This window comes from Allobosea sp. 05T433 (assembly GCF_056396065.1).
In genome coordinates this window covers 7,501-63,207 of sequence record NZ_JBFTKS010000023.1, presented here as the reverse complement: position 1 = coordinate 63,207, position 55,707 = coordinate 7,501, and the positions used below count along the sequence as shown (strand labels likewise).

Below are 55,707 nucleotides of genomic sequence, written 5' to 3'. Positions count from 1 at the left end.
CCGGGCGTGTGCATGTGATCGGGATCGATCTCGCCGGCCGGCACGAGGTGCTCGACCTCTGCGACCGTGAAGCGCGAGGCGCTCGCCATCATCGGATTGAAGTTCCGCGCCGTCTTCCGATAGACGAGGTTGCCCTCGGTATCGCCCTTCCAGGCATGAACGATCGAGATATCGGCGAAGAGGCCGCGCTCCATGATGTAGCGCTCGCCATTGAACTCGCGTTCCTCCTTGCCCTCGGCGATCAGCGTACCGACACCGGTCTTGGTGAAGAAGGCGGGAATGCCAGCCCCGCCGGCACGAATCCGCTCGGCAAGAGTGCCCTGCGGCGTGAATTCAAGCTCGAGTTCACCAGCCAGGTATTGCTGGGCGAAAAGCTTGTTCTCGCCGACATAGGAACTGATCATCTTCTTGATCTGGCGGGTTTCCAGCAGCAGACCAAGCCCCGCGCCGTCGACGCCGGCGTTATTGGAGATAAAGGTCAGGTTCTTGGCGCCGGAATCACGGATCGCCTCGATCAGGGTGTCGGGAATGCCGCAGAGGCCGAAGCCGCCGGCCATGATCGTCATGCCGTCCTTGACGATACCGGCGAGCGACGCCTTTGCGTCGGGGTAGACCTTCTTCATCGCGATGCCTTTGCCGCTGGGATCAGGGGGAGAGGAGCGTTCCTCCCAAGGACTAGCCGAGCCCATGGTGCGGTTGCAACATGGACGAGGGCGCGGGTGGGCATGCGTGCCTCCCCTCGTACCCCGAGGGGAGAAGAAGGAGCCGCGTCAGGACGCCGGACAGACGGCTCCCGTATCGACCCAGGCCTGCATAAGCGCACCGAATTGCGCATTGCTGCCTGGTGCCGGAACACGACCGAGTCCCGGGTTCCAGGCCCAGAGCACCAGGGTGTCGCTGGTGACATGCTTGACGATTGCCGCGAGGTCGCGGCTGCCATTGCGGTTCTGGTCCTTGAGCTGCTCGCAGATCTGACCGAGCGACTTACCCTCCCAGGCCATCGAGGCCGGCGCCAGCGCCCAGTGACCATCGCCCGGAATCCGCGCCGGGTCGAAATTCTGCTTTCCGTGGCAGGTCGCGCATTCCAGCCCCGGTGCGCCGTGCCCGTCCTTGCCGCGCACGACGAGCGGCTGATGCAGGCGCCTCGCATCGGCCTGCCGCGGGCGTTCGGTCGCCGGGTGGCAGTTCATGCAGCGCGGATGCTGCAGCACCGTGCCGATCTCGCCGAACAGGGCGACCGAGCGATCGCGCTGGTTGGCGATGGCGCTGAAGCTCTCGGCTGGACGCAGCGAGGCGGGCGGGGCCTGTCGCGTCGTTTGCGCCGAGGTGAGCGCGGTCCCGGCCAGACAGAGTCCCGCACCTGCCAGGACGGCGTGAAGGAGGGGCGCCCGCATCAGACCGTGCCTCCGACCATGGGCAATTGCCGCGGACGCGGTTGCCCGAGCTTTGCCAGTGCATTGGCGACCGCCGGGCCGATCGGCGGCACGCCCGGCTCGCCGACGCCGGTGGGCGCTTCGGTCGAACGGATGATCAGGACCTCGACCTCCGGCATCTCGTGAATGCGCAGCGAGCGATAGGTATCGAAATTGGCCTGGACCGGCCTGCCCTGGTCGAGCGTGATCTCGCCGTAGAGCGCATGGCCAAGACCAAAGCCGATGCCGCCTTCCATCTGCGCCCGGATGATGTCGGGGTTGACCGCGACCCCGCAATCCACCGCGCACCAGACCTTGTGAACCTTCGGCTCACCATCAGTGCCGAGCGAGACCTCCGCGATCTGGGCAACGAAGGAACCGAAGCTCTCGACCACCGCGACGCCGCGGGCGCGGCCGTCGACCGGGCCGGAGCCATTCCACTTCGCCAGTTCGGCGACAGCCTTGAGCACGCCGACGGCACGCGGATGCCGGTTCATCAGGTTAAGCCTGCCGGCAACCGGATCCTGCCCCGCCGCCTGCAGCAGCTCGTCGATGAAGCACTCGACCGCATAGGCCGTGTGCGTATGGCCGACGGAGCGCCACCACAGGGTCGGCACGCCAACCTTGGGGTTGTTCACCTCGCAGTGGAAATCGGCAATCTCGTAGAAGAGTTCGTTGGCGCCTTCGACCGAGGTTGCGTCGATGCCGTTCTTCACCACCATCGCCTCGAAGGGCGTGCCGAGGAAGAAGGACTGGCCGACGATGCTGTCGGCCCAGGCCGTGATCTTGCCGTCGTTCACGGCACCGCGCAGGCGATGCACGAAGAGCGGGCGGTAATAGCCGCCGGAGAGGTCATCCTCGCGGGTCCAGACCAGCTTGACCGGACGGTTGGGGCCGATCGCCTTGGCGACCATGGCGAGTTCCGCTGCCAGATGCTGGCTGACCTGCGCACGCCGGCCAAAGCTGCCGCCTGCCAGCATGGTCTCGAGCCTGACCTTCTCTGGCGGCAGGCCAAGGATGGTTGCGATGGTCATATGCTCGGTGGTCTGGAACTGGCTGCCGAAGCGGGCGAGCGCCTCGCTGCCATCCCATTGCAGATAACCGTCGAGCGGCTCCATCGGCGCGTGCGCCAGATAGGGGAAGACGAACTCGGCTTCGATCACCGTCCCAGCCTTGGCGAGCGCGGCCTCGGCATCGCCATGCGAACCGGCGACCACACCCTTCTGGCGGGCAAGCGCGCGATATTCGGCGATGAGTTCGCGGCTGCCGCGCTTTTCGGCCGCGCTCTCGTCCCAGGTCACTTTCAGGGCTTCGCGGCCCTTCAACGCGGGCCACATGCCATTGGCATAGACGGCGACGCCGGAGCCGATCTGCTTGACGTCGACGACGCCCTTGACCTTGAGCGCCTCGGCCGCGTCGAAGTTTCCGACCGTGCCGCCGAAGCGCGGTGGCCGGGCAACGACGACGGTCAGCATATTGGGAGCGTGGATGTCGATGGTGAACTCGGCCTTGCCGCGCGACTTGTCGGCACTGTCGAGCCGCCTGACCGCGCCCTCCTTGCCGATCAGGCGGTAGGCCGAAGCCGGCTTCAGCGGCACGTTTTCCGGTACGGCAAGCTCCGAGGCCGCCTCGGCGAATTCGCCAAAGCGTCCCTGTTTGCCGGAGGCATGGCTCAGGACGCCGGCCTCGACCTTGATCTCGGAGGCTGGGACCTTCCACGACTGCGCTGCGGCCTGGACCAGCATGGCACGGGCCGTGGCTCCAGCCTTGCGCATCTGTTCCCAGCTATTGGCGATCGCGGTCGAGCCGCCGGTTCCCTGCACGCCGAATGCGAGATTGGCATAGAGCTTGACGTCGGCCGGCGCATGCTCGCTGCGCATCTGGCCCCAGTCTGCGTCCATCTCCTCGGCGACGAGCGTCGCAAGCCCGGTGAATGGCCCCTGGCCGAACTCGATATGCTTGATCAGCACCGTGACGGTGCTGTCAGGCGCGACGCGGACGAAGGCATTGGGTGCGAAGGTGGCGTTTCCGCCCGGGCGAAACGCAGCGCCTGCCCCGGACTGGGCACGGGCCACTTGCGGGAGATGCAGCCCGATGACGAGGGCGCCAGCTCCCTTCAGCAGCGAGCGGCGGGAGAGGTTCTGATCGTGAACGGTCATGGCTCAGCCCTCCAGCGTGCGGGCAGCATCATGGATCGCGGCGCGGATGCGGACATAGGTTGCGCAACGGCAAAGATTGCCGTTCATCGCGAGATCGATGTCGCGATCGCTCGGCTTCTTGTTTTCCGTGAGCAGCGCAACCGCGCTCATCACCTGGCCCGACTGGCAGTAGCCGCATTGCGGTACGTCGCGTGCCGTCCAGGCGGCCTGAACGGCATCGGCTTCCTTGCCCGAAATCGCCTCGATCGTGGTGATCTCGGCATCGCCCACCGCCGAGACCGGCGTGACGCAGGAGCGCAGCGGCTTGCCGTCCATGAAGACCGTGCAGGCGCCGCATTGCGCGACACCACAGCCGAACTTGGTGCCGGTCAGGCCGAGATTGTCGCGGATCGCCCAAAGCAGGGGCGTATCGTCGTCGACATCGACGCTGTGCGTCCTGCCGTTGACTTTGAGTGAGACCATGGCTGCCTCCGGATCGCTGGACATGACACAGCGCGGCACCATGGTGCGGATCGAGAGGCTCGCTCTCGACGGCCCGATCTGACATATCAGAAGCGGGCGGGTGATCCGTCGTCTTGGGTCGCGCGACTAGACGAATTAGACCGTTTGAGTCTAATTGGAATAGTCGCGCTCAGTTTGGATCTTGTCAAGACTGCAATGTCCGACAGAAGCGAGAGTTCCGGCGTGGCCGCCGATGATGCCACCGGTCGCATCGATCAGATCGCCGATGCGGCCCTGCGCCTGTTTGCCCGCTACGGCTACAAACGCACCTCGATGGACGACATCGCCAAGGAAGCCGGGCTGGCCAAGGCGACGCTCTACCTCCATTTCAAGGGCAAGGATGATGTGTTCCGGGCCATGCTCGCGCTGCTCGGCAGGCGTGTCGAAGCACGTTGCCGTGAAGTCCTGATCAGCCAGGCCCCCTTCCCGGAACGCCTCACGGCACTGTTGAGAGCTCATTTCGCCACGGCCTTCGAGAGCCTCGGCACGGGTGAACACCTGGTCGAGTTGAAGGCCGTCATCGCCAGCATTGCCGGGCAGGAGCTGCTTGTCTTCGAAGACATCTTCGCCAGGCATGCGCGCAACCTCATCGAGGAGGCGCAAGCGAAGGGCGAGATCTCGCTGAAACGCACGGGCCTTAGCCCCACGATGCTGATCAACACGCTGATGCAGGCGGCCGCCGGTGCCAAGCTCGGCCCCCTGCCCTCCTGCGCGGACTACCAGCAGCGGCTCGACGCGATCGCATCGGTCACGGCTGCTGCCGTCCTGCCGACCGGCTAGTATGACAGGGCCGGCATCGGCTCTAAGCCTTTCGTCTAAACCGCCATTCCTGGGCAGATGCACATGGATTCATGCGCACGGGCGTGGCGTTGACAGGCGCGCTGCGCGCGGTGCAGCATGACTGCAAGGGGAAACGAACAATCCAAGAATCATTGAGGTGGCGACCATGTGTGCGTGGTATGTCTGAGGATATTATTCTCTCCACCTCGGGGCTAACCAAAGAATTCGCGGGATTCACCGCGGTCAATGGCGTCGACCTCAAGGTCAGGCGCGGCAGCATTCATGCGCTCATCGGCCCAAATGGTGCCGGCAAAACGACATGTTTCAATCTGCTGACCAAGTTTCTTGCGCCAACCAAGGGTTCGATCGTCTATAACGGCCAGGACATCACGCGCCAGAAGCCGGCCGAGATCGCCCGGCTCGGGCTGGTCCGGTCCTTTCAGATTTCGGCGGTTTTCCCGCAACTGAGCGTGATGAAGAACGTCCGGATCGCGCTGCAGCGCAAGCGTGGCGACTCCTTCGATTTCTGGCGGTCCGAGGATGTGCTGAAATCGCTCGATGCCGAGGCGCTGCGCCTCGTCGAGGCCGTCGGCCTCTCGACCTTTGCGGACCTGCCGGCGGGAGAACTCTCCTACGGTCGCAAGCGCGCGCTTGAAATCGCGACCACGCTGGCGCTCGATCCGGAGATGCTGCTGCTCGACGAACCGATGGCCGGAATGGGCCGTGAGGATGTCGAACGCATCGCGGCGCTGATCCGGAAAATCTCGGCCAACCGCACCATCCTGATGGTCGAGCACAACCTCTCGGTCGTCGCCTCACTCTCCGACCGCATCACCGTGCTGGCGCGTGGGCAGGTGCTTGCCGAAGGCGACTACGCCACGGTCTCGAAGGATCCGCGCGTGGTCGAAGCCTATATCGGATCGGGAGTCGGCCATGCTCACTGAGGCGACCGGGGCCGCAGCGCCTGCGAGCGCTGTCAAACCGCTGCTCGCGGTCCGCGGGCTCGAGGCCTGGTATGGCGAGTCGCATGTGCTGCATGGCATCGATTTCGACGTCGCGCCGGGCGAAGTGGTGACCTTGCTCGGCCGTAACGGCGCCGGCAAGACCACGACGTTGAAGTCGATCATCGGCATCATGGGCAAGCGCAAGGGCTCGATTTCGTTCGACGGTACCGAGACGATCAACCTGCCCTCGCGCACCATCGCCCGGCTCGGCATCGGCTTCGTTCCGGAAGAACGCGGCATCTATTCGAGCCTGAATGTCGAGGAGAACCTTCTGCTGCCGCCGCAGGTGAAGCCGGGCGGATTCAGCCTCGACCAGATCTTCGAGCTCTTTCCCAATCTGAAGGAGCGGCTGAAGAGCCAGGGCACCAAGCTGTCGGGCGGAGAGCAGCAGATGCTGGCGATCGGGCGCATCCTGCGCACGGGCGCGAATCTCCTGCTGCTCGACGAGCCGACCGAGGGGCTGGCCCCCGTGATTATCGACCAGATCGGCCGCACCATCGCGAAACTGAAACACGATGGCTTCACCATCATCCTGGTCGAGCAGAATTTCCGCTTCGCCGCAACGGTGGCCGACAGGCACTATGTCGTCGAGCAGGGCAAGGTGGTCGACATGATTCCGAACGAGGCGCTTGAGCGAAACATCGACAAGCTCCACGGTTATCTCGGGGTTTGAACAATCGCGTCGAGAACGACGTCATTTCAGGGAGGGACGGCATGAAACTCAAGACATTGCTGCTGGGCAGCGTATTTGGCGCGCTGCTGGTGAGCCCGGCGCTGGCGCAGCAGATTTCCGTCAAGGCCGGTGTGCTCAACGACCGTTCCGGCCTCTATGCAGACCTCTCCGGCGAAGGCTCGGTGGTTGCGGCCCGCATGGCCGTCGAGGATTTCAAGGCCGCCGAGAAGGGCATCAAGGTCGAGATCATCTCCGCCGACCACCAGAACAAGCCCGATGTCGGCTCGACCATCGCCCGGCAATGGTACGATCAGGACGGCGTCGACATCATCCTTGACGTGCCAACCTCATCGGTGGCGCTGGCCGTCAACCAGATCACCAAGGAAAAGAACAAGATCCATATCAACTCGGGCGCAGCGACCTCAGACCTCACCGGCAAGGCCTGTTCTCCGAACACGATCCACTGGACCTATGACACCTATGCCCTCGCCCAGGGCACGGGCGGCGCCATGGTGAAGGCCGGCGGCGACAGCTGGTTCTTCCTGACCGCCGACTATGCCTTCGGTCACGCTCTGGAGCGCGACACTGCCGCGATCGTCACCAAGAACGGCGGCAAGGTGCTGGGGGCCGTACGCACGCCCTTCCCGGGCACCGATTTCTCGTCGTTCCTGCTCCAGGCTCAGGCTTCCAAAGCCAAGGTCATCGGCCTCGCCAATGCCGGCGGCGACACGATCAACTCGATCAAGCAGGCGGGCGAGTTCGGCATCGTTGCAGGCGGGCAGAAGCTCGCGGGGCTGCTCGTCTTCCTCACCGACGTGCACGCGCTCGGCCTGCAGACGGCGCAAGGCCTGGTCCTGACGGAAGCCTTCTACTGGGACACGAACGACCAGACCCGTGCCTGGTCGGAGCGCTTTGCGAAGGCCCATGGCGGCAAGAAGCCAACCATGGTCCAGGCCGGCGTCTATTCCGGCATGCTCCACTATCTCAAGGCCGTGGAGGCTGCGAAGAGCAAGGATACCGCGGCCGTGATGGCCAAGATGAAGGAATTGCCGACCGACGATCCGCTCTTCGGCAAGGGGTCGGTCCGCGTCGACGGCCGCAAGATGCACGACATGTACCTTTTCGAGGTCAAGAAGCCGTCCGAGTCCAAGGCACCATGGGATTACTACAAGCAGATCGCGGTTCTGCCGGCAGAACAGGCCTTCAAGCCGCTCAGCGAGAGCGAGTGCCCGCTCGTCAAGAAGTGAACGAGGCTTCGTCCGCGCTTGCTTGGTTCCTGCGTCATCCCGGGCGATCCTAGGGAGACCCGGGATCCACATGCTCCGGCACATCTCCCGGGTCGGGTCTTCGGCCGGCCCGGGATGATGGCAGCAGGAGATGGCGTATCCGTACGTCGGTCCTTGGCAGCATTTTCAGGATGAGTTGAGCAAGGCATGTTCGAGCTTCTCGGAATCCCACCACAAGCGCTGTTCGGCCAGGTCCTGCTTGGCCTGATCAACGGCTCGTTCTATGCCATCCTCAGCCTCGGGCTGGCGGTGATCTTCGGGCTGCTCAACATCATCAACTTCACCCATGGCGCGCAGTATATGATGGGCGCCTTCGTGGCCTGGATGTGCCTGAACTATCTCGGCATCAACTACTGGGCCGCATTGCTGCTGGCACCGCTGATCGTCGGGATCGTGGGCGTCCTGATCGAGCGGTTCCTGATCTCGCGGCTGGCCCATCTCGACCATCTCTACGGGCTGCTGCTGACCTTCGGCCTCGCACTGATCATCCAGGGCCTGTTCCGCAACAATTACGGCTCGTCGGGCCTGCCCTATCAGATCCCGCCGCAGCTGGCGGGCGGGCATAATCTCGGCTTCATGTTCCTGCCGAACTACCGCGCCTGGGTCGTCATCGCGTCGCTCGTCATCTGCCTGGCGACCTGGTTCGTGATCGAGAAGACGAGGCTCGGCGCCTATCTTCGCGCCGCCACCGAGAACCCGACGCTGACACAGGCCTTCGGTATCAATGTGCCGCTGCTGGTGACCCTGACCTACGGCTTCGGCGTCGCTCTGGCGGCGTTCGCCGGCGTGCTCGCGGCGCCGATCTACTCGGTCAATCCAAACATGGGGGCCGACCTGATCATCGTCGTCTTCGCCGTCGTCGTGATCGGCGGCATGGGCTCGATCATGGGCGCGATCGTCACCGGGTTCGGCCTCGGCCTGATCGAAGGCGTGACCAAGGTTTTCTATCCCGAAGCGTCCGCGACCGTGATCTTCATCATCATGGTCCTGGTGTTGCTGGTGAAACCAGCCGGGTTGTTCGGGCGGCCCGCGTGATGGCACCGTCCCGCATGATTGGAAGGAGCTGACCATGGCCGACGCGCTTTCCGCCGACGTTCCCGCGGGCGGCCTCGCAGTCGCCGAGACCACGAAGGGAACCGAGCGCCTGCATCGGGCGATCTTCATCGGGCTCGCGGTCCTGGTCGCCGTCGCGCCTTTCCTCGCCTATCCCGTCTTCGTGATGAAGGTGATGTGCTTTGCGTTGTTCGCGCTCGCCTTCAACCTTCTGCTTGGCTATGGCGGTCTGCTCTCCTTCGGCCATGCGGCCTATTTCGGCATGGCAAGCTATGTCAGCGCCTATACGGCCAAGAACTGGGGCTTGACGCCCGAGCTCGCGATCCTGTCCGGGACGCTGATCGCCGGTATGCTTGGCGCCGTCTTCGGCTCGCTCGCGATCCGCCGGCAAGGCATCTACTTCGCCATGATCACGCTGGCACTGGCGCAGATGGTGTTCTTCTTCTCGCTGCAGACACCGCGCTTCACGGGCGGCGAGGACGGCATCCAGTCAGTGCCGCGCGGCAAGCTCTTCGGCCTGATCAGCCTCGCCGACGACCGGGCGCTGTATTACGTGGTCGCAGTCATCTTCATGGCCGGGCTGCTGCTGATCTACCGCATCATCCATTCGCCCTTCGGCCAGGTCTGCAAGGCGATCCGGGACAACGAGCCGCGCGCGATCTCGCTCGGCTACCGCGCCAATCGCTACAAGCTCGCGGTCTTCGTCCTTTCGGCTGCGCTGGCGGGGCTGGCGGGCGCGACCAAGGCCATCGTCTTCCAGCTCGCCTCACTCACCGACGTGCACTGGTCAATGTCCGGCGAGGTCGTGCTGATGACGCTGGTCGGCGGTCTCGGAACCGTGTTCGGGCCGATCGTCGGTGCGCTCGTCATCGTCTCGATGCAGAATTATCTCGCCAGCCTTGGCGCCTGGGTCACGGTCGTGCAGGGCGTGATCTTCGTGATCTGCGTGATGCTGTTCCGCGAGGGCATCGTCGGCGTGATCTCGAGGGCCATCAAGCGACCGCTCTGACGTCAGCGCGGCCGCATCAGGAAATCAGCGACGGCTGCCCGGTCGGCCTCGCGGGCGAGCCCGGGCGCGCTCATCCAGCTGCCTTTGAACATGGCCTCGGGATCGGCGAGATAGGCTTTCAGCCGCTCCGCGTCCCAACTGAGGCCCTGCGCGCCGGCCGCTTTCAGCGCCGGCGAGTAATCGAAACCTGTGGCCGTGCCGATGCGGCGGCCGGACAGGCCGGCGAGATGCGGACCCGCCATGCCCGGCTTGGCCGGGTCGAGGCTGTGGCAGGCCTGGCAGGTCGCGAACAGACGCTCGCCCGCCCCGCTCTCCTGGGCTGCGCCAGGCTGCGCGGCAAACAGAACCGCCGTGATCGCAGATGCGACAGGCGCGCTCCTCACGCCTGCTTCACCGTCTGGATCCGAACAAGTCGGTCATTGCCGCTCTCGCCGCCCCAGGCCTCGCCGGAACGCCCGTCCATCTGGCGGACATTGGCGCCGGGCTTGTCGCTCGGGAGACTGCTGAAGGCTTCGGTGACGGGATCGAAATGGACGATGGCATTGGCCGAAAAGTCCGTCAGCCAGACTTTGTCCGCATCATCGACATAGACCGAATAGGTGCGCGGTTTGTCACCCGGCAATTTCCATGTCTTCCAGCTGTTGCTGAGCGTGTCATAGGCCGAGACATTGCCGGAATTCCATTCGCTGACCCAGATGCGATTCTTCGAATCCGACCAGACCCGCCGCGCGCCCTGACCAGGCGTCGGTGGTTCGACCACCGTGATCTCGAAGGTGCCGGGATTGATCTGGGCAATATGGTTGCCCGCCAGCGAGGCGTACCAGATCTCGCCGGAGGGCGTTCTGGTGATGCCATAGGCGCCCGGCCCGCGTGGCGCATCCTTGATCTCCATCCTGGCGGTCTTCGGATCGAAGCGACCGACGATCCCATTCTGGCCCGTGAACCAGAGAATGCCTTCCTTATCGAAGACCCCGGTATTGAGATTGGCGCTCTCGCGCCCCGCTGGCAGCTTGAAGAGATCGACCTTGTGGGTCTTGTCGTCGACGCGGGCAATGGCGTTCTGGCCACCTTCCGTCACCCAGGCGGCTCCGTCCGGGCCCCTGATCACGCCATGGGGTGCGGCCCCCTGGCCGAGTTCGACCACCTTGAGCTGGCTCGAACGCGGATCGAAGCGGCCGAGCGTGCCGTTGCGCTGACCGCAGACCCAGATCGTGCCGTCGCCGGCATCGGTGACATCGCGCGAGCCCTTGATCGCGGGGATATCGAAATAGGTGATGTTGAATCTGGACCCCGGCGCCGTCGGTCCGGCCGCCGCCGCCCGGCCGACCAGGGCCGGCGCCGCAAGCCCGACGAGGCCAAGCTGAAGAAAGGACCGGCGCAGCATGAAGCGTCTCCTCCTGTACCGGCCGGGCGCAACGCCTCGGCCGGTTTCCAGCTTGGGACGACAAGATGGTGAAACTGCGCCGACTCTCCCCTGCCGCTCAGAGCTGCCGTCGAACTCCGACGGGCAGGCTCGAAACCCGCGCCATTTCGCCGCTCAGGAAACGTTCCGGCGCCACCAGATAGTCACGCGCCATCGTCATGGCGTCGACGCCCCAGAAGACTTCGCCGTCGATCAGCAGGCTCGGCACGCCGAAGACCCCCGCCGCGACGGCCTCTTCCGTGGCCAGGCGCAGCGCATCCTTGACCGGCTGTTCGCCGATACGGCCGAGCGCAGCAGGATCTCCGGCCGCGGCCGCCACCTCGGCCAGCACGGCTGGATCGTTACCGTCGCGCCCCTGCCCCCAGATCAGCCGAAAGGCTTCGCGGACCGCGCCCTTCTGCCCATCGAGCGCGGTCAACAGGCGCAGCATGGCGAGCGGGTTGAACGGGTGGCTCGGCGGGAAGCGGAAGGGCACGCCCAGCGATTGGGCCAGGTGCGTCGCGAGACGATAGGTGTGGACACGCTTCGGCGCGATCTCGGCCGGGCCGAGCTGGCCCCAATGCTTGAGCACGGCACCAAAGACGATCGGCTTCATCACGACAGGCCGCAGCTCTTCAATCGCGTCGAGCTTCGTCAATGCCAGATAGGCAAAGGGTGAGATGAGGTCGAAATACCAGATGGCAGGCTTGGTCATTCGCATCCTCATTTGATCAGCTTGGACACGGCGCGGAATTGCGGGTGTTCCGCCGTCCGCAGCCATTCGAACAGGACCATCTCGGTCGTGACCATCTCGGCGCCATGAGCGGACATGCGCCGGATCGCAGCCTCCTTGTTCTCCGCAGCGCGTGAGCCGATCGCGTCCTGCACCACGAGGACGCGGCGCCATTGCGTCAGCAGCCCAAGAACCGTCTGGCCGACACAAACATGCGCCTCGCAACCGCAGACAATCAGCTCTTCGTCCTCTTCCAGCGCGCCGAGAAAGGCCGGTTCGGCACAGGCATCGAAGCTCATCTTGGTCACCACCGGACCGGCGCCCGACAGTTCCGGCACCGTGCTGCCGAGCCCGGCCGGGTTCTGCTCGGTCATCACCACGGGAACATCGAGCAGGGCCGCCGCCTCGACGAGCCGTCGTGCATTCGCGACCATGCGCGGCCCGTCATGGATCACGGGCATCAGGCGCGCCTGAAAATCGATGATGACGAGGCGGGCGCGCTCGACCTTCAGCAGTGTCATGGACGCTCTCCCTTCATCAGCAATTGTCCGATCTGGACATCGACATAGCGTTCCATCAGGGCGCGCGCCTGCGCCCCGAACATCCTCAGCCGCTGCGTATGGGCGAGCAACAGCACGCCCGAAGCATGGGCGAAGGCATCGGCCATGGCCAGCCGTGCCGTCTCCTGATCGCGGCCCATCTGTTCGACCGCGTGCCTGATTGGCGAGAGCCCCGCCTCCAGGGCCTCGTTCAGGGCCTTGTCCCGCTCGCGGCCGAGCCCATGGGGGCGCATGCCGCCACGGAACAGGTAGAAGCCGAGATCGAGATCCCTGGGATGAGCCGCATAGAAATCGAAGAAGGCGAGCGCTGCCAGGCGGAAGCGGGCTTCCGGCGTAGCAGCCCCTTCGACCGCCTTGTCGACATGGTCGCGCAGTGCCGACAGCGACTGGCCAAGGACCTCGGCATAGAGCGCCTCCTTGGAATCGAAATGGAAGTAGAGCGCCGCCGGCGTGTAGCCGGCCTCAGCCGCGATGCCGCGCAGCGAGGCGCCATCCAACCCATCGCGCTCGAAGATCGTGCGTGCGGCGTCGAGGATCAGCCCGCGCCTGAGTTCCGTGACCGCCCGCTTGCGGCGACCTCGCATCGTCTCGGCCACTGCCACCTCAGCATCGCTCCAGATTTGAGTTGACGAAAATTCTAACGGCGTTCAATTTTACGGGCAACACTCAAATATCAAGAGGACACGCCCATGCTGATGGATGCTGCGGGCTACCGCGAGTCGCTGCGCGCCTATCATCCGCGGGTTTTCGTCAACGGCCAGCGTGTCGAGAGCGTGGCTGACGAGCCCTTGCTCGCTCCGGGCATCAACGCGGTCGGGATCACCTACGACCTCGCCCATCAGGAGGCCCATCTCCCGGTGATGACGGCGCGGCAGACAAGCTCCGGCAAGACCGTCAACCGCATGCTGCACATCAACGAAAGCTCCGGCGACCTGCTCGCCAAGCTCGAGGCGGTTCGGCTGGTCTGCAATATCTCGGGCTGCGCCCAGCGCTATCTCAGCCATGATGCGCTGAATGCGCTCTGGCAGGCGACAGCGCTCACCGACGCCCGTCACGGCACCGATTATGCGCAACGCTTCCGCGCCTATCTGCACGAGGTTCAGGACAAGGACCTGACGCTCGGCGTCGCCATGACCGACGCCAAGGGTGACCGTTCGAAGCGACCGGGCGCACAGGCGAACCCGGATTCCTATGTTCACATCAAGGAGCGGCGGAAGGACGGCATCGTCATTCGCGGCACCAAGGCCATCGTCACCGGCGCGCCCTATATGCACGAATTCCTGGTGATGCCCTGCCGAACCCACGTGCCGGGCGACGAGGATTTCGCGGTCTGCTGCGCCGTGCCCTGCGATGCCGCGGGCGTCACCATCGTAGCGCGACCTGCCGGACGCCCCGGAGATCGAGCCGCGAAATTCTCGTCGCAATACGGCCAGTCGACCGGCGTCGTGATGTTCGACGATGTCTTCGTGCCATGGGACCGCGTCTTCCTTGCCGGCGAGACCGAGGAAGGCGGCTTCCTGACCACGAGCTACGCGACGCATCACCGCCATTCCTGCATCGGCGCCAGAGCCGGGTTCGGCGATCTCCTGATCGGCGCCGGCGCACTGATGATCGAGGCCAACGGGCTCGATACCGAGCGCCACGGCCATGTCCGCGAACAGATGGTCGAGTTGATCAAGATCACCGAAGGATTTTTCGCCTGCGGTGTCGCGGCCTCCGTCTACTGCCAGAAAGATCCAGCAGGCTCGGTGATGCCTGACAGCGTCTTCTCCAATATCGGCAAGCTGCTGTTGGCCACGCAGATCTACGACATGCACCGCATCGCCCATTACGTATCGGGCGGGTTGATCGTGGCGCTGCCAGGCCCGGATGAGGACCATAATCCCGAGACCGCTGCCTCGTTGTCTGCCGTGCTCGCGGGCCGCCCCGATATCCCGCACGCGCAGCGCGCCGAGGTCGCGCGCTTCATCGAGGATCTCACCGTCTCGAAGGAGGCCGGCTGGTATTCGGTGATCTCGCTGCATGGCGGCGGCTCGCCGGAAGCGATGAAGCGCGAGATCTGGCGCAACTACCCGGTGGCGGAGAAGGTCGAACTGGTCGAGAGCCTGCTCGGACGGGGCGTCCTCGCCGATGGCGGCAGGGTCTCGAAGCAGCCTGGGCGCTGTTGTGTCGCCGGTTGCGAGGTGCCGGAAATGCCGGGCGGGGCCCCGCGCGAAGCGGCTGAATAGCGCAACCCGTCAGCCTCTGATCCCCTTCATTCCCCGTCCCGGGACGGGATAGCCGGCGCGCCGGACCTGACCAGAGGACCAACATGACCGTGCACGCCCTTGCCTCGACCCATCAGGTGCTGAACCAGGCGCGCCCAGCCACGGGCTGGAACGCCTTCTCCGACGACGCGGTGCTGCAGGGCGTCGTCACGCGCCAGGCTCCCTGGGTTGCAGGCAGAGCGATGGCGCTCGGCGCCCATGCCGGCGATGAGACGGTGCAGGATCTGGCGCGTCTCGCCAACAGGTTTACGCCGGAACTCAGGACGCATGATCGCTTCGGCAACCGCATCGACTGGGTCGAATTTCATCCAGCCTGGCACGAATTGATGGCGCTCGCCTTCCGGCACGAGGTGCCCTCGCTGGCCTGGACGACGACGGAGCCGAACGGCCATGTCGCGCGTGGCGTCCTCTCCTATGTCTGGAACCAGATCGAACATGGGGTCGGCTGCCCGACCGGCATGACCTATGCCGCCTGGCCGGGCCTGGCCCAGCCTGAGTTCTCGCTCTGGCGCGAGAAGATCACCTCTGGCCAGTATGACAAGCGCCCACTCCCGGTCTCACAGAAGACAGGGGCGAGCATCGGCTATGCGATGACCGAGAAGCAGGGCGGATCGGACCTCCGGCAGACCCAGACGACCGCGCGCTATCTGGAGGATACGCCGGAGGGGCGCGTCTATCTGATCACCGGACACAAATGGTTCTTCTCGGTCCCGCAATCGGACGGGTTCTTCACACTCGCGCGCAGCGAGAGCGGCGTCTCCTGCTTCTTCGCCCCCGGCTTCCTGCCGGATGGCAGCCGCAACCGGCTGCAGATCCAGCGGCTGAAGGACAAGGCGGGGAACCGCTCGAACGCCTCGTCGGAGGTCGAATTCCGCGAGTGCCTGGGCTGGCTGGTCGGCGAAGAGGGGCACGGCATCCGCGAGATCCTCGGCCACGCCCATCTGACCCGGCTGGATTTCGCCATCGGCTCGGCGGGGCTGATGCGGCAGGCGCTGACCCTGGCGCTCAACCACACACAATCGCGCAGGGGCTTTGGCTCCTCGCTGGCCGAACAGCCGATGATGACCAATATTCTTGCCGATCTCGCAATCGACTCCGAAGCCTCGACCCTGATGGCCTTCCGCGTCGCCGCCGCAACGGACGCGATGGAGAGCAGCGAGCAGGAGCGGCATGTCGCACGGGTTTCGACACCGCTGGCGAAATTCTGGAACTGCAAGCGCGCGGCCGCCTTCGTCGTCGAGGCGCTGGAATGCCATGGCGGCAACGGCTTCATCGAGGAGAACCCGATGGCACGGCTCTATCGCGAGGCGCCGCTGAACGCGATCTGGGAAGGCACCTCGAACATGATGTGCATGGACGTCCTGCGCTCGTTCAACCGCGATCCACATACGAAGGAGGCCTTCATGGCCGAGCTCGGCTCCGCTCGGGGCGTCAACCGTGCGCTCGACCGCTGGCTCGACAGGCTCGACGACGAGGTGGCCAAACCGCGCAATGACGACGGCCATGGCCGCCGGCTCGCCAACCTGATGGCCTATGCGCTGCAGGCCTCGGAGCTGAAGAAGCACGCGGACGAGGCGGTGTTCGAGACCTTCTGCCGCTCCAGGCTCGATGCCGACTGGGGTTATGTCTTCGGCACGCTCGATCCATCGCCGGAACTGGCCGGCATCGTGAAGCGCGCGAGCGTGGCGCGGGGGTGAGCCATTCTGGCCTCGCCGCCGGACGGGGCGGTGAAGAGAGCCCCGGGGGCCGTGCCCGAACCTGGATGGTTCAAGGCTGGCATGGACCCCGGTCCTGCGCTTCTCATCGGCCGGGTGACGCCCGGGTTCCGGGCGCACCAGGCCTTCAATCACGCGCAGCAGGCTGCGGCCATCGGCACCGTCTCGTACTCGTCGTGGCGCTTGACGAAACTCATGGTCGAGTCCTCATTGCGGCCCTTGGGGGCGCGGTCGAGGATCATCAGTGTGCCGATCAGCTCCTCCGGGCCCCGCGCATAGCTCGAATAGGTATGAAACACCTCGCCGGCTTCGTTGCGGATGAATGAGCTCAGTCCGGGCAGTTCGTCATGCGCATTGCCCACCGGCGTATCGGTGAAATTGTAGCGGACGCTCTCCCCCTTGAGCTGCTCGGGCGTGAACGAGACGTGGTAGTCGAAATTGAAGTCGCTGCCATGGGACGAGACCCAGGGGAAGCGCCAGCCCATGCGACGCTTATAGGCCTCGATCTTCTGCAGCGGCGCGCGCGAAACTGCGACCAATGTCACGTCGTGATTGTTCAGATGCGCCAGCGTGCCGTCGAGATGATCAGCCAGGAAGGAACAACCGGGGCAACCTGCCTCCCATTCCGGCCCGAACATGAAATGATAGATCATCAGCTGGCTGCGCCCGTCGAACAGCTCCGCCAGCCGCCGCCTCCCTGTCAGGGTGTCGAAGACATAGTTCTTCTCGACCCGGACCCAGGGCAAGGCGCTTCGCTCGGCATTCACCGCGTCGCGCAGACGCGTCTCTTCCTTCTCGCGGGCGAGCAGAACCTTGCGCGCGGCAAGCCAGTCCTCGCGTGAAACAACCGGGTGTTGCTGCATGGCCTTCCTCCTTCAGAAACGCCCCTCTTGACAAGATAAGTTGATATCAACATAAAAACTTCATGTCAAAGCCCATCCCCCTTTCCGCCGAGAACCGACTGCCCTTCGAGACCACATTGCATGTGCGGGACCATTGCCTGTGCCTGCATGTGCAGCGGGCAGCCAGGGCACTTGCGCGGCGCTTTGACGAGGCTTTGCGACCGTTTGAGCTGACGAACCAGCAATTCTCGCTGCTGATGTCGCTCAATCGCCCGCAACCACCGAGCCTCGGCCCGGTGGCAAACCTCCTTGCCATGGACCGCACCACCCTGACGGCGGCGCTCAAGCCGCTCGAGCGGCGCGGTCTCGTTTCGGTCGACAGCGATCCGGATGATCGGCGCAGCCGGCTGCTGACATTGCAGCCAGCCGGGCATGCATTGCTCCTCCTCGCCGTCCCGACCTGGGAGCGCATCCACCGCGAGGTCGACGCGCTCTTGCCCGGGACGGATCCTGACCGTTTCCGGCACGATCTCAGGGCACTGTCCCAGCCCTGACTGCTACCGCCTATGGCGGCGGCCGTTTCCCAACCCACACCACCAAAAACAAGCAAGGAACGACCATGCCCCAGATGATCTTCGTCAACCTGCCGGTGAAGGACCTGCAGAAGTCCATGGCCTTCTTCAAGGCGCTCGGTTTCAACTTCAACCCGCAATTCACCGATGACACCGCCGCCTGCATGGTGATCAGTGACACCATCTTCGCAATGCTGCTGACGCACGAGAAATTCGCAGGCTTTGCACCGCAGCCGATTGCCGACGCGACCAAGGTCACCGAGGTCCTGACCTGCCTGTCGCGCGAAAGCCGCGCCGATGTCGACACGATGGTCAATGCTGCGGTCGCCGCCGGCGGCAAGACCTATGCGAAACCGCAGGACCACGGCTTCATGTATGGCCACGGCTTCCAGGATCTCGACGGCCATGTCTGGGAGGTGATGTGGATGGATCCCGCGGCCGTGCAGCAAGGCTGAGCAGGCCGCCTGAAAAAAGGGCAGCGATACTGCCCTTTTCCTCTTGCAGTCGCGAGAGTGCCGCCCTATCTCCTGTGCACCGCAGCAGAGATGCTGTGGCGCCCTCCTTGGGCGTTTCCTCCCTAGACTTCGGGCTGCGCCTTTGGCGTGGCCCTTTTTTCTTGGGTGATGGCCGCCCAGCGCCCCCAGTCGGGACGACGCTGAGCCCAGCGCGACACACGTCATGCCGCCAGGCTCGCCGGCCTCGAGATGCCGACCGCTCCATGCGCGATCGAAGAGGAGGCGCCGCTATCTCCCCATCACGGCGCCTCCTCCCGCGGGCCGAGGCCTCGCCCGGGTATTCCCGGTACGAGTAACGACGCGCGCAGGGAGCATTCACTGCTTCGACCTGCACTCGAGGCCAGGCGATCGGTATCGCGTCAGATCACTCACGCGACGCGTCCTGAAAGCGAAACACCGAGCACACTCCGCATAGGGAGGCGGGCCGATCTGTTCGATGACGCGGGCATTAATGCTTCGTCATGCTACATCGAGCCGGATCGGAGCCAAGGCCGCGCTAACCCGCCAGAAGCTCATCAGGGCTCAGGATCACCGCACCGAAATGGTGGCGCCAGAGCCGGACACCCAATTCGCCGGAACGATCCAAGGAGGAGCCGACGGTCAACCAACTCAGGAGCGCCGGACTGAGCCCGGCATCAAAGAGGGCAAAGCCGGCGGCGAGGACGCAGGTGTCGGCCTGCAGGCCGCAGACCAGCACACGCTCCAGCTGCATGCCTTGGAGATGGTCGATCATCGCGGCCGGCGGCAGATAGCCGTGCTTGACGAAGACGCGATCGGCGGGAACCAGGCTCTCGTCCGACAGGCCGGGTTTCCAGCCCAACTGACGCTCGAAAGGCGTCACTGCCTCGTCATGCCTCTCGACCGTCGCGACTGAGGGCATACCGGCTACGACAGCCGCAATACCCTGGATCAGCCATTCCGGCGGCGAAAAGCTGGCTTGCACGTCCACGATCAGCAGGGCCTGGCGCATGCTGCGTTTAAGCGCGGGCAGCCTTCGGCTGCAACTCCGATGGCTGTCATTCGACCGAGCTCATGCACGCGGCCGGAATGCCCGCGCCTTAGCATCGGCCCGAAAAGTGGATTGGGATTTTTCGGGGAAGCCGATGCAAAGACAAAGGGTTAGATCATCGGACTGGATACGATATCCGGTCCGATGATCTAGAAGCTGACCCTGACCTGGGCCTGGCCGCCGAGGCGGTTGGTGGAGCCGGAGAGTTCGCCGTCGAGCCGGGCGCCGAGCGTGACGGAGGGGCTGAGCCTGAGGTCGAGCCCGGCGGCGAGCAGCGCGCTGTTGCGGGCGGGCCTGGCCCCCTCGACCGCGAAGCCTGAGCCGGTCAGGCCGGCAATCGAGGCGGAGAGACCGGCGTCACGCTGGTAGTAATGCGCCCAGCTCGCCCGGAGATAGCCGGCGACTGGCAACCCGTTCAGGCTATTGGCATAATCGAGCTGCAGGCCAAGCTCGCTGCGCGAGGTGATGTCGTTGCGCCGGGCGAGCGCCAGCGCGCCGGCATTGGCCCCGGCCCAGTTCGCCTCGATCAGGCCCGGGCTGCGGGCCTGGATCGCCTGCAGCGCCGCCAGCGGCGAGAGCGTCAGGCCGTTCCATGACAGCACCGCGGCGCTCGCCTGCAGCCGGCCGCTCCAGGCGGTGGTGGCATAGGACGAGGACAATGCGCTGCCGAGCACCGGGATACTGCGCTTGATCTCGTTCTCGAGCCGGCCATAGCCGAAGGCAGCGGCAAGATTGACCGGCCCGAGCCGGGTCGTGCCGTAGAGGCCGGCCTGGAAGACATCGGCCTCGGCCTTGCCGAGACCGCCGGCGAGCGAGGACCGGGCGCTGCCGCCGGAGACCGCAAAGCCCGCAACCGTGCCGGGCATGATCCGAAAATCGGCGCCGACGGCGAGATGGGCATCGTCGAGATCGCTCTTGGCCGAGCCGACCCTGGTCGATCCGTCGGTGCGGCCGACCGAGCCGAAGGCTGCGCCCCAGACGGTGTATGGCGGCGGATCGAGGAAAGCCGGCGCGGTCGGTGCGTCGGCGCCCTTGCGGACGAGGCCGGAGAAGGAGGCTTCGCCGGGAGCAGCCCCCGCGCTGCCGCGGCCCGCCGCGAAGGGATCGAGCATCGCACGCAGGAACTGGTCGGCGGCCGAGACCGCCATTGCCGGCGCTGCGGTATGCGCCTCGCCCGAAAGCTGGTTCACCGCCCCGGGGATTGCTGCGGCCGGCAGGTTGTAGATGCCGAACAGCGCCGACGGATCGGCTCCGCCCGCCACCGCCCGATCGAGGCCTGCGGCAACCGAAAAGGCGTTCAAGAGCGATGCGACGAAGCCGGCCAGCGGCTTTGGCGCAAGGGTCAGCATCACGTCGTTTGCGGTATAGGCCAGGCTGGTGGCGATGCCGGCTCCGAAGGGGCCGGTCGAATCGAGCGTGCCGAAGCGCGTCCCGCCGAGCCCGCCTTGCGCCGAGAGCAGCGTATAGCGCGTCGTGAAGGAATAGGGGCCGCCAAGTGCCACCAACCTGAGCGTCCCTGCGAGGCTCGCGGTGCCCGTGACATTGACCCGGTCTGCGACCGCGCCCTGGATCTCGGCCTCATAGACCGAGCCCGCGCCCATTGTCAGGGTGCCGTTGACCGTCAGCGTTCCCGGCGAATTGCCCGGCGCCAGCGTGCCGTTCACCACCGTCGAGGGCAACTGACCGGACCCGCCGAGCCGCGCACCCGCCGCAACGGTCAGCCCCGAAGAGGCCGCTAGCGATCCGTTCACGATCAACGAACCGCCGTTCACCGTCGTCGTCCCACGGAAGGTGTTTATGCCGCTCAGGGTCGTGGTCCCGCTTTCATGCAGGATCGCTCCAGTGCCGGTAATCGTTGCGCCAACCGTATAATTCGAAGCGGTATGGTTGAACACGAGCCGCCCGGAGCCGCGTCCGAGGCGGATTTCCGCCACCTCGATGAAGCCGGGAGCGCGGGCGACTGCTCCTGCCGCTGCACCGATATTGACGGTCCCGGTCGAGCCGGCACTGTTGGCGATGACAAGCATGCCGCGGCCGTCATCGATACGCACGGTGCCGCCATTGTCGATCGTTGCTTCGGCGACGCCGAGATTCCCGACCATCAGGTAGGTGGTGCCGAGCCACTGGGAATTCGCGCCCGTCACTCTCAAATCGCCGCGAGAGCCAGCTTGCCAGGCGAGGATGCCCTGGTTCGTCTGGACAACAGCTCCGTTCGAGACGAGGCCACTGCCCTGGCCGCTCATGCCAAAGACCGAATAGCCCCCGACCTTCAGCTTTGTGCCGGCGCCATCGATGGTGAGCGAACCCCGGCCGGACGCAAACTCGCCGAAATTCGTATTGACCGTTACCGCAGCCGAACTGCCATTGGAGATAACGATATCGCCGCGTCCCGCGTAGCCACCCATCAACGTGCCGCGGATATTCCAGGTAGCGCCGCTGACGGTGACCGCGCCCACACCCGTCGCGTTGTAGCCGGCGGTGATCGCACGGTCATCGGCCTTGGCGCCGGCGAGAACCTGATAGGTGCCTTGCCCGGATTCGCCGACGATATGGCCGTTGCCATTATACCAGGTGGTCCCTGCTCCCGAGAGCGTGATCGTTCCGGCAGAGCCGGCGAAGGAGCCGGTCGTCACGAAAGCCGCAAAATTTGCCGCCGCACCGCCCGAAGCGGCGAAGCTGCCCTGGCCCCTGTAGCCGGCATAGAGGTAGTCGCCGGACCAGGCCCCGCCGATCAGGTTGGCCGATCCCACCTCTCCGGCGAGGTTTGCGACGGTCGTTGCGGCCGCGGTGAGCGAGCCGCCGGGCGACACCGTCAGCGATGATGTCATGCCGATCGCGCCAATGTGCAGCAGGTTTGCGGACGCCCCGGCAGCAGTAATGGACGGCGCAATCAGCGAGCCAGAGCCGATGGTCACTGTCGTAGCGCCAGTTGGAACGGCCCCCAGCGACCAGTTCGACGCTGTATGCCAGTCGGGAGAAGCGCCTTGCCATGCTGTTTGAGCCAGTGACGGCGTCACGCCAAGCGCAAACCAACTCACCGTCGACAAGGCCGCCAGCCCCGTGATGGCACGAGGATAACTTCGTAGCGGCCGCATGCGCCCCCCTGGGTCTTCAACGCCCAATAGCGAATGCATTCCGCAAGGGAATTCATAAAATTGTCAAGAAATTAGTAACCTATTTCATTCGGGAATTTGAACAGCCATTCACATCACATGGCCGCATCGAGTCGAAAGCGTCCGGCGCCCGGAATATTTCGAATCCTGATAAATAATCGACACGCACAATTACGGCACGTTCTCCGACGAAAATATATCAACCGCGAATTGTGATGTTATTTCGCACTCTCGGTGATCTTATAGCGTAGATAAACCTGCATACGGCGCATAAATTTACCACTGAAGCGTCGCCATGATCGCCATGCTCGGGAGTGGCGGGGTCTGACCGACTTCCTGGAAAGCGCTCAGCGGCGGCACCTTTACTAACCAGCCCACCCTAAGCAGATCTTCGAGAACCTCTCCCAAAGCGCAGCACGCCGCTCCCGACTGGTTGGCCCTGGGTCAAGACCGCAGAGCATATGCCAACGAGCGCTTCACTGCCCGGCTGCTTGCGGAGGCGCGTCGATTGCGCGCCATCTCAGGATCATTGGTGCACGGCCTCAACAGCGGGAGCGGAATGCGCCTTCCATGCCGCGCAGAGACGAGAAAGGGCGTGCGCAGTGATGCACACGCCCCTTTTGGCAAACAGGGGCTCGCCGGGGCAACTCTCACAGAGGCTTGGACGCCGAAGCCGCCCCTGTACGACCAGATGCAAGCCGAGACCCGCGTCGTCCGACTGCCGGGATCGAGACACGATCTCGATCCGCATCCACCATCTTGGCTTCACCGCATCCCCTCAACCGGAAGGGATGCGGCAAGCCGCCCGGATCAGGCCGTGGCGTAGCCGACCGTGCCCTTGATCTCGAGGAATTCCTCGAGGCCGAAATCGGCATATTCACGGCCATTGCCCGATTGCTTGTAGCCACCGAAGGGGGCGCCAGCATCCCAGGCCGGGTAGTTGATGTAGACATTGCCGCTGCGCATCTGCGCCGCGACCTTGCGGGCACGTTCCAGCGAACCGGACTGGACATAGGACGCAAGCCCGTAAGGCGTGTCATTGGCGCGGGTGACGACCTCCTCTTCCGTCCGATAGGGCAGAATCGAGAGCACCGGCCCAAAGATCTCTTCGCGCGCGATCGTCATGTCGTCCGTGACATTGGCGAACACGGTCGGGCGGACGAAATAGCCGCGATTGAGCCCCTCGGGGCGACCCGGACCGCCGGTGACGAGATCGGCGCCATCCTTGATGCCGGCCTCGATCAGTGCCTGGATCTTGTTGTACTGCGTCTCGCTGACGACCGGCCCGAGCCAGGTGCCTTCCGCCGAAGCAGCGCCGACCTTGAGCGGCTCGGCCGTTGCCTTGGCGATTGCGACCGCCTTGTCATGCAGCTCCGCCGGCACGAACATCCGGGTCGGCGCGTTGCAAGACTGGCCGCTGTTGCGCATCACGCTCTCGACGCCGAGCTTCACCGCATAGCTCAGATCGGCATCGTCGAGGATGATGTTCGCCGACTTGCCGCCGAGTTCCTGATGCACGCGCTTGACGGTGTCGGCTGCCGCCTTGGCGACCAGAATGCCGGCGCGGGTCGAGCCGGTGAACGAGACCATATCGACCTGCGGATGGCGCGAAATCGCCTCGCCGACCGTCGGGCCATCGCCATTGACGAGATTGAACACGCCCTTCGGCACGCCCGCCTCGTGCATGACCTCCGCGAAGATGATCGCGTTCATCGGGGCGATCTCGCTTGGCTTCAGCACCATGGTGCAGCCCGCCGCGAGAGCCGGCGCGACCTTGCACATGATCTGGTTCAGCGGCCAGTTCCAGGGCGTGATCATGCCGACGACGCCGATCGGCTCCTTGGCGATCAGCGTCGTGCCGCGCAGCTCCTCGAACTCGAAGCTCTCGAGCGTCTCGATCATCTTGGCGAGATGCGCGGTGCCCATTCCGGCCTGTGCACGATGCGCCAGATCCTTCGGCGCACCCATCTCCTGCGACAGCGCGTCCGCGATATCGGCATAGCGCGCCTTGTAGGCCTCGAGCAGGCGGCGCATCAGGGCGAGGCGTTCCGCCTTCGACGTCGCGGCAAAGGCCGGGAAGGCGGCGCGTGCAGCAGCGACCGCCTTGTCGACGTCGGCCTCGGTGCCGAGCGCGATGGTGGCAAAGGCCTCCTCGGTCGAGGGGTCGATGACCTCGAGGGTCTTGTTGCCCATCGGCTGGACCCATTGGCCATCGATGTAGAATTGCAGGGCATGCGACATGGTGCGGTCTCCGGCGGCTGGGCTTTGGGGGGAGTAATGCTCGTCCCTGAACAGGCGATGTCCGGGGAACGGCAGCGAGGCGGCCGCAGCCCCTGAAGCTGGCGACCGTGATTGGCGGCGAACCCGGCCAGCGCGCATCGCCCTCGCGAGCGGCTCGTCCAGCTCCACCTGACGGAATGTTTGGCGCTATGGCAGCATGGATATTACGATAGGCGGGCGTCACGCGCTTGTCACCGTCACCGGCCGGGCCTGGCTGGAATGACCGTCATGCACGCCAGGCGGCCGGAGCTTGCGGCCGATTGGCAGGGGCAATCCGCTTCTGCTGCGCGACCGCTCAGCGTCGCCTCCCGGCTTGACCTTCATCACCGTGTGAACAGCGCCGTTGCGGTCAACGTCCCAGGCCAGCCGCAGGTCATGCCCACCTCATTGCCTATTCTCTATGCGCAATCGGCACGACACAAATCCGTGACCGCCCTGGTTCACAGCCCTGCCTTGCGCGCGCGCCGCTGGCGCATGGACCAATGGAATCCTACAGTTCGCCATTCCCCAAACACAGGGCAGGCGTTGCAGATCGATGGACAAGCGTGTCGAGACCGATGAGCAGAAGCCGGCTCTGTCGGAAGCGGATATCCGCTCCATCATCATTGGCATCATGCTCGCCATGTTCCTGGCCGCGCTGGACCAGACTATTGTCGCCACCGCCATGCCGACGATCGGGCGCGAGCTCGGCGACGTTACGCATCTGCCCTGGGTCGTGACCTCCTATCTGCTGGCTTCGACCGCGGTGACGCCGCTCTACGGCAAGGTCGCCGACATCCATGGGCGGCGGGTAACGCTGCTCGCCGGCATCGTGATCTTCATCGTCGGCTCGGTTGCCTGCGCACTGGCATCGTCCCTCTGGCTGTTGGTGGTGGCGCGCTTCGTCCAGGGGCTCGGTGGCGGCGGGCTGATCTCGATGGCGCAGACCATCATCGGCGACATGGTGCCGCCGAAGGAGCGCGGCAAATATCAGGTCTATATCGCCAGCGTCTTCTTCTCCTCCTCGCTGCTCGGACCGGTGCTCGGCGGGGTGATCTCCGAGGCGCTGCATTGGTCGGTGATCTTCTGGATCAACCTGCCGCTCGGGCTCTTCGCCTACCTGATGACCGACAAGGCGCTGAAGCGCCTGCCGCGGCATGAGCGACCGCACAAACTCGATTTCCTCGGCGCCGGGCTGATGACGAGCGCAACGGTGACGCTGCTGCTCGCGCTCTCCTGGGGTGGCGTGCATTATCCATGGGCCTCGGCGCCGATCCTCGGGCTGGTCGGCCTGTCGGCACTGCTCTGGATCGCATTCGCCATGCGTCTCAAGACCGCAGAGGAGCCGCTGATCCCGCTCGCGATCCTGGCCAATCCGGTGGTGCGGATGGGCACGATCGCCGCCGGCTTCGGCATGGGCACCTTCATCGGGCTCACCATCTATCTGCCGCTCTATTTCGAGACGGTCGCCGGGCTCTCGGCCGCCAATTCCGGCATGGGATTGATCCCGCTGACCTGCGGCACCGTCATCGGCGCGACCGCATCGGGACGGGCAATGACCCTCCTCAAGCACTACAAGCGCGTACCGGTTGCAGGACTTTGCATCGCCCTGATCGGTACCGCATTGCTGATCGCCTTCGCCGGCCGGATGTCGCTCATCCCCTTCGGTATCGTGCTGGCGGTAATCAGCCTCGGCTTCGGCACCTTGCTGCCGGTCGCCACCGTCTCGATCCAGAATGCCGTCCAGCCGCACCAGCTCGGCACGACGACGGCGACGGCGAACTTCTTTCGCCAGATCGGCGGGGCGCTGATCGTCGCCGTATTCGGAGCGATCGTCCTCGGCGGCATCGGGGCAGGCTCGGGTGTTACGGCCGAGACCCTACGGAGCGGAACGGCGGACCGCGCCACCATGATCATGCTGTTCCAATATGTCTTCGCAGCGACGTTCGCGGGCTTTGCACTGGCCCTGTTCTTCCTGTTCAGGATGAAGGAAATGCCGCTGCGCGGCCGCGCCATCGAGGCTGCGAAGGAAATCGCAGGCGAATAGGGCGGGACAAGCATCCTCGTCCGCGTTTGACGAGCATCAAACCGGCGGGGTTGCCGGCAGGCTAAACCGGAGCGCAATCTCGCATTGCCGCAACTCTGTCACAGCCGCGCGGCAGGTTGAGTTTGCCCGCCAAAGGAGAGCCCCATGTCCGATCTCGTCGTCATCGTATACCCGACCGAGGCCAAGGCCGAGGAGATGCGCCAGAAAGTCATCTCCCTGCAGAAGGAATACCTGATCGAGCTCGGCGACGCGGCGATCGCGGTCATGCATGAGGGCGGCAAGATCAAACTGAACCAGCTCATGAACACCACCGCGCTCGGGGCGGTCTCGGGCAGCTTCTGGGGCCTGCTGATCGGCGCGATCTTCCTGATGCCGGTGTTCGGCGCTGCAATCGGCGCGGCGTCCGGCGCACTCGGTGGTGCGTTGACCGATTACGGTGTCAATGACGGTTTCATGAAGGAACTCTCGACCAGCCTGCAGCCGGGCAACGCCGCGCTCTTCCTGCTGATCCGCAAGATGACCGGCGACAAGGTGCTGGAAGCGATCAAGGGCACGGGTGGCGTGGTGCTGAAGACATCGCTCGACCACACCCGCGAACAAGCCCTGCGCGACGCGATCTCGGCTTCACCTGGGGCGGTCGAACATCCTTCGACGCCCGGCGCGACAGCAACCCCGACGGCCGGCGAAGCACCCTCGCCCGTGGGCTGAAGCACACCCTTGAGGCGACGTCATCCCGGGCAGCCAGAGCGAGGCCCGGGATCCATTCGTTACCGCTGACGAGGACCCCGGCTGCGCTATGCCTCTGCCGGGGTCTCAGCGCGTATCAGTCCCGCAGCAGCTCGTTGATTCCGGTCTTGGCGCGGGTCTGGGCATCGACCGTCTTGACGATCACGGCGCAGTAGAGCGAGGGGCCCGGCGTTCCATCATTCAGCGGCTTGCCGGGAAGCGACCCGGACACCACCACCGAATAGGGCGGCACCTTGCCGATATGGACCTGACCGGTGGCGCGATCGATGATCTTGGTCGAGGCCGAGATGAAGACGCCCATCGAGATCACCGAACCCTCGCCCACGATCACGCCCTCGACCACCTCGGAGCGGGCACCGACGAAGCAGTTGTCCTCGATGATGGTCGGGTTGGCCTGAAGCGGCTCAAGCACACCGCCGATGCCGACGCCGCCAGACAGGTGCACGTTCTTGCCGATCTGCGCGCAGGAGCCGACGGTCGCCCAGGTGTCGACCATGGTGCCTGAATCGACATAGGCGCCGATATTCACATATGACGGCATCAGCACGACGTTCGGCGCGATGAAGGCGCCGCGGCGCACGGCGGCCGGCGGCACGACGCGGAAACCGGCGGCGCGGAAGCGATTCTCGCCCCAGCCCTCGAATTTCGAGGGAACCTTGTCCCAGAACACCCCCTCGCCCGGGCCCCCTGCGATGATCTTGTTGTCGTTGAGACGGAAGGAGAGCAGCACGGCCTTCTTGAGCCACTGATGCGTCACCCATTCGCCGCCCAGTTTTTCGGCAACGCGGGCCTGGCCGGAATCGATCATCTCGATGGCCTGCTCGACGGCATCGCGCACCGCCCCTTTGGTGCTGACGCCGATCTCTGCCCGGTTTTCCCAGGCGGCATCGATGGTGGCGGCGAGATCGGTCAGGCTCATCGTCGGTCTCCGTTCAGAATGCGCCGGAGCGATGGCGGATCAAGACAGCGGCGTCAAGGAGAAGCGCGGCGCGCCGCCGACTTCTCGTCCGCACGTGCCGACGCCGGCCGCCTGGCATTGACTGTACCAAGGCATCATGAATCCGACGCCGCAGGAACGCCCCAATTGCCCCCCCAAGGTCATCGACCTGGGCAGGGAATCTCGGAATCATGAATGCGATGAAGCCTTCTCTTTCAAGACGAGCTGCGACCGCGATCGCCTTGTCGGCCACGATCATGGGCGCAGCTCCCAAGGCCGCGGCGCAGGCCCAACGCGACGTCGATTGGACCACGCAGAAATGCGTTCGGTACAAGGAGGCCTATGGTGCGGCCATCGCCAAGCGGGGAAAGACAGGACTGAGCGACGAATTCCTCGCCCGGCACGATGCCTTCCTTGCGACCAACTGCACGGCGCAGGCAGACGTCTGCCCACGCAGCGGAAAGGAGCTTGAGCTGGCTAATATCCTTGTTCTGATGTCCCTCAACGGAGGACTCTCGAGCACATTCCTGCCCTTCGCCTGTCGAAAGCCGACATAGGCCGTCTGCGCCCGCCCCCTTGATGTGCCGGAAGACGTTCGGTCTATTCCTCGCCTCTGCCGCCTTCCACTACTGAAGAGCGACGTCCACGCCTCGTTCGCAAGGAGCGGCCATGCGCCTCTGGATCAGGAACCCGCTCGGCATCGTCGCCGCGGACGCCGGCGGCGGCGTGGTGGTCGAGCATGGCGCCATCGTCGAACTGCTGGCCGCCGGCAGCGCTCCGGCACAGCCGGTCGACGAGACATTCGATGCCTCCGATCATGTCGTGCTGCCCGGGCTGATCAACACGCATCACCATTTCTACCAGACGCTGACACGCGCCCATCCGGCCGCGATCGACCGTGAGCTCTTTCCCTGGTTGAAGGCGCTCTACCCGCTCTGGGCCCGGCTGACGCCCGACGATCTCAGGCTCGCAGTGCGGGTCGCACTCACCGAATTGCTGCTCTCCGGCTGTACCACAGCGGCAGATCACCATTATCTCTTCCCCAAAGGGCTGGAGAGCGCGGTCGATATCGCGGTCGACGAGGCGCGCGCGCTCGGCATCCGCATGACTGTCTCGCGCGGCTCGATGAATCTGTCGCAGAAGGATGGTGGGCTGCCGCCGGATGCTGTGGTGCAGGACGAGGAGACGATCCTGGCCGACAGTGAGCGCGTGCTCTCGCTGTTCCATGATCCAAAGCCAGGCAGCATGATCCAGATCGCGCTGGCGCCCTGCTCTCCCTTCTCGGTGACGCCTGCGCTGATGGCGAAATCGGCTGAACTCGCCGCGCGCTTCGATGCTCCGCTGCACACCCATCTCGCCGAGACGCAGGATGAGGAGGCCTATTGCCTCCAGGTCTACGGCAAGCGCCCGCTCGACCTTCTGGAGGATGCCGGCTGGATGCGGCCGAAGACCTGGCTGGCGCATGGCATCCATTTCTCCTGCGAGGAATGCGAGCGGCTGGGCCGGGCCGGCGTCGGCATCTGCCATTGCCCGACCTCGAACGGCGTGCTCGCCTCCGGTTTCTGCCGGACACGCGAACTCGAGGCCGCCGGCTCGCCGCTCGGCCTCGGCGTCGACGGCTCAGCCTCCAATGACGGCTCGAACCTGATGGAAGAGCTGCGCCACGCCCTGCTGATCAACCGGTTGCACTACAAGAGTGCCAGCGCCGTGACTGCGCGCGACGTGATCCGCTGGGCGACGGAAGGCTCGGCACGATGCCTCGGGCGCTCCGATATCGGGCGGATCGCGCCCGGCATGCAGGCGGATCTGGCACTGTACCGGCTCGACGAGCTGCGCTTCTCCGGCGCGCATGATCCCGTCGCAGCGCTGGTGCTGTGCGGCGCGAACCGGGCCGATCGTGTCATGGTCGCGGGGCGTTGGCGGGTTGTCGACGGTGCCGTGCCCGGACTGGACATCGCCGCGCTGCGGCGGATGCACAGCGCAGTTGCGATGCGCTACGCGTAAGGGGCCGTTCGCGCCTCAGAGCATTCTGCGAAATATGGCAACGGTTTTCGCATAGAGCATGCTCTAAACCATTAGAATCGATCACGTTTTCTGCATTTGGACACTTTTATCCAAATGCAGAAAACGTGATCTAACCATCTGTGAGTGCATCGGCTTGCCCGAAAACCGCAATCCACTTTTCGGGCCGATGCTTTAGCGTGTCGCGACGATGAACAGCCGCGGGAAGGGCAGCAGCACGGTGCCATCCGGCATCGCGGGGTAAGCCTGCGCAATGAGACCCTGATAGCGTGCGAGGAAGGCTTCGCGCTCGGCCTCGTCGAGCAGATCGAGCAGCGGACGCAAGGCGGCGCCCTTGAACCACTCGACCACCGCCGAAGCCCCGCCCGCGAGTGGATGATGATAGGTCGTGCGCCAGATATCGAGCCTTGTCGTGCCGCCGCGCAGCGCCCGATAATACCAGTCAGCGCCATGGCGCGCCGCGCGCGTCTGCAGCGCTGGGGCGAGCTTGCCGGCCCAGGTCCCGTCAGCGGCAACCTCACGCATCAGCACATGGGCCGGTTCGTCGAGATTATCCGGCATCTGCACGGCGAGCGTGCCGCCCGGCGCAAGCTTGGCCATGAGTGATGGCATCAGGACTTCGTGATCGGGCAGCCATTGCAGCACGGCGTTCGACAGGATCACGTCATAGGGGGCGGCCGGCTGCCATGAGGCGATATCGGCAACCTCGAACGGGATCGCCGGCAGGCGCCTGCGGGCGGCCGCGATCATGTCGGAAGAGCTATCCATCCCGCTGATCGCGGCGTCGGGGAAACGCGCCAGCAGAAGCTCGGTCGAGTTGCCGGGACCGCAACCGATATCGACCGCGCTTGCCACGGCGTCCGTCGGGACCTGGGCAAGCAGATCGCGAACCGGGCGGGTCCGCTCATCCTCGAATTTCGTGTACTGCCGTGCCGACCAGGTCATAACGATTTCCATATCCTCATGAGCAGGAAGGCCCGCGATCAGAGCAGTTTTGCCAGATACCGCCCGTAGCTCGATTTGCCCGTCAGCTTCGCCAGTTCAGCCAGCTGCCCTTCATGGTACCCTCTGCGCCATCAACGTGGCCACGACCTCCCGCATGCGTTCCTGCCACGGCTTTGCGCGATAGCCAAAGATCGCGGCGAACCGGGCGGAATCAAGCACCGAATTGGCAGGACGGCGCGCCGGTGTCGGGAATTCCGCAGTCGTGATCGCGTCCACGATCGGGCTCCGCCCGGTGAAACGGGCCTGCTCGGCAATGATGGCGCTGGCGAAGCCATGCCAGGTCGTCTCGCCCTGCCCGGCAACATGGTAGGTGCCCCAGGGCTCGGCGCCGGCCATCAGCGCAGCGCGGACGGCGAGGATCGCCTCGGCAAGGTCGCGTGTCGCGGTTGGAGAACCGCGTTGGTCGGCGACAACGCGCAGGACATCGCGTTCTGCGGCAAGCCGCAGCATGGTCTTCAGGAAGTTTGCGCCATGGACGCCGTAGACCCAGGCGGTGCGCAGGATGACATGGTGCGGCTGCAGGGCCCGGATGCAGACCTCTCCTTCGCTCTTGCTCGCACCATAGGCACCGAGCGGCGCGACGGGGTCGCTCTCGACATAAGGCCCGGGTTTGCTGCCGTCGAAGACGTAGTCCGTCGAAACATGGAGGAGCGGAATGCGGGCTTCGGCCGTCGCCTCGGCAAGAATGGCGGGCCCTTCCGCATTGGCGGAGAAGGCGGCGACCGTCTCGCTCTCGGCCCGGTCCACCGCCGTAAAGGCCGCAGCATTGACCACGAGGCCGGGGCGATGGGTCTTCAAGGCCCTTGCCACAGCCGCACGGTCCGTGATGTCGCCGTCAGCCCGCGCCAGCCCGACGAGCGGAACGCCACGCTCATGCGCCAGCGCCGTCAACTCGCGGCCAAGCTGACCGCCGGCGCCAAAAAGCAGGATCGGCGCTTCATTCACGAGAGGCCGAGCCTCTCGCCGCGATAAAGCCCGTTGCGGATGCGGCCCCACCAATCCGGATTGGCGAGATACCAGCGAACGGTCTTCTCCAGCCCGCTCTCAAAGCTCTCCTGCGGGCTCCAGCTGAGCTCGCGGGCGATCTTTGAAGCGTCGATCGCATAGCGACGGTCATGGCCGGGCCGGTCGGCGACAAACCGGATCAGGGTGTCGCGCGGGCCGATAGCGGTGTCGGGGGCGAGGCTGTCGACCAGGCCGCAGATCGCGCGCACCACATCGAGATTGGTGCGCTCAGCATTGCCGCCGACATTATAGCTCTCGCCGGGGCGTCCGGTTACCGCGATCAGGCAAAGCGCGCGTGCATGATCCTCGACATGGAGCCAGTCGCGTACCTGACCGCCATCGCCGTAAACCGGCAATTCCTTGCCCTCAAGCGCGTTCAGGATGACGAGCGGGATCAGCTTCTCCGGGAAGTGATAGGGCCCGTAATTGTTCGAGCAGTTGGAGAGCACGACAGGCAGCCCATAGGTGTGGTGCCAGGCACGCACGAGATGGTCGGAAGCGGCCTTCGACGCAGAATAGGGCGAGGTCGGCTGATAGGGTGTCGTCTCGCTGAACAGACCTTCCGCGCCAAGCGAGCCGAAGACCTCGTCGGTCGAGACATGGTGGAAACGAAAGCTGGCCTTCGCGTCCTGCGGCAGGGCTCGCCAATGGTCGAGCGCCGCCTGGAGCAACACGAAGGTTCCGACGACATTGGTCTGGATGAAGGCGCCCGGCCCATCGATCGAACGGTCGACATGGCTTTCCGCCGCAAGGTGCATCACGATATCGGGCCGAAATGACGCAAAGGCCTCGCGCATGGCGGCGAGATCTCCGATATCCGCCTGCAGGAAGGCGTAGCGCGGAGTGGTCTCGACCGGCTTCAGATTGTCGAGATTGCCGGCATAGGTCAGCTTGTCGACGACCAGCACCTGATGCGGCGTCTCGGCGACAAGGTGCCGGACCACAGCCGAGCCGATGAAACCGGCGCCGCCGGTGATGAGAAACCGCGTCATTCAGGCGCCCTCATAGACGAAGGGGCTGGCAAAACCGGTAAAACCGGGCAGCTTCGCGTCCTTCTCGGACAGTGTCGCGGCCCCGGCTACCACTGGCCAGTCGATGGCAAGCGCCGGATCGGCCCAGAACAAGCCGCCCTCGCTCTGCGGCGCATAGGGCGCGTCGACCTTGTAGGCGACCTCGGTGCCGGGTTCGAGCGTGCAGAAACCATGGGCAAAGCCGTGCGGCACGAAGAGTTGCTCGGCACCGTCCGCATTGAGCAGCACCCCGCACCAGCGCCCGTAATGCGGCGAGCCGCGCCGGAGGTCGACAGCGACGTCGAAGATCGCGCCCTTGAGCACGCGCACGAGCTTGGCCTGGGCAGCGGGCGCAGTCTGATAATGCAGGCCCCGAACGGTGCCGACCTGCGCCGAACGCGACTGGTTGTCCTGAACGAAATCCGGCGCGATCCCAGCTGCCGCGAAAGGCTCGCGGCTATAGGTTTCCATGAAGTAGCCGCGGTCGTCGCCGAAACGTCGCGGCCGGACCAGTACGGGACCAGGAATGGCGAGAGGCGCGAAGGTAAAATTGGACATGAGGTCTCCTGCCTGGCCGCAGGTAGTCTTGCCGCCGCCCCCCTGTCAACGACGCGCAGCCGCCGCCTCGGTGACATCATCAGGCGAAAATTCGCGCAGCTCGGGCAGCCGCGCATGGATCCGCCGCAACAGGGCGGTCAGCCCGGCAATCTCCTCGGCGGAGAAATCGGCCAGGATCAGGTTCTCGCGCTGGAGGGCAACCGCGATCAGGCGGTCATGCAGCTCGTAGCCACTCTGCGTCAGCTGCAGAACCTGCCGGCGCGCATCGCGGCTATCCGCATGTTCGCGGACATGACCGGCCCAAACCAGCGCCGCCACGGCGCGGCTGACCGCCCCCTTGTCGAGGCTGATGACCTCGCAGATGCGCTGCGCCACGATACAAGGCTCGATCGCGAGCTGCGAGATGATGCGCCATTCCGTGACGCCGACGCCGAACAGATCGAGATAGAGGCGGGACGAACTGCGCGACCAGGTGTTCGAGATCGTCGTCAGGAAATAGGGCAGGTAACCCGCAAGGTTGAGCACCTCCCGGTCCCCGTCCCCGCCCTCGGCCTTGCGGCGCCTCGTCGAAACCATGCTGCGCCCACGATCGATCCCTGGAGGGCCCACCAAATCCGGGATGGCGGCGTTCGGCAAGCGGAGTCTGCCGCAGACTATTCCGGCAGCGGAACCGCGAGCCCGACCTTGACGCGGTCCATCGCGACGAAGGTGCGGAACTTCCTGACATTGTTGTTGCCGAAGAAGAGCCGGCGCGTCAGCGCCTCATAGGCCGCCATGCTCGGCACCAGGATGACGAGCACAAAATCCGCTTCGCCAGTGACGTAGTAACATTGCTGCACCTCAGGTGCTGCGGTGAATTCCTGCTTGGCGGCGTCGATCAGGTCGGCACGCTCGCTTTCCAGCTCCACCTCGACGAAGATGGTGATCGCCTGTCCGAGCCGGGTAGGATCGACGAGCGCGACATTGGCCTGGATGACACCCGTCTCCTCCATGCGCTTGATCCGGCGCTGGACGGCGGGCGCGGACAGGTTGACCGCTTCGCCGATCACACGCTGCGGCGTCGTGTTGTCGCGCTGCAGGATGCGCAGGATCGCGAGGTCGAAATTGTCCAGCGTGACTGCTGGCGAAGGGGATCGGGTCAAGAGGAGCGCCCAACGAAACAAACTTGCATTTCAGGGGACCAAACACAGCGGTCTTTTCGCCATGATTGCAATATCCATTCGTTGTACCAGCGCGCAGGAGCGGCGATGTTTCTTCCCAACCACCACCCCGACCGTCGCAAGGCGCTCGATCCGATCGATGCCGAGACCCTGAGCATCGCCGCGGCCGCCGAGGTCGAGCGCCATCTGAGCTATCGCGAGAACCACGTCGAGACACCGCTGCATGCCCTGCCAGCCATGGCCGCCGAGCTCGGGGTCCGTGCGATCCACGTCAAGGACGAAGGCCATCGCCTCGGCCTTGGCAGCTTCAAGGCACTTGGCGGCGCCTATGCCGTCTTCCGGCTGGTGCTGGAGGAGGCGAGCAGGAAGCTCGGGCGGCCAGTCGATATCGCCGAGCTGAACAGCCCCGAGGTCCGGGCCGTAGCGGCGGGGATGACGGTCGCCTGCGCCACTGACGGCAATCACGGCCGTTCGGTCGCACAGGGCGCCCAGCTCACCGGGGCGATGGCCGCGATCTTCGTGCATGCCCGAGTCAGCGACGAACGTGTCGCGGCGATCGCACGCTTCGGCGCGACGATGATCCGGGTCGAGGGCACCTATGACGACTCGGTCACGGAAGCCGCCCGCGTCGCGGAGAAGGAGGGCTGGACAGTCGTCTCCGATACTTCCTGGCCAGGCTATGAACGCATCCCCGGGCTGGTGATGCAGGGCTATACGGTGATCATCCGCGAAGCACTGCGTGAACTCGCCGAGCCGCCCACGCATGTCTTCGTGCAGGCAGGCGTCGGCGGCATTGCCGCTGCGGCTGCGGGCTATCTCGCCAATGCGCTCGGCGACCAGCGTCCCGTCTTTGTGGTGGTCGACCCTGCGCGCGCGGCCTGCATCTTCGAGACGGCGAAGGCCGGCCATCCGGTCAAGGTCGTTCATGGCGAACCGACCGTGATGGCGATGCTCGAATGCTACGAGCCCTCGCCTATCGCCTGGCGTGTCCTGTCTCGCGTCGCCGACGGCTTCATGACCGTCGAGGACGAGGATGCCATCGCGGTGATGAACCGGCTGGCGCGGCCCGCTGGCAAGGACCCCGCCATCGTCTCCGGCGAAAGCGGTGGTGTCGGCCTGGCCGGCGTCATCCGGGTTGCGGCTGATCCCACGGTCAGGAAGCAGCTTGGCCTCGACGCGACCTCCCGCGTTCTCGTCATCAATACCGAGGGCGCGACCGATCCCGAACGCTATGCCGAACTGACCGGCCTGCCGGCACGAGCCGCCCAGTAATGCGACGATGAACGCGCGCATCGCCATCGAGGCCCGAAAGGCGCCGGGACGGGCGGAGCAGGCCGCGACCCGCATCGCCTTCTTCGTTGCCGGGCTCGGCATCGCCGCATGGGCACCCCTGGTGCCCTATGCCAAGCTGCGCATGGCTCTCGACGATGGCGCGCTCGGATTGCTGCTGCTCTGCCTCGGCGCCGGCTCGATCCTGGCCATGCCGCTATCGGGCGCGCTGGCTTCGCGGTTCGGTTGCCGCCGCGTGCTGATTAGCGCGGTGCTGCTCGTCGCTTTCATGCTCCCGGCTCTCGCGACCGCCGCGCACCTGCCGCTGCTCGGCCTGGCACTGTTCGTCTTCGGAGCCGGAATCGGTTCGCTGGATTGCGTCATCAACATCCAGGCCGTGATCGTCGAGCGAGCCAGCGGGCGCAGCATGATGTCCGGCTTTCACGGTCTCTTCAGTCTCGGCGGCATCGCCGGAGCGGCCGGGGCCAGCGGGCTCCTGATGCTGGGTGCGACGCCGCTCCTCGCCACGCTCGTCGTCGTCGCGATCCTCCTTGCCGCGATGGCCTGGGCGGCCTCGGGGCTCCTGCCCTATGCCGGCAAGGGCGAAGGCCCGGCCTTCGCCATTCCGCACGGCATCGTGCTCTTCATCGGCGTGCTCTGCTTCGTCGTCTTCCTGGCCGAGGGCGCCATGCTCGACTGGAGTGCCGTCTTCCTGACCGATCTGCGCCGGGTCGATGCCGCTTATGCGGGACTTGGCTATGCGGCTTTCGCCAGCACCATGACGATCGGCCGGCTGACCGGCGACCGCTTCGTGCACCGCCTCGGCCCCCAGCGCATCATCGTCTGGGGCGGCCTCTGCGCAGCGGCAGGTCTCGTGCTCGCAACGCTTGCACCATCCTGGCTGGCAGGCCTCGCCGGCTTTGCGCTCGTCGGGGCGGGCTGCTCGAATATCGTGCCGGTTCTCTACACGGCGATCGGCAGACAGAACGCGATGCCCGAGCATATCGCCGTGCCCGCGATCTCGACACTGGGCTATGCCGGCATCCTTGTCGGCCCCGCGGCAATCGGTGCCATCGCCCAAGTCGCGAGCCTGCCCATTGCCTTCCTGGTCGTCGCGACGCTGCTCATCGGCGTCGCAGCCAGCGCTCCGCGGTTGCGCACATGAGTTTCGCATCCCTCGCAGCGCCGCAAAGCGCGCCCGTTGGAGGCAGACCATGACTGCGCTCTCGACGAGTCCGGTTCATCATCCCGTTTGGCAAGGCACGCAAATGAGTACGGCATCCGAGCTGACGCGAACGATGGACCTGATCTACCAGACTCATTCGCCCTATGCGCGCAAGGTCCTGGTCTTTGCCCATAAAGCGGGTCTCGCCGGACAGCTGCGCGTCGTCCACCAGGAGACGAGCCCGACCAACCGGAACGACGACGTCTTCGCGGTCAACCCGCTCGGCAAGGTTCCCGTCCTCGTCCTCCCCGATGGCGAGGCGATCTTCGATTCGATCGTGATCTGCGACTATCTCGCGAGCCTCGACGGCGGCAGCCGGCTCATTCCGCAGGGTGGGCGGGCAAGATGGTCCGCGCTTCGCGTGCAGGCGCTCGCCCAGGGACTGTGCGACGCTGGCATTGCGCTGCGCTGGGAAACCGTACGCCGCCCCGAGGCCCTGCGGTATGCGCCCCTGGCGGAGGGAATGACGGCGAAACTCGTCGAATCCTACGATTTTCTCGAACGCGAGGCGGATTTCGACGCGCCACTCCATGTCGGCCATATCGCGCTTGCGACCGCCCTTTCATGGCTGGAATTCCGCGCGCTGCCCGCCTTCGAGCCTGGCCGGCCACGGCTGGCCCACTGGTATAGCTCCTTCTCGGAACGCCCCTCGATGCGCGCCACGCTCTATGACGGCGAGACGCATGACTGATCGCCAGGCCAGTTCGCCCGGCGGCCGCCCCCCGGCTTCACGATGGTGGAGAGAGACATGACCACGCTCGACCCGAACGCCCTCGAACGCGAGATGACGGGGTGGCGGCGTGACCTGCACGCCCATCCCGAATTCGGCTTCGAGGAGAAGCGAACCTCCGCCTTCGTCGCGGCCAAGCTCAGGGAGTTCGGCCTCGACGATGTGGCCGAGGGCATCGGGGGCACCGGTGTCGTCGGCACGCTGAAGCGCGGCAGCGGCAACCGCGCCATCGCGCTTCGGGCGGATATGGACGCGCTGCGCATCAGCGAGCAGGCCGAGCACGCCCATCGCTCGCAAACGCCCGGCACCATGCATGCGTGCGGCCATGACGGGCATACCGCCATGCTGCTTGGTGCGGCAAAGCTGCTGGCGAGCGAGGGCGGCTTCGACGGTACCGTGCGCTTCCTCTTCCAGCCTGCCGAGGAATGGGGCAGAGGCGCGCTCGCCATGCTCTCCGACGGGCTGATGGAGCGCTTTCCCTTCGAGGAGATCTATGGGCTGCACAATGCGCCGGAATTGCCGGTCGGTCAGTTCCAGACACGCGCCGGCTCGATCATGTCGGCGGAGGACAATTTCGAGATCGTGCTCAAGGGCATCGGTGGCCATGCGGCGCGTCCGCATGTCGGCAATGAGGTCCTGATCGCCGCCTGCGCGCTCGTCACCAGCTTCCAGACCATCGTGTCGCGGCGGCTCAGCCCGACCGATATCGGCGTCGTCTCGGTGACCGAACTCATCACAGACGGCACGCGCAACGCCCTGCCTGGCCTCGCCCGCATCCTCGGCGATGCCCGCAGCTTCCGGCCGGAGGTCAGCGCCGAGATCGAGAAGCAGATGCGCATCATCACGGACGGAACGGCGCTCGCCTATAACGTCTCGGCCGAGGTGACCTATACGCGCGAATTCGTGCCGCTGGTGAATGACGAGGCGCTGGCGGCAGAAGCCCTGACGGCCGCGAGAGGCGTGTTCGGCGCGGAGAATGTCGCCACCGCGCGCGAGCCGATGACCGGCTCGGAGGATTTCGCCCGTTTCCTCGACCATGTGCCGGGCTGCTTCGCCTTCGTCGGCAATGGCCCCTCGGCGCCCTTGCACAATCCTTGCTACGACTTCGACGACGCCGGCCTCATCCATGGCGCACGCTTCCATGCCGCAATCACGCGGCAGCGCCTGCGCCCTGCCTGACCAACACCCGTCGCACCTGCCGCTTGCCGATCCGGAGCTCCCCCATGGCCCACTCCCTCACACCCGGCTCTACCGCCCCCTTCAGGGAGCCCGGCCCGAACCAGCCCGCCCTCGACGCCGACGCCGTCTGGGAGGCGCGCGCCGATCTCGCCGCCTGCTTCCGCATGGCGGCGCCATGGGCTGGAGGAAGGCATCTGCAACCATTTCTCGGCGCTGGTGCCGGGCTATGACGACCTCTTCATCGTCAACCCCTATGGCTGGGCCTTCCGCGAGTTGACGGCCTCGAAGCTGCTGATCTGCGATTTCCACGGCAACGTCGTCGCTGGCGAGGGACAGCCCGAGGCGACGGCCTTCTACATCCATGCCCGCATCCACAAGGCGCTCCCCCGCGCCAGGGTCGCCTTCCATACCCATATGCCCTACGCGACCGCGCTCTCGATGACGGAGGGCGAGCCGCTGATCTTCGCCGGCCAGACCTCGCTGAAATTCTACGGCCGGACCGCCGTAGACCGCGATTACAATGGGCTTGCGCTCGACGAGAGCGAGGGCGACCGCATTGCCGGCGCCATCGGCGACGCCGACATCGTCTTCATGAAGCACCACGGCGTGATGGTGCTTGCTCCGACGATCGCCGAGGCCTGGGACGATCTCTACTATCTCGAGCGCGCCTGCGAGGTGCAGACGCTGGCGCTCTCGACCGGGCGCAAGGTCCTGCCCGTTGCGCCCGCGATCGCCGAAGCCGCCTGTCGCCAGATGCGCGAAGGCGACGCGGAATCGGCAAGGCTTCACCTCGCCTCGATCAGGCGCACCCTCGATCTCGAAGAGCCGGCCTATCGCAGCTGAGCGAAGAACGCCGGTTTCGTCCATCCATGCGTGCGGCGCGGTCCATCGACCGCATGAAACAACTCGACAAGAGCCGACAGGCGGCGCTAGCTTCCCTAGAAGGAATGTAAGGTATCCGGTGGGCCGGTACGTTGGTACCAGCGCCCAATCATAGTCGCGGGAGCTGTCACCGTGATGTCCGATGGTGCCAAGGCTGAAACTGGGGCCACATTCAGGCCTGCAACGCGACGGCAGGAGTTCCTTGCCTTCATCGTCCTGGCGATCCTGATCTGGCCGGTCATCGCGGTCGGCGTCGTCGGCGGCTATGGTTTCCTGGTCTGGATGCTGCAATTGGTCTTCGGACCGCCCGGCCCACCACGGTGAGGGCCCGGCCATGGCAGAGCACGGGATCGATCTCGGCAGACGTGGGTTCCTGAAGGGGCTTCTTCCCTCGGAACCGGACGTCATTCGTCCACCCTGGTCCCTCGAAGAGACAATCGCGAGCGCCTGCACGGGATGCGGCGCCTGCGTCAGCGCCTGCCCGCAAGCGATCATCAGGCTCGATGCCCGGCAGAGGCCGGAGATCGATTTCAGCTCCGGCGAATGCAGCTTCTGCGGCGCCTGCGCCGCAGCCTGCCCGGAGCCGGTCTTCGATCGCGGGCGACCTGGATTCCAGCACGTTGCCGTGATCGGGGACACATGCTTTGCCGCACGCGGCATCGTTTGCCAGAGCTGCGGCGATGCCTGTCCGGAAGCGGCGATCCGTTTCCGACCGCGCCTTGGCGGCCCTGCCCTGCCTGTACTGGCAACCACACAGTGCACCGGCTGCGGTGCCTGCATCGCGGCCTGCCCGGCCGCCGCCATCGGAACGCGCCCCACGGCGGCGGAGGCAGCCCATGCCTGAAGCCCAAGCGGCCCGCACCATCCATATTTCCAGCGCCGTCGTCACCGCCTTCCCGGAGCATTGCGACGCGGTCGTGCGCCAGATCAAGGCCCTGCCCGGCACCGAGGTTCATCGTGTCGAGAACGGCAAGATCGTCATCGTGATGGAAGCCGAGAGCACCGGCGAGATGGGTAGCAGGCTCACCGGCATCGCACTGATGGACGGCGTGCTTTCGGCAAACTTCGTCTTCGAACAGATCATCGCCCTCGACGACACTGGAGCTGGATCATGACCCTATCCCGTCGCGAGATGCTGAAGGCGCAGGCGGCGGGCATCGCCGCTGCCGCCGCCAATATGAGTCTCCCCGCCGAAGCACAGCCTGTCGCCGGCGGCGTCGACACGCTGGAGATCACCTGGTCGAAGGCGCCCTGCCGCTTCTGCGGCACGGGGTGCGGCGTGATGGTCGGCGTCAAGGAAGGCAAGGTCATCGCCACCCATGGCGACATGAAGGCCGAGGTCAATCGCGGCCTGAACTGCGTGAAGGGCTATTTCCTCTCGAAGATCATGTACGGCGCGGACCGGCTGACGCAGCCTCTGCTGCGCAAGAAGGGCGGCGTCTACGCCAAGGACGGCGAGTTCACGCCGGTTTCCTGGGACGAGGCCTTCGACGTCATGGCCGCCAAGGCCAAGCAGGTCCTGAAGGACAAAGGGCCGACCGCGCTCGGCATGTTCGGCTCCGGCCAGTGGACGATCTGGGAGGGCTATGCCGCGACCAAGCTGATGCGCGCCGGCTTCCGCTCGAACAATCTCGACCCGAATGCGCGCCACTGCATGGCTTCTGCCGCCTACGCCTTCATGCGGACCTTCGGCATGGACGAGCCGATGGGCTGCTATGACGATTTCGAGGCCACAGATGCCTTCGTGCTCTGGGGCTCGAATATGGCGGAGATGCACCCGATCCTGTGGACGCGCGTCGCCGACCGCAGGCTCGGCCACCCCCATGTCAAGGTTGCGGTGCTCTCGACCTTTACCAACCGAAGCGCCGACCTCGCCGATATCCCGATTGTCTTCAAGCCCGGCACCGATCTGGCGATCCTCAATTACATCGCCAACCACATCATCACGACCGGCCGCGTGAACAAGGACTTCGTCCAGAAGCACACGAACTTCGTCAAGGGCGCGACTGATATTGGCTATGGCCTGCGGCCCGACGATCCGCGCGAGGTCAAGGCGAAGAAGGCCGAAGATGTCGGCGCGACCTCGCCGATCGACTTCGAAGCCTATGCCGCCTTCGTCAAGGACTACACCCTCGAGAAAGTCTCGGCGCTGACGGGGGTGGAGCCCGGCTTCCTGCAAGAGCTGGCAGAGCTCTATGCCGACCCGAAGCGCAAGGTCGTCTCGTTCTGGACGATGGGCTTCAACCAGCATGTCCGCGGCGTCTGGGCGAACCAGCTCGTCTACAACCTGCATCTGTTGACCGGAAAGATCTCGGAGCCCGGCAACAGCCCCTTCTCACTGACCGGGCAGCCTTCCGCCTGCGGCACGGCACGCGAGGTCGGCACCTTCGCCCATCGTCTGCCCGCCGACATGACTGTGGTGAATCCCGAGCACCGCAAGCACGCCGAGGAGATCTGGCGGATTCCGGCCGGCACGATCCCGGAAAAGCCCGGCTATCACGCGGTCGAGCAGGATCGCATGCTCAAGGACGGCAAGCTCAATTTCTACTGGATCCAGGTCAACAACAACCTGCAGGCGGCGCCGAACAGTGCCGGGGAAACCTACCCGGGCTATCGCAATCCAGAGAATTTCATCGTCGTTTCCGACGCCTACCCGACCGTGACGGCCATGGCCGCCGACCTGATCCTGCCCGCCGCCATGTGGGTCGAGAAGGAAGGTGCCTATGGCAATGCCGAGCGGCGCACCCATTTCTGGCACCAACTCGTCAAGGCGCCCGGGGAGGCCCGTTCCGACCTCTGGCAAATGGTCGAATTCTCGAAGCGCTTCACCACCGACGAGGTCTGGCCGGCCGCCCTTCTCGATGCCAATCCCAACTATCGCGGCAAGACGCTGTTCGATGTGCTGTTCAGGAATGGGCATGTCGACAGCTTCGCTGCAAGTGAGGTCGACCCCGCCTATGGCAATCTGGAGGCCAAGCATTTCGGCTTCTACGTCCAGAAGGGACTGTTCGAGGAATATGCCAGCTTCGGCCGCGGTCACGGCCATGACCTGGCGCCGTTCGACACCTATCACGAGGTCCGCGGGCTGCGCTGGCCGGTGGTCAACGGCAAGGAAACTCTCTGGCGCTATCGCGAAGGCCTCGACCCCTATGTGAAGCCGGGCAAGGGTTTCGAGTTCTACGGCAACCCCGATGGCAAGGCGCGGATCATCGCCGTGCCCTACGAGCCGCCGGCGGAATCGCCGGACAACGAATATGATCTCTGGCTGGTGACCGGACGGGTGCTCGAGCACTGGCATTCCGGCTCGATGACGATGCGCGTGCCGGAGCTCTTCAAGGCTTTCCCCGGCGCTCGCTGCTTCATGCACCCGGACGATGCCCGCAAGCGCGGGCTCAACCAGGGGGCGGAGATCCGGCTGATCTCCCGCCGCGGCGAGATGCAGACCCGGGTCGAGACGCGCGGGCGCAACCGCATGCCCCAGGGCGTCGTCTTCGTGCCATGGTTCGACGCCAGCCAGCTCATCAACAAGACCACTCTCGACGCGACGGATCCCATCTCCAAACAGACGGATTTCAAGAAATGCGCGGTCAAGATCGTAGCGGTCTGAGCCTGGTGCGCTCCTGGACCGTCCTTGGAACTGCCCTGGCAGCTCTCGTCGTCCTCTGCTTCGGCGCGCTCTCGCAGGAGAGCGGCCGGATCAACATCGTGCCGCGCCTGACCGGCGCGGCGCCGCCGATGGGCGCCGTCAACGTGCCGCCGCTCGACCGTCCGATCGTCGACGACGTCAGGCGCATGCGGAACTACCCGGAACAGCCGCCGATCATTCCGCATTCGATCGACGGCTATCAGCTGACGCTGAACACCAACCGCTGCATGGATTGCCACAAGCGGGAGTTCACCGAGGGCTCCGGCGCCCCGATGATCAGCATCACCCATTTCCAGGACCGGGACGGACAGGTGCTCTCGGACGTGACCCCGCGGCGCTATTTCTGCACCGCCTGCCATGTTCAGCAAACCGACGCCCGCACGCTGGTGCCGAATACGTTCCAGGACGCAAACACGATTGGCCGCAAGCGGTAACGGGGCGCCGACATGGGCAAGCTGAAGGCTCTCTTCCTGCGCGCGTGGAACCTCGCGGTCTGGTTCTGGCGGGTCATCAGCCGGCCCAGCGCCTATCTGTCCCTGGGGTTCCTGACGCTCGGCGGCTTCATCTGCGGCGTCATGTTCTGGGGAGCGTTCAATACGGCGCTCGAGGTCACCAACACCGAGAAATTCTGCACCTCCTGTCACGAGATGCGCGACAACGTCTATCAGGAGCTGACCCAGACGGTTCATTTCTCGAACCGCTCAGGCGTGCGGGCCAGCTGCCCCGATTGCCATGTCCCCCATGAATGGACCCACAAGATCGCCCGCAAGATGCAGGCCTCGAAGGAGGTCTGGGGCAAGATCTTCGGCACCATCTCGACACGCCAGAAATTCCTCGACCACCGGCTGGAGCTCGCCAAGCATGAATGGGCGCGGCTGAAGGCAAACGACTCGCTGGAATGCCGTAACTGCCATTCCACCGTCGCGATGGACTTCACCAAGCAGACGCGCCGGGCAGCCGAGATCCACAGCCGCTTCCTGATTCCGAAGGAGAAGACCTGCATCGACTGCCACAAGGGCATCGCCCATCTCCTGCCCGACATGACCGGTATCGAGCCCGGCTGGAAGGAAGCCCCGGAGCTCCAGGGCAAGGGCAGTGCCTCCTGGCATGGGCCAGAGCGGGAATTGCGCGCCTATCTCGCCAGCATCGAGACGCGCTGAACAGACAGAGAGACCATCGAAGGGCCTGATCGCGGCGCGATCCTGGAGCGTTCCCGCGACAGTTCGAATGGCAGAACAGCCCGCCCGCCGTGCTGTTCAGGGCTTGGACCCGACACAGATATCCTTCAACGCCTGCCATTCCACATCGGTGAGGATCGCCGGTCCGGTCGTCGGGCGGTCGAGGCGCTTCATGCGGTCCAGCCGCTCGGCGCTGAGCGGATGGCTGTCCAGGATCGTGCCGCGGCTGTCGCTGCCGGTGATCCGCACGAGGAACTCACCCAGGGCAGCCGGCGATCGCCCGAGCCCGGTCATCGCCGCAACCGCAAAATCATCCGCGCCGCTTTCCGCATCACGCGAATGCGACGCGTCGAGGATCGAGCGGGCGCCAAAGATCACTGCGCCGCTGCCGGTGATATCGCCGAACAGCAAGCCAATCAGAAAGGACGTGCCCCCGGTTTGAATCAATTGGCGAAGGCCGTCGCGACGATGGGCATGGCCGATCTCATGCGCGATCACGCCAGCAATCTCGTCAGGATTCTGTGCCTTTTGCAGCAGCCCTTCGAACAGATAGATCTTGCCGCCCGGCAGGGCGACGGCATTGGGAATGGCCGATGACAGAACCTGCGCCTCCATCGGAATGGAAACGCCTCCTGCCTCTCTCAGCCCGTCCACCATCTTCGCGAAGGCGCGCTGTCCCGCCGGCTGGGCGCAGACATGGCCGCCCATGAGTGCACGCACCTGCTTGTCCACGGCATCGCCCAGACGCTTCTCCGCCGCTATGGGGACCAGCGGCGCAAGCCGGTCGGCGAGGAGCGGAATGCCGTAAAGCGTGATCATCACGATCGAACATGCGGCGGCCAGCGACCATCCGACGATGCGCCAGGTCTGGCTGCCGCCGCTTGCGAGATCGAGCGCTCCGCAACGGGCAAGCAGTGTCTGCGCCGTCGCCTCGTCGGCGACCTCCAGCCGGGCGAGAGGCAGGGCCGACACGGCACTCAAGCGCAGGGTTGCTTGTCCGTCCGCCCGGCGAATGTCGTCATAGGGCCAGGACGCGATGACGAGGTCATCCTCGGCGATCTCAAGCTTGCGCGAAAACCGCAGCGCGACCCGGCGCTTGCGATTCGAGCTGCCGTCGAAGAAGACAGCTGGATGTTCGGACTGCCCGTTCGAAGTCATGATGCGGGACCGGGTCGCACCTTGTCATAAGCCGCCAATGTCGAGGCTGTCGGCAAAGCCTTCGCCCAGCGCACCAACGGCGGCACCCTGACCGATGACGTCGTCGGCTGCAGCCAGGTTGAGCACGCTCGTCCGTCCCGCGATCTTCGCCCAGATGTCGCGGGTGAGGTAGATTCGGACCACCGCGCCGAAAGCGATCGCGGCCACCAAATAGCCCACCCCCAGAGCGAGCAAGACCAGCGGATGCTGCATGGCCACCTGAATGCGCTCCGCGCTCCCTCCTGCGAGGTAGGTTGCCCCGACGGTTACGCCCACCAACCACAGCCCCAGCACGAGCACCAGCAAGAGCGACCAGCCGACGACTTTCCAATAGCTGCTGATCAAGTCGCTCCGCTCGAGATCGGAGCGGAACGCCACGTCACCGAAACGAATACCCGAGACCCACCAGCGCCATTCGATCGCTTTGTACGCGCCATAGAGAAACGGCAGCGGGATCACGAGCACCGCCGCCGGCAAGGCCAGAAGCCAGAGGAACCAGGCCTGCTTGAAGAAGTCGCTGCCGGTTCCCTCGAACCGGCCCTGCAATGTACCATAGGAGGTATGGCGCATCTTGAAGCGTTCGAGTGCCGCCTGCCGCCACGGCAAGGCCAGTCCGGCGGTCAACAGGACCAGCAGAGACCATGATCCGGCGCGCCAGCTATAGCCCCAGCCCGATCCGCCCATCCCAAATCGCAATCCGCGCCAGACCGTGCGCGTGACCCGGTACCGTCGCGCGCGGTAGAGCGCGAATTGTGAAAACAGATAGAGGAACAAGAACAGCGGAATGCCGGCCAGCGTGTCGATTCCTCCGGCTTCGGGGCCACCGAGAAAAGAGATCAGAAGGAGCGGCACCAGGAAGCCGACCAGATAGCCCGGTACCAGAATGGCCATCGCGATCAGGAAGCCGATCAACAACTCCTTGGCTCGGCCGGTATATTCCACGGGGTCGCCGCCGACCGAGGTATTCGACCACAAATGCCGTCGGATATCGGTTGCAAGCCAGAACCGGTAGAAGCCGAGCGTGAGCAGCTCCAGCAATGCGCCGCGCGTCACCAGCCGCCGGAACACTGGTCGCTCACCGGAAAACATCACCCGGTCGACCCGCGGCGTGGCAAGGTGCGAGGTTGTCTGGTGCATGGCGAAGCTCGCTATCGCGTCAGATTCGACGGAAACTTGTCCGGCACATCCATAGCAGCTGCGTCAGCCGCCGAAATAGCCACAACCGTGAGTTTAGTCAGGAATTTATATGACAGGTTAATCTACCGCTGACGTAGCGTCTGAGCGGGTTCAAGCGACTCTCCGGGGCTCCACAGCAGGCAGCCGCCTGGCAGCGATCCGATCGAGAATGGCGCGGTCTCGTCGGAAGACAGACGCGCTGAACAGGCTCAGGCCGCTTGAAGCGCTCCGCGCGCTGCGAGATGGATGCCCGCCAGCATGCAGCGCACCGAGCCACCGGCGAGTTCGATGGTCGGCACGTCGAGCGGCAGCAGGGTCGCAAGACCCTCCAACGTCGCACGCTGCTCCGGGCGCAGAGCCTGCAAGGCGCGTGACGACAGCGCCACGACGCGACCGTTGCTGCCCTGCAGCTCGATTGCATTGCCGGCGAACGCGTTGATCTGCCCGTGGTCGAGATCGATGATGATGCGCCCCTGGGCCAGTCGCTCCGCAATCTCGTTCCGGCGCGCCGCATCGCGAATGGTGGCCAGCCCGATCAGGCAGAAATCCGTGCCGACGCACATCAGGACATTGGTGTGATAGATCGCCCGGCCCGCCGCATCGACCGCATCGAAGACCACCGGCTCGAAATTGAAATGCGTGCAGAAGCGCTCCAGCGCCACCTCGTTGGTGCGGTTCGAACGCGCGGCATAGGCGACACGCTCGATATGATCGAGCACCATCGCGCCGGTGCCTTCGAGGTAGACCCCGTCCTGCTCCAGGCCGGAATAGTCGATCACGTCCTGGACCCGATAGCGATGCTTCAGCATCTCGATGACGTCGTGCCGCCGCTCCTTGCGCCGGCTCGGCGAGAACATCGGATAGAGCGCGACATGGCCGCCGGAATGGGTCGAGAACCAGTTGTTCGGGAAGACGGAATCGGGCGTCGCGTTGCCCTCGTCCTCGAAGAGATGCACGGCGATGCCGGCTTCCTCCAGCCGCGCCGCAGCACGCGTCACTTCACGATGCGCTTCGGCGGCGATGGCGGCGGCGCTGCGTGCAGCATCGGTGCCCTGAAAGAGATTATCGGCGGCCGTCGCCGGGTTCGGGCTGAAGTGATGCGGACGGATCATCACGACGCTGCGCGCCGCCTGGACGGAGAGCTTTTGCATCATCGCGCCCCGAGAACGGCACGAGGAGCAGCGACCGGCGCGTTCAGCAGGCCGAACAGGTTGCGCGGATCTTCCGGCTCGGTGAGGAGGTCGATCTCGTCATAATAGTCGGTGCCCTCGACCTGATCGCGCAGATAGCGCAGGGCCGAAAAATCCTCCGTGGCGAAGCCGACGGAATCGAAGATGGTGATCTGGTCCTCGGTGCGGCGCCCCTTGGTCTCGCCGATGATCACGCGCCAGAGCTCCGTGACCGGGAAATCCGGCTCCATCTGCTGGATCTCGCCTTCGATGCGGGTCTGCTCTGGGAATTCGACGAAGACATCGGCGCGCAACAGGATGTCGCGCTGCAGCTCGGTCTTGCCCGGGCAATCGCCGCCGACGGCGTTGATGTGCACGCCGGCACCGACCATGTTGTCGGAGAGTATCGTCGCCTTGAGCTTGTCGGCCGTAACGGTGGTGATGATATCGGCGCCAATCACGGCCGCTTCGGCGCTGCTCGCCACCTCGATCTCGAGCCCGTGCCCCGCGAGATTGGCCCTGAATTTCGCGGTCGCAGCCGGATCGATATCATAGACCTGCAGTCGCCGGATGCCGTTCAGCGCCTTGAAGGCCAGCGCCTGGAACTCCGACTGYGAGCCGAGGCCGATGATCGCCATCACCGCGGCATCCTCACGTGCGAGATAGCGCGCGGCAACGGCCGAGGTTGCGGCGGTCCGCAACGCGGTGGTGATCGTCATTTCGGAGAGCAGGCGCGGATATCCGGTCTCGACATCGGAGAGGACGCCGAAGGCCGTCACCGTCTGCAGGCCGGTGCGTGTGTTCTTGGGGTGGCCGTTAACATATTTGAAGCCGTAGAGCTCGCCGTCGCTGGTCGGCATCAGCTCGATCACGCCGTCGGCAGAATGGCTGGCGACGCGCGGCGCCTTCTCGAACAGGGACCAGCGCCGAAAATCCTCCTCGATATAGCCCGCAAGGCCAATCAGATAAGGCTCGATGCCGATGGCAGCGATCAGCCGAACCATGTTCTCGACGCCTACATACTGAACCATTGGTCGGCCCTCCCTGCGCGCTTTTCTGGAATGGAGGGCATTCTAGCCAATGCAATTTGCACACTGAATTGCGAACAAGTTCAGATTTATGCGATTTGTTGATCAAACCGCTCACATCGAATAGACAGATTGCCATGCATATCTTCGACGAGCTCGATCACCGCCTGATCGCAGCGCTACGAGAGGACGGGCGCGCGCCGATCTCGAAGCTCGCGACCATTCTGGGCGTCTCGCGCGCAACGGTGCAGACCCGGCTCGACCGGCTGATCGAGTCGGGCGCGGTGCTCGGTTTCACCGTGCGCTCCCGGCAGGACTATGACGACAAGGCCATTCGGGCGATCATGATGATCGAGGTCACGGGCCGCTCGACGACCGCGGTGATCCGGCAGATGCGCGGCCTGCCGGAACTGCATTCGCTGCACACGACCAATGGAACCTGGGACCTGATCGCAGAGATCCGCGCCTCCAGCCTCAGCGATTTCGATCGCGTGCTGCGCGAGGTCCGCACCATCGACGGCATCCTCAACAGCGAAACCAGCATTCTGCTCAGCTCGGTATAGCCCGCGGGGAGAGCTCTCTGCGCAGCAGGGGGGCAGGCGTCTTCGCACCCAACCGACATTCCTCCATCAAAGCCCCGCCGGTGCGACAGCAGCGCAGCCAATAGCGGCCCCGGCCCACCACGACGCAGCGCGCGAGCCGGCAGAGAAGAACACGGCGGGTTGGGATTGCCGGGCTCAGCTGTTGCCGAAGGCATTCAGCCGTGGGGCGGGCCGTCGCGCCACGCCGGTTTGATGAAGCTGCGATAACCTTCGTTGCCGAGCAGCAAGGTTCGCCCCAGGCCCGCGAGAAAATCGACATCGCCGGATTTCAGGCTGAGCGTGTTGTGCAGTTGGAGAATGTGAGCCTTCTCTGCCTGCCCGCTCACATCCGCGAGGGACAACCGCACCACGCTGACATCAAGTCTTCCGCACCCGGCCTGCGCGGCTGTGCTGCCGCAGCGCCAACGAACCAGCCGGTCACGCCAGTGCGCAGCCTCTCCTTCCAGTGCGTCAAGGCTCATCCGGCTGGCGCTATCGATCATCGCATCGGCAGCCGCAACGATCGCCGACGGCGCTGTCGGGCCCTCGACCGCGCTGGACATCTCGCCACCGACACGCGTGGAGGCATCGGCCACGATGATGATCAGGCGCTCCAGATGCCGCGCGGCAGCGATGCCCAGAGGTTCCGGCGCAGGCTGCTTGAGCGACCTGATGAGATTTCGCACCGCAAGATTGTCGACGAGGCCGCCGTCAAGCAGCTTGAGATAGCGGAGATCCGGCGCACTGGCGTATCGCGCCTGGGACTCCGCAACATGCCTGTCGAACTGGGAGCTCCCGGCAGGAAGCCGGACCGCGGCCGGCGCATTTCGGGCAACGGGACAGTCCCCGGTGAAATTCTGCAGGACGACCGGAGCGAAAGCGACCGGCACCGCGGACGAGGCCGCGACCGCGTGCGCCAGGGGGAAGCTGTCATAGTCGCTGCAGATCGAGCGGAAGCTCGCCCGATCGAACGGGAACGGCGCCCGATTGTAGAGATCCGTCGCGTGCAGCAGGAGCCTTGGTCGTCCGCGTTGACCGAGATCGCCCATCGTTGCGCCACCATACAGGCTGGCATCCAGCCAGGCCGCAAGACCGGAGAGATCATTGACGCCACCATGATAGGCGCGCAGCAGGTTCTCGGGCGTATAGGCCATGCGCAGCGACGCTTCTGCGTCCTGGTCGAGAAAGGCGCGGCGGAACTCCGGCAAGGCTCGCGGCCCGTGCAGGGCCAGATGGGCGGCAAGAATGGCCCCACCGGAGACACCGGCGACCACGCCAATATCGTCGGCGAGCCTGCGCGTCTCATCGCCCGGAGACGGCTGTTCGGCCAATGCCGACAGCACGCCATATCCGAAGGCCGCGGACCGCGCTCCTCCGCCTGAGAATGCGAGGATCACGCCGGTGCGTGCCGGAACTCCCGCGGACAGCCGCACTGCAGGAGCGGGGTCATGCATCAGCGGCGCGTTCGAGGGCAGGTTGGCGGGCGCGGCACACGCTGCAGTCCAGAGCGCAAGCATCGCCGTCATCAAGAGGGGGCGCCGCGCTCTGGCGACACGCCCGCAGCGAGCAGCAACAGTCAGGAAACAGGCTTTCAACGATGCCGGCCTTCTCAGCCGCGACAACGTCTCCGCACGATGCGTGACCATTCGCTGGCCAGCGACATCTCGCCCGCGTGGGTTATGTCAGCATTATGCCCGGGCAGGAGGGATCAACCGCCGGCGGCGGCAATGTAATCCGGAAGCGCGCGCCGGACGCGGCCGGGTCGAGGGCGGTGATCTGGCCGGAATGGCGCCGAACGATCTCCTGGACGAGGTGCAGCCCCAATCCCGCTCCCCGCTCGCGCGGCGCCAGCCGGCAGAACGGCTCGAAAATGCGGTCGCGCTGATCGACGGGCACGCCAGGCCCCTCGTCGGCGACCTCGATCGTCCGCTCGCGCCCGACAGCGATCGTGATCGTGCCGTGGCGTCCGCCGTGCTGGATTGCGTTCTGCACGAGGTTGGCCAGCGCCCGTTCAAGCGCGGACTGGTCGCCCCATGCTGCAACCTGGTCGGCCTCAGCCTCGAAGGCCACCTGATAGCCTGAGGCGATCGCCAGCGGCGCGAGATCGGCGGCGACACGCCGGCCGATCGTCACGACGTCGATCCTGGCAAAATCCTTGGTGCTGTGATCGATCCGTTGCATGTCGAGCAACTGCTCCGCCATGACGGCAAGCCGCGCTACGTCTTCGTAAAGCCGCGCCCGCTGAGCCGTATCCGGCAGGATATCGAGCCGCGTCTGCAAAATCGCGATCGGCGTCCGCAGCTCATGTGCAGCATCACCGAGAAAACGCTTGTGCCGCACATGACCTTCGTCGAGCCGCTGCAGGGCGCGGTTGACCGCAGCGACGACCGGGGTCAATTCGCTCGGGGTGGCGTCGGTCGGCAGGCGTTCGCCGTGCCGTTCGATATCGATCCGCTCGGCCTGCTCCGCTACCTTTCCAAGGCCGGCAAGCGCCCTGCGCACGACGATAGGCGTTGCAATGATCGTCGCCAGCCCCATGACCACAAGGGCCGGAAGAACGAAGCTCATGAAGACGATCAGGAGCCCCTGAACGAGCCAGCTCAGCGGCGCCTCTGCCCCCGGTCCGGTTGCAATCTGGATCTGCCCCGCGGAGCCATCGACCCAGCGGATCAGTGCATTCGTGCGCGGGGGATCGCCAAGATTCCAGCCGAGCCTCGCAACCCCGACATCGTCGAGCGCGTCGCCGATGCGTGCGAAATGGGGCGGCGGAGCTCCCTCGGTCAGCGTATGGCCAAGCCGGTCGCGCACGATGAACCAGAGATCGGGAACATCCGACCGCAGCTTCGCCAGCGCCGGCGTCGTTTGCAGGACAAGCCTGCCGGCAGGATCGCGCGTGACCGCGCTCTTCAGCACATCGACCGTCACATCCTCGGATTCGAAATTGAACAGATGGCCGCCGAGGTAGAGCGCACCGATGACCAGGACGACGAGCAGCGAGAGCGTCGCGGCCTGCAACGCGAGGAGGCGCCGGACGAGGCGCCATTTCAGCGAATGCGCGCGGGGCCAGGTCATGCCGCGTGTTTGAGGAGATAACCGACGCCGCGAATTCCGTGAATCTCGAGGCCGGCCCCCGCCTTCGTCAGCTTCCGACGCAGGTTCGACACATGCATGTCGAGCGCATTCGATTGGATTTCGTCATCGAAGCCGTAGACCGCCTCCTCCAGCGCGGCACGCTGCACCGTGCGCCCACGTCGGCGCAGAAGAGCCTCCAGCACCAGCAGCTCCCGGCGCGGCAAATCGAGCCCAACCCCATCAATGGTCGCGCAGCGATCATGCCAATCATAGTCGAGGCGCCCTGCCCGTATCCGATCGGGAGCCATCACCGGCGCACGGCGGAGCACGGCTCGCAGCCGAGCCAGCAACTCGTCGATCGCAAACGGCTTGGCGAGATAGTCATCGGCTCCGATGTCCAGGCCCTTGACCCGGTCCCCGAGGTCGCCCCGCGCGGTCAGCACGATCACCGGCGCGATCTGCTTGCGGGCACGAAGCCTCGGGATCAGCGTCAGGCCGTCGCCGTCCGGCAATTGCCGGTCGAGCAGAATTGCGCTGTGCGCCGCAGTCGCGATCGCCTCCTCCCCTTCCGCCAGCGTGGTGACATGGTCGACGACCATGTCGTGCTGGGCCAGGGCTGCGCGGAGCGCCGCCGCCATTTCCGGCTCGTCTTCCACCAGGAGAATGCGCATGGCTAGGACAGGCTCGCTTTGACCCAGCCTCTCCTGACGCAGCAACATTGCCGCGAGGTTGCGCGCATTCGAAGTCCCCCTCGACGAGAGGGTGCTTGCCAGGTTCCGGCGAGACGATCCGCTCATTCCGGCCGCCCTGGATCGCGGCGCAGCCTACGCCCTTCCGGGATCGCAGGTCATGGTGTCACCACCGCGCGATGGGCGGCAGCTTCGCCGCATATCCAGGCCCGAAAGGCCGCAATGGCCGGCCTTTCGGCGGAGATCTCGGGGCAGACCAGATAATATTGATGTGGCCCTCTGACCTGATGCGGGAAGGGCCGGACGAGGCGACCCGCATCAAGATAGTCCCCGATCAGGACATTGGTGGCGAGGGCTATGCCCTGGCCCGAAGCGGCCGCCTGCAAGGCGAGGAACATGTGCGAGAAGCTCGGCCCTCGCGTCGCATCGATGTCAGGCAGCCCAACCGCGGACAGCCAGCGCGGCCAGGTGACATAATCGAGTATTCCATCCGGGATCTCATGCAGCAGCGTGTGATGGCGCAAATCAGCGGGCTCCTGCAGGGGCCGGTCGGGATCACCGAGCAGGGTGGTGCTGCAAACCGGAAAGAAATTCTCCTCCATCAGCAGGTCCGAGCGCAGGCCGGGATAGAGGCCGCGGCCGGAGCGGATCGCCACGTCCACATCCTCGCCGTCGAAATTGGTCAAACCCGTCGAGATCGAAACGCGCACCTCAAGATCGGGGTGACGCTCCTTCAGCGAACCGAGGCGGGGGATCAGCCAAGTGAGGGCGAAGGTCGGCAATGTGCTGACAGTCAGAATACCGGGCGCATCAGGCCGTAAGGCGCGCGCCGTGGCCTCGTTGAGCTGATCGAGCAGCAGCGAAACGGTCGCGGCATAGCGTTCCCCGACCGCCGTCAGGGCGACGCCCTTGCTCGGCAGGCGCGTAAAGAGAGGGCGGCGCAGCCAGGCCTCAAGCGATCTCACCTGCTGGCCGACCGCACTGGCGGTGACGGCGAGTTCGTCCCCGGCCTTCTCGAAGTTGAGGTGCCGGGCCGCGGCTTCGAAAGCGCGCAGAGAGGTCAAGGGCGGAAGGTGGCGGCGCGTCATGGGGAAGCGAAGGAAACCTTGGGCTGAAGCCAAGAAGTTCGCATTTGCTTGGACCCCAGGCAAGGAGCAGATTTGCTGGCGAAACCTGAGACAAGGGAGGCCGTCATGTCGACCAGGCCAGCCATAGAAAACCTTCTGCCACTCCCTGCCGCACCGTCGATTCACGGCCTGTCGCGCCTGCTGCTCCGTCTTGAAACCTGGCTCAACGCCAAAGCCAGCGCACGCGCGCTCTACCGCATGGAT

Annotated in this window: 54 protein-coding genes and 1 pseudogene (2 of these 55 cut by a window edge); 27 read left to right on the top strand and 28 right to left on the bottom strand. The window is 65.1% G+C overall.

What is annotated here, in order from left to right:
- The 4 genes from AC1DGP_RS25895 to AC1DGP_RS25880 all read right to left on the bottom strand — a co-directional run.
- Positions 1-623, bottom strand: partial view of a CoA transferase subunit A gene (locus AC1DGP_RS25895; RefSeq protein ID WP_441490364.1) — the 5' portion only. It extends 85 nt beyond the left edge of the window; 623 of the gene's 708 nt are visible here — the first part of the coding sequence; its start codon is at positions 621-623; its stop codon lies off the left edge, out of view.
- A 147-nt stretch (positions 624-770) separates the two neighbouring features.
- Entirely contained in the window at positions 771-1,394 is a 624-nt protein-coding gene (locus AC1DGP_RS25890) for an Isoquinoline 1-oxidoreductase subunit (RefSeq protein ID WP_441490365.1), read from the bottom strand.
- Positions 1,394-3,571 (bottom strand): xanthine dehydrogenase family protein molybdopterin-binding subunit, encoded by a 2,178-nt coding sequence (locus AC1DGP_RS25885; protein ID WP_441490366.1) that lies wholly within the window; start codon positions 3,569-3,571, stop codon positions 1,394-1,396. The genes AC1DGP_RS25890 and AC1DGP_RS25885 overlap by 1 nt, the downstream gene beginning before the upstream one ends.
- 3 nt (positions 3,572-3,574) lie before the next feature.
- Positions 3,575-4,033, bottom strand: a complete 459-nt coding sequence (locus AC1DGP_RS25880) for a (2Fe-2S)-binding protein (RefSeq protein ID WP_441507491.1) — start codon at positions 4,031-4,033, stop codon at positions 3,575-3,577.
- Positions 4,034-4,228: 195 nt separating this feature from the next.
- Here AC1DGP_RS25880 and AC1DGP_RS25875 point away from each other — a divergent pair, with 195 nt between their 5' ends.
- The 6 genes from AC1DGP_RS25875 to AC1DGP_RS25850 all read left to right on the top strand — a co-directional run bounded on the left by AC1DGP_RS25875 (position 4,229) and on the right by AC1DGP_RS25850 (position 9,877).
- A complete protein-coding gene (locus AC1DGP_RS25875) occupies positions 4,229-4,852 on the top strand; it encodes a TetR/AcrR family transcriptional regulator (protein ID WP_441507490.1) in 624 nt (207 codons plus the stop codon).
- Positions 4,853-5,031: 179 nt separating this feature from the next.
- Positions 5,032-5,796 carry an ABC transporter ATP-binding protein gene (locus AC1DGP_RS25870; RefSeq protein WP_441507489.1) on the top strand — a complete coding sequence of 255 codons (765 nt, stop codon included), beginning with the start codon at positions 5,032-5,034 and terminating at the stop codon, positions 5,794-5,796.
- Entirely contained in the window at positions 5,786-6,529 is a 744-nt protein-coding gene (locus AC1DGP_RS25865) for an ABC transporter ATP-binding protein (protein ID WP_441507488.1), read from the top strand. Before AC1DGP_RS25870 ends, AC1DGP_RS25865 begins: the two co-directional genes overlap by 11 nt.
- 41 nt (positions 6,530-6,570) lie before the next feature.
- Positions 6,571-7,776 carry an ABC transporter substrate-binding protein gene (locus AC1DGP_RS25860; RefSeq protein WP_441490371.1) on the top strand — a complete coding sequence of 402 codons (1,206 nt, stop codon included), beginning with the start codon at positions 6,571-6,573 and terminating at the stop codon, positions 7,774-7,776.
- Positions 7,777-7,962: 186 nt separating this feature from the next.
- Positions 7,963-8,850: a branched-chain amino acid ABC transporter permease gene (locus tag AC1DGP_RS25855; protein ID WP_113518014.1), complete on the top strand. Its 888-nt coding sequence runs from the start codon at positions 7,963-7,965 to the stop codon at positions 8,848-8,850.
- Between the two features lie 34 nt (positions 8,851-8,884).
- Positions 8,885-9,877 (top strand): branched-chain amino acid ABC transporter permease, encoded by a 993-nt coding sequence (locus AC1DGP_RS25850; protein ID WP_441507487.1) that lies wholly within the window; start codon positions 8,885-8,887, stop codon positions 9,875-9,877.
- A 2-nt stretch (positions 9,878-9,879) separates the two neighbouring features.
- Here the strand turns inward: AC1DGP_RS25850 and AC1DGP_RS25845 are convergent, their stop codons facing one another.
- From AC1DGP_RS25845 to AC1DGP_RS25825, 5 genes are all read right to left on the bottom strand, one after another.
- Positions 9,880-10,260 carry a c-type cytochrome gene (locus AC1DGP_RS25845; RefSeq protein ID WP_441507486.1) on the bottom strand — a complete coding sequence of 127 codons (381 nt, stop codon included), beginning with the start codon at positions 10,258-10,260 and terminating at the stop codon, positions 9,880-9,882.
- A complete protein-coding gene (locus AC1DGP_RS25840; protein WP_441507485.1) occupies positions 10,257-11,261 on the bottom strand; it encodes a Vgb family protein in 1,005 nt (334 codons plus the stop codon). Before AC1DGP_RS25840 ends, AC1DGP_RS25845 begins: the two co-directional genes overlap by 4 nt.
- A 97-nt stretch (positions 11,262-11,358) precedes the next feature.
- The gene (locus AC1DGP_RS25835) at positions 11,359-11,994 is read right to left on the bottom strand and encodes a 2-hydroxychromene-2-carboxylate isomerase (RefSeq protein ID WP_441507484.1); all 636 of its coding nucleotides are present in this window, start codon (positions 11,992-11,994) and stop codon (positions 11,359-11,361) included.
- 8 nt (positions 11,995-12,002) lie between these two features.
- Positions 12,003-12,533 (bottom strand): isochorismatase family protein, encoded by a 531-nt coding sequence (locus tag AC1DGP_RS25830; RefSeq protein WP_441507483.1) that lies wholly within the window; start codon positions 12,531-12,533, stop codon positions 12,003-12,005.
- Positions 12,530-13,168: a TetR/AcrR family transcriptional regulator gene (locus tag AC1DGP_RS25825; RefSeq protein WP_441507482.1), complete on the bottom strand. Its 639-nt coding sequence runs from the start codon at positions 13,166-13,168 to the stop codon at positions 12,530-12,532. The genes AC1DGP_RS25830 and AC1DGP_RS25825 overlap by 4 nt, the downstream gene beginning before the upstream one ends.
- A 93-nt stretch (positions 13,169-13,261) precedes the next feature.
- Here AC1DGP_RS25825 and AC1DGP_RS25820 point away from each other — a divergent pair, with 93 nt between their 5' ends.
- Entirely contained in the window at positions 13,262-14,800 is a 1,539-nt protein-coding gene (locus AC1DGP_RS25820; RefSeq protein ID WP_441507481.1) for a 4-hydroxyphenylacetate 3-hydroxylase family protein, read from the top strand.
- Between the two features lie 83 nt (positions 14,801-14,883).
- Positions 14,884-16,536 carry an acyl-CoA dehydrogenase family protein gene (locus AC1DGP_RS25815; protein WP_441507480.1) on the top strand — a complete coding sequence of 551 codons (1,653 nt, stop codon included), beginning with the start codon at positions 14,884-14,886 and terminating at the stop codon, positions 16,534-16,536.
- A gap of 149 nt (positions 16,537-16,685) precedes the next feature.
- On the opposite strand, the gene AC1DGP_RS25810 is transcribed toward AC1DGP_RS25815, so the two are convergent.
- On the bottom strand, positions 16,686-17,417 hold the full coding sequence (locus AC1DGP_RS25810; protein WP_441490380.1) for a DUF899 domain-containing protein: 732 nt from the start codon (positions 17,415-17,417) through the stop codon (positions 16,686-16,688).
- A 62-nt stretch (positions 17,418-17,479) separates the two neighbouring features.
- On the opposite strand from AC1DGP_RS25810, the gene AC1DGP_RS25805 reads away from it, so the two are divergent.
- Together AC1DGP_RS25805 and AC1DGP_RS25800 are read left to right on the top strand one after the other, a co-directional pair.
- Positions 17,480-17,950 carry a MarR family winged helix-turn-helix transcriptional regulator gene (locus tag AC1DGP_RS25805; protein ID WP_441490381.1) on the top strand — a complete coding sequence of 157 codons (471 nt, stop codon included), beginning with the start codon at positions 17,480-17,482 and terminating at the stop codon, positions 17,948-17,950.
- Positions 17,951-18,015: 65 nt separating this feature from the next.
- Complete coding sequence (locus AC1DGP_RS25800) at positions 18,016-18,423, top strand: VOC family protein (RefSeq protein ID WP_441490382.1); 408 nt, start codon at positions 18,016-18,018, stop codon at positions 18,421-18,423.
- A gap of 556 nt (positions 18,424-18,979) precedes the next feature.
- Here AC1DGP_RS25800 and AC1DGP_RS25795 read toward each other — a convergent pair.
- The 3 genes from AC1DGP_RS25795 to AC1DGP_RS25785 form a co-directional block, all read right to left on the bottom strand.
- Entirely contained in the window at positions 18,980-19,453 is a 474-nt protein-coding gene (locus AC1DGP_RS25795) for a cysteine hydrolase family protein (protein WP_441490383.1), read from the bottom strand.
- Positions 19,454-19,641: 188 nt separating this feature from the next.
- Positions 19,642-22,407 carry an autotransporter outer membrane beta-barrel domain-containing protein gene (locus AC1DGP_RS25790; RefSeq protein WP_441507479.1) on the bottom strand — a complete coding sequence of 922 codons (2,766 nt, stop codon included), beginning with the start codon at positions 22,405-22,407 and terminating at the stop codon, positions 19,642-19,644.
- A 1,008-nt stretch (positions 22,408-23,415) separates the two neighbouring features.
- The gene (locus AC1DGP_RS25785) at positions 23,416-24,846 is read right to left on the bottom strand and encodes an aldehyde dehydrogenase family protein (protein WP_441490385.1); all 1,431 of its coding nucleotides are present in this window, start codon (positions 24,844-24,846) and stop codon (positions 23,416-23,418) included.
- A gap of 574 nt (positions 24,847-25,420) precedes the next feature.
- Here AC1DGP_RS25785 and AC1DGP_RS25780 point away from each other — a divergent pair.
- Together AC1DGP_RS25780 and AC1DGP_RS25775 are read left to right on the top strand one after the other, a co-directional pair.
- Positions 25,421-26,911, top strand: coding sequence for an MDR family MFS transporter (locus AC1DGP_RS25780; RefSeq protein ID WP_441490386.1), 1,491 nt, complete (start codon positions 25,421-25,423; stop codon positions 26,909-26,911).
- Between the two features lie 144 nt (positions 26,912-27,055).
- Positions 27,056-27,619 carry a DUF1269 domain-containing protein gene (locus AC1DGP_RS25775; protein ID WP_441490387.1) on the top strand — a complete coding sequence of 188 codons (564 nt, stop codon included), beginning with the start codon at positions 27,056-27,058 and terminating at the stop codon, positions 27,617-27,619.
- Between the two features lie 115 nt (positions 27,620-27,734).
- Here AC1DGP_RS25775 and dapD read toward each other — a convergent pair whose 3' ends face one another.
- On the bottom strand, positions 27,735-28,577 hold the full coding sequence (dapD, locus tag AC1DGP_RS25770; protein WP_043242272.1) for a 2,3,4,5-tetrahydropyridine-2,6-dicarboxylate N-succinyltransferase: 843 nt from the start codon (positions 28,575-28,577) through the stop codon (positions 27,735-27,737).
- Between the two features lie 218 nt (positions 28,578-28,795).
- Here dapD and AC1DGP_RS25765 point away from each other — a divergent pair, with 218 nt between their 5' ends.
- Both AC1DGP_RS25765 and AC1DGP_RS25760 read left to right on the top strand, forming a co-directional pair.
- Positions 28,796-29,152, top strand: a complete 357-nt coding sequence (locus AC1DGP_RS25765) for a hypothetical protein (RefSeq protein WP_441507478.1) — start codon at positions 28,796-28,798, stop codon at positions 29,150-29,152.
- 112 nt (positions 29,153-29,264) lie between these two features.
- The gene (locus AC1DGP_RS25760) at positions 29,265-30,599 is read left to right on the top strand and encodes an 8-oxoguanine deaminase (RefSeq protein ID WP_441507477.1); all 1,335 of its coding nucleotides are present in this window, start codon (positions 29,265-29,267) and stop codon (positions 30,597-30,599) included.
- A 192-nt stretch (positions 30,600-30,791) separates the two neighbouring features.
- Here the strand turns inward: AC1DGP_RS25760 and tam are convergent, their stop codons facing one another.
- From tam to AC1DGP_RS25730, 6 genes are all read right to left on the bottom strand, one after another.
- On the bottom strand, positions 30,792-31,562 hold the full coding sequence (gene tam, locus AC1DGP_RS25755) for a trans-aconitate 2-methyltransferase (RefSeq protein ID WP_441507476.1): 771 nt from the start codon (positions 31,560-31,562) through the stop codon (positions 30,792-30,794).
- A gap of 111 nt (positions 31,563-31,673) precedes the next feature.
- Positions 31,674-32,567, bottom strand: a complete 894-nt coding sequence (gene rfbD / locus AC1DGP_RS25750; protein ID WP_441507475.1) for a dTDP-4-dehydrorhamnose reductase — start codon at positions 32,565-32,567, stop codon at positions 31,674-31,676.
- Positions 32,564-33,619, bottom strand: a complete 1,056-nt coding sequence (rfbB, locus tag AC1DGP_RS25745; RefSeq protein WP_441507474.1) for a dTDP-glucose 4,6-dehydratase — start codon at positions 33,617-33,619, stop codon at positions 32,564-32,566. The genes rfbD and rfbB overlap by 4 nt, the downstream gene beginning before the upstream one ends.
- Positions 33,620-34,195 (bottom strand): dTDP-4-dehydrorhamnose 3,5-epimerase, encoded by a 576-nt coding sequence (rfbC, locus tag AC1DGP_RS25740; RefSeq protein WP_441507473.1) that lies wholly within the window; start codon positions 34,193-34,195, stop codon positions 33,620-33,622.
- Between the two features lie 45 nt (positions 34,196-34,240).
- Positions 34,241-34,771 (bottom strand): MarR family winged helix-turn-helix transcriptional regulator, encoded by a 531-nt coding sequence (locus tag AC1DGP_RS25735; RefSeq protein WP_441507472.1) that lies wholly within the window; start codon positions 34,769-34,771, stop codon positions 34,241-34,243.
- A 77-nt stretch (positions 34,772-34,848) separates the two neighbouring features.
- A complete protein-coding gene (locus AC1DGP_RS25730; protein WP_441507471.1) occupies positions 34,849-35,337 on the bottom strand; it encodes an Lrp/AsnC family transcriptional regulator in 489 nt (162 codons plus the stop codon).
- Between the two features lie 105 nt (positions 35,338-35,442).
- Here AC1DGP_RS25730 and AC1DGP_RS25725 point away from each other — a divergent pair, with 105 nt between their 5' ends.
- The 11 genes and pseudogenes from AC1DGP_RS25725 (at position 35,443) to AC1DGP_RS25675 (ending at position 45,446) form a co-directional block, all read left to right on the top strand.
- On the top strand, positions 35,443-36,627 hold the full coding sequence (locus AC1DGP_RS25725) for a diaminopropionate ammonia-lyase (RefSeq protein WP_441507470.1): 1,185 nt from the start codon (positions 35,443-35,445) through the stop codon (positions 36,625-36,627).
- Between the two features lie 7 nt (positions 36,628-36,634).
- Positions 36,635-37,789, top strand: a complete 1,155-nt coding sequence (locus tag AC1DGP_RS25720) for an MFS transporter (protein WP_441507469.1) — start codon at positions 36,635-36,637, stop codon at positions 37,787-37,789.
- A gap of 133 nt (positions 37,790-37,922) precedes the next feature.
- Complete coding sequence (locus AC1DGP_RS25715) at positions 37,923-38,540, top strand: glutathione S-transferase family protein (RefSeq protein WP_476832659.1); 618 nt, start codon at positions 37,923-37,925, stop codon at positions 38,538-38,540.
- A 57-nt stretch (positions 38,541-38,597) separates the two neighbouring features.
- The gene (locus AC1DGP_RS25710) at positions 38,598-39,758 is read left to right on the top strand and encodes a M20 aminoacylase family protein (RefSeq protein ID WP_441507468.1); all 1,161 of its coding nucleotides are present in this window, start codon (positions 38,598-38,600) and stop codon (positions 39,756-39,758) included.
- Between the two features lie 44 nt (positions 39,759-39,802).
- Positions 39,803-40,601: pseudogene (locus tag AC1DGP_RS25705) on the top strand (aldolase).
- A gap of 174 nt (positions 40,602-40,775) precedes the next feature.
- Entirely contained in the window at positions 40,776-40,964 is a 189-nt protein-coding gene (napE, locus tag AC1DGP_RS25700; protein WP_441507466.1) for a periplasmic nitrate reductase, NapE protein, read from the top strand.
- A gap of 10 nt (positions 40,965-40,974) precedes the next feature.
- A complete protein-coding gene (gene napF / locus AC1DGP_RS25695) occupies positions 40,975-41,484 on the top strand; it encodes a ferredoxin-type protein NapF (RefSeq protein ID WP_441509141.1) in 510 nt (169 codons plus the stop codon).
- A complete protein-coding gene (locus tag AC1DGP_RS25690) occupies positions 41,477-41,755 on the top strand; it encodes a chaperone NapD (RefSeq protein ID WP_441509137.1) in 279 nt (92 codons plus the stop codon). The genes napF and AC1DGP_RS25690 overlap by 8 nt, the downstream gene beginning before the upstream one ends.
- Complete coding sequence (gene napA / locus AC1DGP_RS25685; RefSeq protein ID WP_441509138.1) at positions 41,752-44,247, top strand: periplasmic nitrate reductase subunit alpha; 2,496 nt, start codon at positions 41,752-41,754, stop codon at positions 44,245-44,247. The genes AC1DGP_RS25690 and napA overlap by 4 nt, the downstream gene beginning before the upstream one ends.
- On the top strand, positions 44,220-44,720 hold the full coding sequence (locus tag AC1DGP_RS25680; RefSeq protein WP_441509139.1) for a nitrate reductase cytochrome c-type subunit: 501 nt from the start codon (positions 44,220-44,222) through the stop codon (positions 44,718-44,720). The genes napA and AC1DGP_RS25680 overlap by 28 nt, the downstream gene beginning before the upstream one ends.
- A 12-nt stretch (positions 44,721-44,732) precedes the next feature.
- Positions 44,733-45,446, top strand: coding sequence for a cytochrome c3 family protein (locus tag AC1DGP_RS25675; RefSeq protein WP_441490404.1), 714 nt, complete (start codon positions 44,733-44,735; stop codon positions 45,444-45,446).
- A 96-nt stretch (positions 45,447-45,542) separates the two neighbouring features.
- On the opposite strand, the gene AC1DGP_RS25670 is transcribed toward AC1DGP_RS25675, so the two are convergent.
- From AC1DGP_RS25670 to AC1DGP_RS25655, 4 genes are all read right to left on the bottom strand, one after another.
- Entirely contained in the window at positions 45,543-46,622 is a 1,080-nt protein-coding gene (locus AC1DGP_RS25670; protein ID WP_476832652.1) for a M48 family metallopeptidase, read from the bottom strand.
- 24 nt (positions 46,623-46,646) lie between these two features.
- Positions 46,647-47,798, bottom strand: coding sequence for a YjgN family protein (locus AC1DGP_RS25665; protein ID WP_476832651.1), 1,152 nt, complete (start codon positions 47,796-47,798; stop codon positions 46,647-46,649).
- Between the two features lie 248 nt (positions 47,799-48,046).
- Entirely contained in the window at positions 48,047-48,988 is a 942-nt protein-coding gene (gene ctlX, locus AC1DGP_RS25660; RefSeq protein ID WP_441490407.1) for a citrulline utilization hydrolase CtlX, read from the bottom strand.
- Positions 48,988-50,037, bottom strand: coding sequence for an ornithine cyclodeaminase (locus tag AC1DGP_RS25655; RefSeq protein ID WP_441490408.1), 1,050 nt, complete (start codon positions 50,035-50,037; stop codon positions 48,988-48,990). Before AC1DGP_RS25655 ends, ctlX begins: the two co-directional genes overlap by 1 nt.
- A 134-nt stretch (positions 50,038-50,171) precedes the next feature.
- Here AC1DGP_RS25655 and AC1DGP_RS25650 point away from each other — a divergent pair, with 134 nt between their 5' ends.
- Positions 50,172-50,597, top strand: a complete 426-nt coding sequence (locus AC1DGP_RS25650) for an Lrp/AsnC family transcriptional regulator (RefSeq protein ID WP_043242225.1) — start codon at positions 50,172-50,174, stop codon at positions 50,595-50,597.
- Between the two features lie 194 nt (positions 50,598-50,791).
- On the opposite strand, the gene AC1DGP_RS25645 is transcribed toward AC1DGP_RS25650, so the two are convergent.
- The 4 genes from AC1DGP_RS25645 to gcvA form a co-directional block, all read right to left on the bottom strand.
- Positions 50,792-52,141 (bottom strand): patatin-like phospholipase family protein, encoded by a 1,350-nt coding sequence (locus AC1DGP_RS25645; protein ID WP_476825578.1) that lies wholly within the window; start codon positions 52,139-52,141, stop codon positions 50,792-50,794.
- Positions 52,142-52,292: 151 nt separating this feature from the next.
- The gene (locus tag AC1DGP_RS25640; protein WP_476825577.1) at positions 52,293-53,687 is read right to left on the bottom strand and encodes a sensor histidine kinase; all 1,395 of its coding nucleotides are present in this window, start codon (positions 53,685-53,687) and stop codon (positions 52,293-52,295) included.
- Positions 53,684-54,358 (bottom strand): response regulator, encoded by a 675-nt coding sequence (locus AC1DGP_RS25635; RefSeq protein ID WP_441490411.1) that lies wholly within the window; start codon positions 54,356-54,358, stop codon positions 53,684-53,686. Before AC1DGP_RS25635 ends, AC1DGP_RS25640 begins: the two co-directional genes overlap by 4 nt.
- 176 nt (positions 54,359-54,534) lie before the next feature.
- On the bottom strand, positions 54,535-55,464 hold the full coding sequence (gcvA, locus tag AC1DGP_RS25630; RefSeq protein WP_476832650.1) for a transcriptional regulator GcvA: 930 nt from the start codon (positions 55,462-55,464) through the stop codon (positions 54,535-54,537).
- Positions 55,465-55,569: 105 nt separating this feature from the next.
- On the opposite strand from gcvA, the gene AC1DGP_RS25625 reads away from it, so the two are divergent.
- Positions 55,570-55,707, top strand: the 5' portion of a protein-coding gene (locus tag AC1DGP_RS25625; RefSeq protein WP_069877934.1) for a DUF1127 domain-containing protein. Its footprint extends 78 nt past the window's final position; only the first 138 of its 216 coding nucleotides appear in the window; the start codon lies at positions 55,570-55,572; the stop codon falls past the right edge of the window.

Excerpts from the sequence above, each read along its gene's own strand:
- AC1DGP_RS25890 (WP_441490365.1), bottom strand. The coding sequence starts at position 1,394 with ATGCGGGCGCCCCTCCTTCACGCCGTCCTGGCAGGTGCGGGACTCTGT.
- AC1DGP_RS25885 (WP_441490366.1), bottom strand. The coding sequence starts at position 3,571 with ATGACCGTTCACGATCAGAACCTCTCCCGCCGCTCGCTGCTGAAGGGA.
- AC1DGP_RS25880 (WP_441507491.1), bottom strand. The coding sequence starts at position 4,033 with ATGGTCTCACTCAAAGTCAACGGCAGGACGCACAGCGTCGATGTCGAC.
- AC1DGP_RS25875 (WP_441507490.1), top strand. The coding sequence starts at position 4,229 with ATGTCCGACAGAAGCGAGAGTTCCGGCGTGGCCGCCGATGATGCCACC.
- AC1DGP_RS25870 (WP_441507489.1), top strand. The coding sequence starts at position 5,032 with ATGTCTGAGGATATTATTCTCTCCACCTCGGGGCTAACCAAAGAATTC.
- AC1DGP_RS25865 (WP_441507488.1), top strand. The coding sequence starts at position 5,786 with ATGCTCACTGAGGCGACCGGGGCCGCAGCGCCTGCGAGCGCTGTCAAA.
- AC1DGP_RS25860 (WP_441490371.1), top strand. The coding sequence starts at position 6,571 with ATGAAACTCAAGACATTGCTGCTGGGCAGCGTATTTGGCGCGCTGCTG.
- AC1DGP_RS25855 (WP_113518014.1), top strand. The coding sequence starts at position 7,963 with ATGTTCGAGCTTCTCGGAATCCCACCACAAGCGCTGTTCGGCCAGGTC.
- AC1DGP_RS25850 (WP_441507487.1), top strand. The coding sequence starts at position 8,885 with ATGGCCGACGCGCTTTCCGCCGACGTTCCCGCGGGCGGCCTCGCAGTC.
- AC1DGP_RS25840 (WP_441507485.1), bottom strand. The coding sequence starts at position 11,261 with ATGCTGCGCCGGTCCTTTCTTCAGCTTGGCCTCGTCGGGCTTGCGGCG.
- AC1DGP_RS25835 (WP_441507484.1), bottom strand. The coding sequence starts at position 11,994 with ATGACCAAGCCTGCCATCTGGTATTTCGACCTCATCTCACCCTTTGCC.
- AC1DGP_RS25830 (WP_441507483.1), bottom strand. The coding sequence starts at position 12,533 with ATGACACTGCTGAAGGTCGAGCGCGCCCGCCTCGTCATCATCGATTTT.
- AC1DGP_RS25820 (WP_441507481.1), top strand. The coding sequence starts at position 13,262 with ATGCTGATGGATGCTGCGGGCTACCGCGAGTCGCTGCGCGCCTATCAT.
- AC1DGP_RS25815 (WP_441507480.1), top strand. The coding sequence starts at position 14,884 with ATGACCGTGCACGCCCTTGCCTCGACCCATCAGGTGCTGAACCAGGCG.
- AC1DGP_RS25810 (WP_441490380.1), bottom strand. The coding sequence starts at position 17,417 with ATGCAGCAACACCCGGTTGTTTCACGCGAGGACTGGCTTGCCGCGCGC.
- AC1DGP_RS25805 (WP_441490381.1), top strand. The coding sequence starts at position 17,480 with ATGTCAAAGCCCATCCCCCTTTCCGCCGAGAACCGACTGCCCTTCGAG.
- AC1DGP_RS25800 (WP_441490382.1), top strand. The coding sequence starts at position 18,016 with ATGCCCCAGATGATCTTCGTCAACCTGCCGGTGAAGGACCTGCAGAAG.
- AC1DGP_RS25795 (WP_441490383.1), bottom strand. The coding sequence starts at position 19,453 with ATGCGCCAGGCCCTGCTGATCGTGGACGTGCAAGCCAGCTTTTCGCCG.
- AC1DGP_RS25785 (WP_441490385.1), bottom strand. The coding sequence starts at position 24,846 with ATGTCGCATGCCCTGCAATTCTACATCGATGGCCAATGGGTCCAGCCG.
- AC1DGP_RS25780 (WP_441490386.1), top strand. The coding sequence starts at position 25,421 with ATGGACAAGCGTGTCGAGACCGATGAGCAGAAGCCGGCTCTGTCGGAA.
- AC1DGP_RS25775 (WP_441490387.1), top strand. The coding sequence starts at position 27,056 with ATGTCCGATCTCGTCGTCATCGTATACCCGACCGAGGCCAAGGCCGAG.
- dapD (WP_043242272.1), bottom strand. The coding sequence starts at position 28,577 with ATGAGCCTGACCGATCTCGCCGCCACCATCGATGCCGCCTGGGAAAAC.
- AC1DGP_RS25765 (WP_441507478.1), top strand. The coding sequence starts at position 28,796 with ATGAAGCCTTCTCTTTCAAGACGAGCTGCGACCGCGATCGCCTTGTCG.
- AC1DGP_RS25760 (WP_441507477.1), top strand. The coding sequence starts at position 29,265 with ATGCGCCTCTGGATCAGGAACCCGCTCGGCATCGTCGCCGCGGACGCC.
- tam (WP_441507476.1), bottom strand. The coding sequence starts at position 31,562 with ATGACCTGGTCGGCACGGCAGTACACGAAATTCGAGGATGAGCGGACC.
- rfbB (WP_441507474.1), bottom strand. The coding sequence starts at position 33,619 with ATGACGCGGTTTCTCATCACCGGCGGCGCCGGTTTCATCGGCTCGGCT.
- rfbC (WP_441507473.1), bottom strand. The coding sequence starts at position 34,195 with ATGTCCAATTTTACCTTCGCGCCTCTCGCCATTCCTGGTCCCGTACTG.
- AC1DGP_RS25735 (WP_441507472.1), bottom strand. The coding sequence starts at position 34,771 with ATGGTTTCGACGAGGCGCCGCAAGGCCGAGGGCGGGGACGGGGACCGG.
- AC1DGP_RS25725 (WP_441507470.1), top strand. The coding sequence starts at position 35,443 with ATGTTTCTTCCCAACCACCACCCCGACCGTCGCAAGGCGCTCGATCCG.
- AC1DGP_RS25720 (WP_441507469.1), top strand. The coding sequence starts at position 36,635 with ATGAACGCGCGCATCGCCATCGAGGCCCGAAAGGCGCCGGGACGGGCG.
- AC1DGP_RS25715 (WP_476832659.1), top strand. The coding sequence starts at position 37,923 with ATGGACCTGATCTACCAGACTCATTCGCCCTATGCGCGCAAGGTCCTG.
- AC1DGP_RS25710 (WP_441507468.1), top strand. The coding sequence starts at position 38,598 with ATGACCACGCTCGACCCGAACGCCCTCGAACGCGAGATGACGGGGTGG.
- napE (WP_441507466.1), top strand. The coding sequence starts at position 40,776 with ATGTCCGATGGTGCCAAGGCTGAAACTGGGGCCACATTCAGGCCTGCA.
- napF (WP_441509141.1), top strand. The coding sequence starts at position 40,975 with ATGGCAGAGCACGGGATCGATCTCGGCAGACGTGGGTTCCTGAAGGGG.
- AC1DGP_RS25690 (WP_441509137.1), top strand. The coding sequence starts at position 41,477 with ATGCCTGAAGCCCAAGCGGCCCGCACCATCCATATTTCCAGCGCCGTC.
- napA (WP_441509138.1), top strand. The coding sequence starts at position 41,752 with ATGACCCTATCCCGTCGCGAGATGCTGAAGGCGCAGGCGGCGGGCATC.
- AC1DGP_RS25680 (WP_441509139.1), top strand. The coding sequence starts at position 44,220 with ATGCGCGGTCAAGATCGTAGCGGTCTGAGCCTGGTGCGCTCCTGGACC.
- AC1DGP_RS25675 (WP_441490404.1), top strand. The coding sequence starts at position 44,733 with ATGGGCAAGCTGAAGGCTCTCTTCCTGCGCGCGTGGAACCTCGCGGTC.
- AC1DGP_RS25670 (WP_476832652.1), bottom strand. The coding sequence starts at position 46,622 with ATGACTTCGAACGGGCAGTCCGAACATCCAGCTGTCTTCTTCGACGGC.
- AC1DGP_RS25665 (WP_476832651.1), bottom strand. The coding sequence starts at position 47,798 with ATGCACCAGACAACCTCGCACCTTGCCACGCCGCGGGTCGACCGGGTG.
- ctlX (WP_441490407.1), bottom strand. The coding sequence starts at position 48,988 with ATGCAAAAGCTCTCCGTCCAGGCGGCGCGCAGCGTCGTGATGATCCGT.
- AC1DGP_RS25650 (WP_043242225.1), top strand. The coding sequence starts at position 50,172 with ATGCATATCTTCGACGAGCTCGATCACCGCCTGATCGCAGCGCTACGA.
- AC1DGP_RS25645 (WP_476825578.1), bottom strand. The coding sequence starts at position 52,141 with ATGACGGCGATGCTTGCGCTCTGGACTGCAGCGTGTGCCGCGCCCGCC.
- AC1DGP_RS25640 (WP_476825577.1), bottom strand. The coding sequence starts at position 53,687 with ATGACCTGGCCCCGCGCGCATTCGCTGAAATGGCGCCTCGTCCGGCGC.
- AC1DGP_RS25635 (WP_441490411.1), bottom strand. The coding sequence starts at position 54,358 with ATGCGCATTCTCCTGGTGGAAGACGAGCCGGAAATGGCGGCGGCGCTC.
- gcvA (WP_476832650.1), bottom strand. The coding sequence starts at position 55,464 with ATGACGCGCCGCCACCTTCCGCCCTTGACCTCTCTGCGCGCTTTCGAA.